General features: G+C 41.4%; 49 protein-coding genes and 1 pseudogene (1 of these 50 running past the window's edge). 4 read left to right on the forward strand and 46 right to left on the reverse strand.

The genetic code is table 11. From position 1 onward, the window contains the following. Positions 1 to 399 precede the first annotated feature (399 nt). The 24 genes from M1F37_RS05355 to M1F37_RS05470 all read right to left on the reverse strand — a co-directional run bounded on the left by M1F37_RS05355 (position 400) and on the right by M1F37_RS05470 (position 21,099). Positions 400 to 999 (reverse strand): response regulator transcription factor, encoded by a 600-nt coding sequence (locus M1F37_RS05355; RefSeq protein ID WP_247935024.1) that lies wholly within the window; start codon positions 997 to 999, stop codon positions 400 to 402. A 1-nt stretch (position 1,000) separates the two neighbouring features. Continuing rightward, positions 1,001 to 2,098, reverse strand: coding sequence for a sensor histidine kinase (locus M1F37_RS05360; protein ID WP_247935025.1), 1,098 nt, complete (start codon positions 2,096 to 2,098; stop codon positions 1,001 to 1,003). Beyond that, positions 2,098 to 2,835, reverse strand: coding sequence for an ABC transporter permease (locus M1F37_RS05365; protein WP_247935026.1), 738 nt, complete (start codon positions 2,833 to 2,835; stop codon positions 2,098 to 2,100). Before M1F37_RS05365 ends, M1F37_RS05360 begins: the two co-directional genes overlap by 1 nt. Position 2,836: 1 nt before the next feature. After that, entirely contained in the window at positions 2,837 to 3,721 is an 885-nt protein-coding gene (locus M1F37_RS05370) for an ABC transporter ATP-binding protein (RefSeq protein WP_247935027.1), read from the reverse strand. Continuing rightward, positions 3,708 to 3,902 carry a hypothetical protein gene (locus M1F37_RS05375; RefSeq protein WP_247935028.1) on the reverse strand — a complete coding sequence of 65 codons (195 nt, stop codon included), beginning with the start codon at positions 3,900 to 3,902 and terminating at the stop codon, positions 3,708 to 3,710. Before M1F37_RS05375 ends, M1F37_RS05370 begins: the two co-directional genes overlap by 14 nt. Beyond that, positions 3,899 to 4,105: a hypothetical protein gene (locus M1F37_RS05380; protein ID WP_247935094.1), complete on the reverse strand. Its 207-nt coding sequence runs from the start codon at positions 4,103 to 4,105 to the stop codon at positions 3,899 to 3,901. The genes M1F37_RS05375 and M1F37_RS05380 overlap by 4 nt, the downstream gene beginning before the upstream one ends. 361 nt (positions 4,106 to 4,466) lie before the next feature. After that, entirely contained in the window at positions 4,467 to 6,131 is a 1,665-nt protein-coding gene (locus tag M1F37_RS05385) for a DAK2 domain-containing protein (protein WP_247935029.1), read from the reverse strand. A gap of 2 nt (positions 6,132 to 6,133) precedes the next feature. Next, positions 6,134 to 6,499 (reverse strand): Asp23/Gls24 family envelope stress response protein, encoded by a 366-nt coding sequence (locus M1F37_RS05390; RefSeq protein ID WP_000216437.1) that lies wholly within the window; start codon positions 6,497 to 6,499, stop codon positions 6,134 to 6,136. Between the two features lie 155 nt (positions 6,500 to 6,654). Next, on the reverse strand, positions 6,655 to 6,843 hold the full coding sequence (rpmB, locus tag M1F37_RS05395) for a 50S ribosomal protein L28 (RefSeq protein ID WP_001140948.1): 189 nt from the start codon (positions 6,841 to 6,843) through the stop codon (positions 6,655 to 6,657). 105 nt (positions 6,844 to 6,948) lie between these two features. After that, the gene (locus M1F37_RS05400; RefSeq protein WP_247935030.1) at positions 6,949 to 7,623 is read right to left on the reverse strand and encodes a LiaF transmembrane domain-containing protein; all 675 of its coding nucleotides are present in this window, start codon (positions 7,621 to 7,623) and stop codon (positions 6,949 to 6,951) included. Positions 7,624 to 7,627: 4 nt separating this feature from the next. Beyond that, on the reverse strand, positions 7,628 to 8,074 hold the full coding sequence (locus tag M1F37_RS05405) for a LytTR family DNA-binding domain-containing protein (RefSeq protein ID WP_247935031.1): 447 nt from the start codon (positions 8,072 to 8,074) through the stop codon (positions 7,628 to 7,630). Between the two features lie 118 nt (positions 8,075 to 8,192). Then, positions 8,193 to 8,696: a phosphatase PAP2 family protein gene (locus tag M1F37_RS05410; protein WP_247935032.1), complete on the reverse strand. Its 504-nt coding sequence runs from the start codon at positions 8,694 to 8,696 to the stop codon at positions 8,193 to 8,195. A 2-nt stretch (positions 8,697 to 8,698) separates the two neighbouring features. Beyond that, on the reverse strand, positions 8,699 to 9,055 hold the full coding sequence (locus tag M1F37_RS05415) for a DUF2200 domain-containing protein (RefSeq protein ID WP_247935033.1): 357 nt from the start codon (positions 9,053 to 9,055) through the stop codon (positions 8,699 to 8,701). A 169-nt stretch (positions 9,056 to 9,224) separates the two neighbouring features. Then, positions 9,225 to 10,985 carry an ABC transporter ATP-binding protein gene (locus M1F37_RS05420; protein WP_247935034.1) on the reverse strand — a complete coding sequence of 587 codons (1,761 nt, stop codon included), beginning with the start codon at positions 10,983 to 10,985 and terminating at the stop codon, positions 9,225 to 9,227. After that, entirely contained in the window at positions 10,975 to 12,744 is a 1,770-nt protein-coding gene (locus M1F37_RS05425) for an ABC transporter ATP-binding protein (RefSeq protein ID WP_070528633.1), read from the reverse strand. The genes M1F37_RS05420 and M1F37_RS05425 overlap by 11 nt, the downstream gene beginning before the upstream one ends. Next, the gene (locus M1F37_RS05430) at positions 12,728 to 13,189 is read right to left on the reverse strand and encodes a MarR family winged helix-turn-helix transcriptional regulator (protein ID WP_247935035.1); all 462 of its coding nucleotides are present in this window, start codon (positions 13,187 to 13,189) and stop codon (positions 12,728 to 12,730) included. The genes M1F37_RS05425 and M1F37_RS05430 overlap by 17 nt, the downstream gene beginning before the upstream one ends. Positions 13,190 to 13,366: 177 nt before the next feature. Further along, a complete protein-coding gene (locus M1F37_RS05435) occupies positions 13,367 to 14,083 on the reverse strand; it encodes a YebC/PmpR family DNA-binding transcriptional regulator (protein ID WP_247935036.1) in 717 nt (238 codons plus the stop codon). A 95-nt stretch (positions 14,084 to 14,178) separates the two neighbouring features. Further along, on the reverse strand, positions 14,179 to 15,549 hold the full coding sequence (locus tag M1F37_RS05440; protein ID WP_247935037.1) for an MATE family efflux transporter: 1,371 nt from the start codon (positions 15,547 to 15,549) through the stop codon (positions 14,179 to 14,181). A gap of 268 nt (positions 15,550 to 15,817) precedes the next feature. Then, positions 15,818 to 16,972: a recombinase RecA gene (gene recA, locus M1F37_RS05445; protein WP_001085523.1), complete on the reverse strand. Its 1,155-nt coding sequence runs from the start codon at positions 16,970 to 16,972 to the stop codon at positions 15,818 to 15,820. Positions 16,973 to 17,013: 41 nt separating this feature from the next. Then, on the reverse strand, positions 17,014 to 18,282 hold the full coding sequence (locus M1F37_RS05450) for a competence/damage-inducible protein A (RefSeq protein WP_247935038.1): 1,269 nt from the start codon (positions 18,280 to 18,282) through the stop codon (positions 17,014 to 17,016). Positions 18,283 to 18,359: 77 nt separating this feature from the next. After that, positions 18,360 to 19,415, reverse strand: coding sequence for a biofilm formation/cell division transcriptional regulator BrpA (gene brpA / locus M1F37_RS05455; RefSeq protein ID WP_247935039.1), 1,056 nt, complete (start codon positions 19,413 to 19,415; stop codon positions 18,360 to 18,362). A 7-nt stretch (positions 19,416 to 19,422) separates the two neighbouring features. Then, complete coding sequence (locus tag M1F37_RS05460; RefSeq protein WP_247935040.1) at positions 19,423 to 19,941, reverse strand: GNAT family N-acetyltransferase; 519 nt, start codon at positions 19,939 to 19,941, stop codon at positions 19,423 to 19,425. Further along, on the reverse strand, positions 19,931 to 20,374 hold the full coding sequence (gene tsaE / locus M1F37_RS05465) for a tRNA (adenosine(37)-N6)-threonylcarbamoyltransferase complex ATPase subunit type 1 TsaE (protein WP_247935041.1): 444 nt from the start codon (positions 20,372 to 20,374) through the stop codon (positions 19,931 to 19,933). Before tsaE ends, M1F37_RS05460 begins: the two co-directional genes overlap by 11 nt. A 95-nt stretch (positions 20,375 to 20,469) precedes the next feature. Beyond that, positions 20,470 to 21,099: a competence protein gene (locus M1F37_RS05470; RefSeq protein ID WP_247935042.1), complete on the reverse strand. Its 630-nt coding sequence runs from the start codon at positions 21,097 to 21,099 to the stop codon at positions 20,470 to 20,472. Between the two features lie 22 nt (positions 21,100 to 21,121). Between M1F37_RS05470 and M1F37_RS05475 the strand changes: the two genes are divergently transcribed. Further along, positions 21,122 to 21,289 (forward strand): hypothetical protein, encoded by a 168-nt coding sequence (locus tag M1F37_RS05475; RefSeq protein WP_247935043.1) that lies wholly within the window; start codon positions 21,122 to 21,124, stop codon positions 21,287 to 21,289. Positions 21,290 to 21,385: 96 nt separating this feature from the next. Here M1F37_RS05475 and ndk read toward each other — a convergent pair whose 3' ends face one another. From ndk to rpoB, 3 genes are all read right to left on the reverse strand, one after another. Further along, positions 21,386 to 21,808: a nucleoside-diphosphate kinase gene (gene ndk, locus M1F37_RS05480; RefSeq protein ID WP_025171451.1), complete on the reverse strand. Its 423-nt coding sequence runs from the start codon at positions 21,806 to 21,808 to the stop codon at positions 21,386 to 21,388. A 109-nt stretch (positions 21,809 to 21,917) separates the two neighbouring features. Beyond that, positions 21,918 to 25,595 (reverse strand): DNA-directed RNA polymerase subunit beta', encoded by a 3,678-nt coding sequence (rpoC, locus tag M1F37_RS05485; protein ID WP_247935044.1) that lies wholly within the window; start codon positions 25,593 to 25,595, stop codon positions 21,918 to 21,920. A 32-nt stretch (positions 25,596 to 25,627) separates the two neighbouring features. Continuing rightward, entirely contained in the window at positions 25,628 to 29,230 is a 3,603-nt protein-coding gene (gene rpoB / locus M1F37_RS05490) for a DNA-directed RNA polymerase subunit beta (RefSeq protein WP_247935045.1), read from the reverse strand. Positions 29,231 to 29,679: 449 nt separating this feature from the next. Between rpoB and M1F37_RS05495 the strand changes: the two genes are divergently transcribed. Further along, the gene (locus tag M1F37_RS05495; protein WP_247935046.1) at positions 29,680 to 33,576 is read left to right on the forward strand and encodes a pullulanase; all 3,897 of its coding nucleotides are present in this window, start codon (positions 29,680 to 29,682) and stop codon (positions 33,574 to 33,576) included. Between the two features lie 196 nt (positions 33,577 to 33,772). Here M1F37_RS05495 and M1F37_RS05500 read toward each other — a convergent pair whose 3' ends face one another. The 10 genes from M1F37_RS05500 to ruvB all read right to left on the reverse strand — a co-directional run bounded on the left by M1F37_RS05500 (position 33,773) and on the right by ruvB (position 45,098). Continuing rightward, the gene (locus M1F37_RS05500; protein ID WP_247935047.1) at positions 33,773 to 34,831 is read right to left on the reverse strand and encodes an LLM class flavin-dependent oxidoreductase; all 1,059 of its coding nucleotides are present in this window, start codon (positions 34,829 to 34,831) and stop codon (positions 33,773 to 33,775) included. Between the two features lie 117 nt (positions 34,832 to 34,948). Next, positions 34,949 to 36,757 carry a glutamine--fructose-6-phosphate transaminase (isomerizing) gene (gene glmS / locus M1F37_RS05505; protein WP_247935048.1) on the reverse strand — a complete coding sequence of 603 codons (1,809 nt, stop codon included), beginning with the start codon at positions 36,755 to 36,757 and terminating at the stop codon, positions 34,949 to 34,951. A gap of 191 nt (positions 36,758 to 36,948) precedes the next feature. Further along, positions 36,949 to 38,328 carry a glycoside hydrolase family 1 protein gene (locus M1F37_RS05510; RefSeq protein WP_247935049.1) on the reverse strand — a complete coding sequence of 460 codons (1,380 nt, stop codon included), beginning with the start codon at positions 38,326 to 38,328 and terminating at the stop codon, positions 36,949 to 36,951. A 47-nt stretch (positions 38,329 to 38,375) separates the two neighbouring features. Continuing rightward, the gene (locus M1F37_RS05515) at positions 38,376 to 38,498 is read right to left on the reverse strand and encodes a chlorohydrolase (RefSeq protein ID WP_247935050.1); all 123 of its coding nucleotides are present in this window, start codon (positions 38,496 to 38,498) and stop codon (positions 38,376 to 38,378) included. Positions 38,499 to 38,598: 100 nt separating this feature from the next. Continuing rightward, entirely contained in the window at positions 38,599 to 40,452 is a 1,854-nt protein-coding gene (locus M1F37_RS05520) for a proline--tRNA ligase (RefSeq protein WP_247935051.1), read from the reverse strand. 12 nt (positions 40,453 to 40,464) lie between these two features. Next, complete coding sequence (rseP, locus tag M1F37_RS05525) at positions 40,465 to 41,724, reverse strand: RIP metalloprotease RseP (RefSeq protein ID WP_247935052.1); 1,260 nt, start codon at positions 41,722 to 41,724, stop codon at positions 40,465 to 40,467. Between the two features lie 21 nt (positions 41,725 to 41,745). Next, on the reverse strand, positions 41,746 to 42,549 hold the full coding sequence (locus M1F37_RS05530; protein WP_247935053.1) for a phosphatidate cytidylyltransferase: 804 nt from the start codon (positions 42,547 to 42,549) through the stop codon (positions 41,746 to 41,748). Between the two features lie 8 nt (positions 42,550 to 42,557). Next, positions 42,558 to 43,316, reverse strand: a complete 759-nt coding sequence (locus M1F37_RS05535) for an isoprenyl transferase (protein ID WP_214614803.1) — start codon at positions 43,314 to 43,316, stop codon at positions 42,558 to 42,560. A gap of 230 nt (positions 43,317 to 43,546) precedes the next feature. Then, positions 43,547 to 44,119 carry a nucleotidyltransferase family protein gene (locus M1F37_RS05540; RefSeq protein ID WP_247935054.1) on the reverse strand — a complete coding sequence of 191 codons (573 nt, stop codon included), beginning with the start codon at positions 44,117 to 44,119 and terminating at the stop codon, positions 43,547 to 43,549. Continuing rightward, positions 44,100 to 45,098 carry a Holliday junction branch migration DNA helicase RuvB gene (gene ruvB, locus M1F37_RS05545; RefSeq protein ID WP_282184476.1) on the reverse strand — a complete coding sequence of 333 codons (999 nt, stop codon included), beginning with the start codon at positions 45,096 to 45,098 and terminating at the stop codon, positions 44,100 to 44,102. The genes M1F37_RS05540 and ruvB overlap by 20 nt, the downstream gene beginning before the upstream one ends. Positions 45,099 to 45,231: 133 nt before the next feature. Between ruvB and M1F37_RS05550 the strand changes: the two genes are divergently transcribed. Then, positions 45,232 to 45,324, forward strand: a complete 93-nt coding sequence (locus tag M1F37_RS05550) for a type I toxin-antitoxin system Fst family toxin (protein WP_247935055.1) — start codon at positions 45,232 to 45,234, stop codon at positions 45,322 to 45,324. A gap of 912 nt (positions 45,325 to 46,236) precedes the next feature. On the opposite strand, the gene M1F37_RS05555 is transcribed toward M1F37_RS05550, so the two are convergent. The 8 genes from M1F37_RS05555 to M1F37_RS05590 all read right to left on the reverse strand — a co-directional run bounded on the left by M1F37_RS05555 (position 46,237) and on the right by M1F37_RS05590 (position 52,404). Continuing rightward, a complete protein-coding gene (locus M1F37_RS05555) occupies positions 46,237 to 46,653 on the reverse strand; it encodes a GNAT family N-acetyltransferase (RefSeq protein WP_247935056.1) in 417 nt (138 codons plus the stop codon). An 11-nt stretch (positions 46,654 to 46,664) separates the two neighbouring features. Further along, positions 46,665 to 47,360: a GNAT family N-acetyltransferase gene (locus tag M1F37_RS05560; protein WP_247935057.1), complete on the reverse strand. Its 696-nt coding sequence runs from the start codon at positions 47,358 to 47,360 to the stop codon at positions 46,665 to 46,667. 94 nt (positions 47,361 to 47,454) lie between these two features. Further along, entirely contained in the window at positions 47,455 to 47,874 is a 420-nt protein-coding gene (locus tag M1F37_RS05565; protein WP_247935058.1) for a DUF3021 domain-containing protein, read from the reverse strand. Positions 47,875 to 47,883: 9 nt separating this feature from the next. Then, positions 47,884 to 48,339, reverse strand: coding sequence for a LytTR family DNA-binding domain-containing protein (locus tag M1F37_RS05570; protein ID WP_247935059.1), 456 nt, complete (start codon positions 48,337 to 48,339; stop codon positions 47,884 to 47,886). 18 nt (positions 48,340 to 48,357) lie between these two features. Next, positions 48,358 to 49,200 carry an ABC transporter permease gene (locus M1F37_RS05575; RefSeq protein WP_247935060.1) on the reverse strand — a complete coding sequence of 281 codons (843 nt, stop codon included), beginning with the start codon at positions 49,198 to 49,200 and terminating at the stop codon, positions 48,358 to 48,360. After that, positions 49,200 to 50,066: an ABC transporter ATP-binding protein gene (locus M1F37_RS05580; RefSeq protein WP_247935061.1), complete on the reverse strand. Its 867-nt coding sequence runs from the start codon at positions 50,064 to 50,066 to the stop codon at positions 49,200 to 49,202. Before M1F37_RS05580 ends, M1F37_RS05575 begins: the two co-directional genes overlap by 1 nt. A 592-nt stretch (positions 50,067 to 50,658) precedes the next feature. Next, complete coding sequence (locus M1F37_RS05585) at positions 50,659 to 51,891, reverse strand: acyl-CoA thioesterase/bile acid-CoA:amino acid N-acyltransferase family protein (RefSeq protein ID WP_247935062.1); 1,233 nt, start codon at positions 51,889 to 51,891, stop codon at positions 50,659 to 50,661. A 57-nt stretch (positions 51,892 to 51,948) separates the two neighbouring features. Continuing rightward, on the reverse strand, positions 51,949 to 52,404 hold the full coding sequence (locus tag M1F37_RS05590; protein ID WP_247935063.1) for a MarR family winged helix-turn-helix transcriptional regulator: 456 nt from the start codon (positions 52,402 to 52,404) through the stop codon (positions 51,949 to 51,951). A gap of 221 nt (positions 52,405 to 52,625) precedes the next feature. Here M1F37_RS05590 and M1F37_RS05595 point away from each other — a divergent pair. Beyond that, positions 52,626 to 53,757 (forward strand): annotated as a pseudogene (locus M1F37_RS05595) (transposase). 264 nt (positions 53,758 to 54,021) lie between these two features. On the opposite strand, the gene M1F37_RS05600 reads toward M1F37_RS05595, so the two are convergent. Next, positions 54,022 to 57,671: the 3' portion of an accessory Sec-dependent serine-rich glycoprotein adhesin gene (locus tag M1F37_RS05600; RefSeq protein WP_247935064.1), read on the reverse strand. The gene runs 1,792 nt beyond the window's last position; 3,650 of the gene's 5,442 nt are visible here — the last part of the coding sequence; its start codon lies beyond the right edge, outside the window; its stop codon occupies positions 54,022 to 54,024.

Consider the following 57,671-nt stretch of genomic DNA (forward strand, 5'->3'; position numbering starts at 1 on the left):
TTGCCACTGGTTTTTAGGGTTTTTATCAGACTAACTTCCACTTGAATTAGCGATGGAACTTAGTTTGGGAATTTAGCAATTTTAGCTCTTTGGTACCACCTTATGCTCAATAAAAATCAAAGAGCAAACCAGGATGCTAGCTGCAGGTTGCTAAAAGTACTGCTTTGAGGTTGTAGATAAGACTGACGGAGTCAGCTCAAAACACTGTTTTGAGGTTGCAGATAGAACTGACAAAGTCAGTCACATATATAATCCAAGGTGAAGCTGGCGTGGTTTGAAGAGATTTCTAAAGAGTATTAGACGAAACAAAAAGGAGGAAACTAAGCCCCCTCAAGTTACAAACTGTTTCATTGAATCACTTCAATTTTAGCACATAATGGTTTTCGAGTTATGATAGTATCACAACCAACCAGATTCTTTCGCGATATTAGCTGCCTCTGTTCGATTACCTGCATCTAGTTTCGAAAGAATATTGGTGACATAGTTTCGGACGGTTCCGTTGGATAGATAAAGTTTGTCTGCAATTTCTTGGTTGGATAGGCCTTGGGCAACTCCTTGTAAAACAGCCACTTCTTGCTCGGTCAAGGGATTGGGATGGGTCATCATGACTTCCATCAGCTCTGGAGAATATTCCTTGCGTCCCTCTAACACCGTATGCAGGGTTTGCATGAGCTCGGCGATGCTCCGCTCTTTCAAGACATAGGCGTCGACTCCTGCTTTGACCGCTCGTTCAAAATAGCCTGGGCGTTTAAAGGTCGTAACGATAACCACCTTGGTTTCAGGCACTTCTTGTTTGATCCACTCGAGCGCTTCTAATCCCGTCTTGACTGGCATTTCAACGTCAAGAATGGCAATATCTACTGCTTCTTTTTCCAAGATTTGGATAGCTTCAGCTCCATTTTTCGCCTGCAAGACAGTCTCCACATCTGGTTGAAAGCTTAAGAGTTGGCACATGGCATCTCTAAGCATACTTTGATCTTCTGCGACAAGTAGTTTCATCTTAGTTTCTCTCCTTATAAGGTAGTCGAACCTGAACTTCTGTCGGTTGTTTCCAACTAATTACCTTTACTTCTCCCAAAAATGGAAGAACACGATCTCGAACTGTATGGAGCTCATCCCCCTTTATAGAAGCAAAGCCACAGCCATCATCTCTCACTGTTAGAATGAGTTCTTTCTCTGTCCGTTCTAATTTTAAGTAGACTTTAGACGCTTTAGCATGTTTGATGATATTGGTCGCAAGTTCTAACAAAATCATAGCAGCTGTCGACTCTACATCCTGGGTCAAACTAGCCTTGTCCAATTGATTCTCAACTTGAACTTCAATGCTAGCAATCTCAAGCATCTTCTTGACGGTTTCAAGTTCTGAGGCTAAGGTCCGTGATTTCAGATTTTCCACAATGGTTCGCACTTCATTCATAGAATCCTTGCTTATCTGGTGAATTTCTTTTAATTCCTTCTCCACCTGTGGATAAGCCTGCATTTGAAATAACTGCAAGGCTAGATCTGTCTTGACACTCAGCATAGCAAAGGTATGTCCCAGACTATCATGCAAATCCTGACCGATACGACTACGTTCGTTTTCAGCAAGCAATAGATTTATCTGGGCATTTTGCTTGGCCTGAGCTTCTTTCAAATCCTCGACAATGCGAATCCGAACCAAACCCAATGTCATCAAATCGACAAAAGTAAGAATCCCAAGTTCAAAGGCTACAGCCTCAGTTTCGACTGACTGAAACATCATGAGTTGTCCAACAACAAGAACTTGAGCAAGGAGAAAAGTCCAGACATGCAGAGAACGAAGACTCCGCACCCTGAAATGATAAATTAAGAGATTAGAAAGGTAAAAGAAAAACCAGATATAATTAACAGCAACAAAGGCAGTATAACCAACTACATAAGTCAGCATGATCCCCCAGAAAAGCCAAGATAGGCGCTGGCTCTTAGTTGTTAAAATACCCAAATACGCCACTACAAATAGAATATCAATCAATAAATGCCAGGCAGAAAGCCACCCAGTCACTACAGGTAGGATGGGGAAAATCATAAAAATCAAACTGGCCCAAAACATATAGTGTATGCTTTTCAGTCTTTCAAGCATTAAGCATTCTCCTTATGACCTTGAAGGTAAATAGTCAAACCAAACAAAACTGCTGAAAAAACAAGTAGATAAACTGTGGCTGATAGATTGATGCCACCCTCATTTAAGAAGGTCTTGATCAATTCCATCAACTGATAGCTTGGTAGGCGCTTCCCGATTGCTTGCATCCAGTCTGGAAATAAAGAGACAGGCATCCAGAGTCCGCCTAACACAGCCAAGCCAAAGTAAAGAAGATTGCCTACGACAGACATCAACTGACTAGAAGGTAAGAGAGTCAAGGTCAAGCCAAGAGCTACAAAAGCTACACTTCCTACTATTAGCAAGAGCGCAGCCCCAATCCAGCTTCCTAAAGGCATATCCACACCTCTGACCAAGTGCCCAACTGAGAAAACAACCAGGATTGAAACCAAATAATCAACTATCATACTTGTTATCTTTGATAGATAATATTCTACCATATTTACTGGAGTATGGCGTAATGTTTTCTGCCAGTTGTTGATCTTGTCGGTATGTAAAACAACTGGGAATGAAAAGATAGCTGTTGACATCATGGAAAAGGCCGTCATAGAGATAAGGTAGTCGCGCATAAAATTTGCTGGTCCATCGGGTGTATCCTGGTACATGCCTGAAAAGAATAGATAGAAGGCTGTCGGCATCCCTACGGATAATAGATAATAGACTAATTGTCGTTTGGTCAATAGAAATTCTATCTTGTTTAGTGCGATCCATCGTTTCATCTTAGTCATCTCCCTTTTGTGTTTCTTCAAAGATTGTATCTAGCAAGCTACGGTTATTGACTTCAATTTCTTGAATCCTACAGCCTGCCTGTACTAACAGTTCCCAGAAAGCATCCGCTTCACGTGTGACTACTTGCAGGGCATCTTGTTTTTGTGACCAGTTTTCAACCAAGTTAGACTGCTCAACGACTTTCTTGTAAGCCAGAGGTAGGATGAAGTGCTTTTCAATCTCCTCACTGCGCATGGCTAGAGGTGTCGTATCACGAATCAACTCTCCCTTATTTAAGACCAAAATCCGGTCCGCTGTATGCTCTACTTCCTCAATATAATGGGACGAATAGAGAATGGTAACTCCTTGGGATTTTAGATCTTGGACAATTTCCCAAAAACGTTGACGGGTTGAAGTATCCATGGCCGCAGTTGGCTCATCTAAAAAGACAAGCTTTGGTCGGCCAATCAAGGTCAAGATAAAAGAGAAGAGACGCTTCTGCCCACCTGACAATTTTTCTGCAAATTGCTCTTTCTGTTGCTGGTCAAACTGCAATAGTTGATCAATTTCCTGGTTGCTCAAGGGATTTGGATAGATACGTTGAAAGAAAGCAATCAACTCTTTAACTTTTAATTTCTGAACAATGACATTTTCTTGAGGGAGGTAGCCTCTAATATAGTCTAACTGAGAACTCGTCACTGGCAAGCCTTGGATAGATACTTGACCGCTGGTGACTAGCTTATCTCCAAGTAAACAATCTAAGAGTGTAGTCTTTCCGGCACCATTGGGTCCAATCAAGGCGACACATTCTCCTTCTGCTACCTCAAAGGAAATATCCTTCAAAATAGCCTTCCCCTTGATGTTTTTATGTAAGCCTTGAACCTTAATCATGTTCATGATATTCTCCTTTCAGCCATTCCATCCCCATCGGAAAGGCGATAAAAATCATAAATCCTAATCCCCATGCACCACGGATGAATTGGTGAAGGAAGGCTTGATCAAACCAACCTGTAAACATTTCTACCAACCATACCACTAATGACATACCAATGAAAAGATAGATGATTGCTTTTTTCATTCCTCAAACTCCTTTTTCACATCTGAGACCAATTTCAAACCTTCTCGGATCAACCAAGACATCATGCCAAATCCTGCAAATAACTCCCAAGGAAAATGATAGAAGTCTTCATCCAATCCAGAAAACATGAGATAGGTCATGACTCCTGCTGCTACTAAACTCATTGCGACAATTACTTTATCTTTCATTTTTTCTTCCTCCATTTGATACATCTAGTATAATTCTTTGAAGGTAGAATCACTAGAAGTTTCTGTCATGAGGAAATATGACAAATGTCACAAAAAAAGATGGAACAGAAATTACTAGATTGGGTCAATTTTCTAGTTCCAATCAACTACCCAGTTAAAAACTCATTGCAAACCAAAAAGAGGCTGGGACAAAAGTCCTAGCCTCTAAATTGTTTTTGGATTGTCGAGCAAGACGCAGTGGTTGAGTGGGCTCTACTACGCTGATTTCATCAGCTTTTACAGCCCTACTCAACTGTGCGGAGGTGGGACGACGAAATCGAATTCTAACGAATTACCGATTTCTGTCCCACTCTCTCTTTCATTTTCTATTTAATCTTTATTCCACACTGAAAAGATATGGGTAAACTGGTTGTTGACCTTGGTGGATTTCTACTTCTACATCTTCGAATTCTTCTGCGATTTCTTGAGCGATTTGGTTAGCTAATTCTTCGCTTCCATCTTCACCGACATAGAAGGTTACGATTTCACTGTCTTCGTCCAACATATGTTTCAAAGTTTCAGTCAAGGTTTGGTGCATATCAGGATTTGATACAAGAATCTTACCATCTACCATACCAAGATTGTCATTTTCATGAATTTCTAGACCATCAATAGTCGTGTCACGAACGGCTGTTGTTACACTACCACTGACCACATCACCAAGAGCTGCAGTCATACGTTCTTGGTTTTCTTCGATAGACTTGCTTGGATCAAAGGCAAGAAGACTAGTCAATCCTTGAGGAATTGTACGAGCTTCTACTACAACCGCTGGTTGTTCCAATACTTCGGCTGCAGATTGAGCTGCCATGAAGATGTTTTTGTTGTTTGGCAAGAAGATAATATTACGAGCATTGACTTTCTCAACTGCCTTGACAAAGTCTTCTGTCGAAGGGTTCATAGTTTGTCCACCTTCGATGACATAGTCCACACCTTGAGCACGGAAGATATCTGCCAAACCTTGTCCAGCTACTACTGCGATAACGGCATATTCTTTTTCTTCAGCTGGCTTGCTGACTTGAGCTTCTTTTTCTACTTGCGCTTCGTGTTGGTTACGCATGTTATCTACTTTAACCTTGACCAAGCTACCATATTTAAGACCTTCTTGCATAACAAGACCTGGATCTTCTGTATGGACGTGAACTTTGACGATTTCGTCATCATTGACAACAAGCAATGAATCTCCAAGGTCGTTCAAGTAGTTACGGAATTCTTCGTAGTCAAACTCTTTAGCATAAGTTGGGCCTTGTTTAAGGGCAACCATGATTTCTGTACAGTATCCAAAGGTAATGTCTTCTGTTGCCACATGTCCAGCTACAGACTTGTGGTGTTCAGCATTGATCATCTCACCCATATTAGCTGGAGTCGCTACAAAGTCTTCAGACGCACTGTATTCACCAGTAAGAGCTGAAAGGAAGCCTTCGTAGATGAAGACCAAACCTTGACCACCTGAGTCCACGACGCCAACTTCCTTCAAGACTGGAAGCATGTCTGGAGTCTTAGCAAGAGCTGTTTTAGCTCCTTCCAAGGCAGCGCGCATAATCTCAATGGCATCGTCTGTTTGCTCAGCTTTTTTCTTAGCACCGATAGCAGCACCTCGAGAAACTGTCAAAATCGTTCCTTCAACTGGTTTCATCACTGCCTTATAGGCAACTTCTACACCTGATTGGAAGGCAAGGGCCAAGTCTTGACCTGTTAACTCATCTTTATCCTTGATAGCTTGTGAAAATCCACGGAAAAGCTGAGACGTAATAACGCCCGAGTTTCCACGCGCACCCATCAAAAGACCTTTGGCAAGAATGCTTGCTACCTCGCCAACTGTAGAAGCTGGCTTGTCTGCAACTTCTTTAGCTCCATTTTCAATGGTCATTCCCATATTTGTCCCAGTATCTCCATCTGGAACTGGAAAGACGTTTAATGAATTGACATATTCAGCTTGCTTATTCAAGCGAGTTGATGCAGCCTGCACCATTTCTTGAAATAAGCTAGTAGTAATTTTTGACACGGTTATTCTCCTACAACTTTGATATTTTGAATGTAGACATTTACAGTCTGAGCAGTAATTCCAAGCTGGTTTTCCAAGCTAAAACGAACACGCTCTTGAATGTTTTTTGACACTTCGCTAATCTTTGTTCCGTAGCTCAACACGGTATATACATCAACTGCAATACTACCATCTTCGGCCGCTTTTACGACGACACCTTTAGAATAATTTTCCTTACCTAGCAGGGCTTGGAAATTATCTTTGAGGGCATTTTTACTAGCCATACCGACCACACCAAAAATCTCAGTTGCTGCTCCACCTACGACGGTTGCAATCACTTCATCTGTTAGTTCGATTTGACCATCTTTTGTATTAATTTTTACAGTCATCCTTTTTACCTCAACTAGTTGATACTCTATTTTATCATATTTCATCTCAAGTGTAAAAGCAGAATACTGTATCAGCGGATATTTACTCTATTTTTCAAATGATTTTATACCTACAGTAAAAGAAAAAAGACCCTAAGGTCTCCTTACTTTTATTATTAAACGCGTTCAACTTTACCTGATTTCAAAGCACGAGCTGAAGCCCAAACTTTTTTAGGTTTACCATCGATAAGAACAGTAACTTTTTGAAGGTTTGGTTTTACGGCACGTTTTGTTTGGTTCATCGCGTGTGAACGGTTGTTTCCTGATACAGTCTTACGACCTGTAAAGTAACATACTTTAGCCATTGTGTTTTCCTCCTATTAGATCTAATATAGCGGATGTGCTAGCACCACATACCGTACTATGTTATCACACTTTCTTCATTTTTGCAAGGGAATTGGAAGATTTTTTTATTTAACGTAGACAATCCCCAACTTCCCAAAGGCCACATCTCCACGGATAATCAAGGTTTTGCTGGTTGGGGCTAGAGGTGCATCTGCCTTGGCTGCGCCACAGAAAGTTTCCACCTTCAGATCCACTCTCCAGTGTTGAGGCACGTAGATAACTGCATTCCCAAAACCGACTTCCACCTTCAGGGTTGCAGTATCTCCTAAAATCTCTGCATTGTCATAATATATCTTGGCATTCCCAAAACCAACTTCTACTTGGTCTTCTACCAATTCTTGATCTTGCTTGTAAAAAGTACCTGTCCCAAAAGCGACTTCCTTGTCTGTAAGAATGGTCTTTTCCCCATCATGCCACCATTTTTTCCCATTCCAAGTTCTGTTAGAGTGAGTCAAAGCACTAACTCCAAGAACAATTAGAATACTAGCCCCAAAAATTGACTGATTGGGAATCGGTAAAATGTCATAAAAACGATTAGCAATCATGAGGGCTGCTAGGGCTGTAAAAGAGGCTGAAGTAAAATGACGACGCAACAAAGCTCCTACTGATTGGTAGGCAAAAAAAGCAATACCGATCAAGGGCCAAATGTGTCCCCCCAGAGAAGGGATTCCAAAATTCCCCTGCAATAATACCAAAGCTGCCAATACTAGCAACACAATACCAAATACTTTCTTTTTCATCTTGTTACCTCATGTTTCTTAGATTTTCTTTTAGGAGGGATTGGTAATGCCGTGAGACATGAATCTCCTTGTGAGTTTGATAAAAGGAAATGGTGCCCGTTCCTGAAAAGGACTTGTCCACCGAATAGACTTGCCGAATATTAGCGATTGTTGACTTGGATACCCGACTGAAATAGCGAGGAAGGATAGCCTCTAACTCATAGAGCTTAAGCCGAACCTCGTAGGCATCTTTCTGGGTATGGGCATAAATCTTGCTACCTTCCGTCTCAAAGAAGAGAATTTCCGACAAGTCTAAGTAGTACTCACCCGTCCCCTTATAAAAAATCAACCTAGGAGACTTGGACTCTTGCAAGAGACGCTGCAAATCCGCAATCTCATCTGTCAAAGTCGCTGCCTTGATGACAATTTCAGTTTCCTCTAAATTGCTGTCAATTTCGATTCGTAACTTCATTCCATCTCCTTTCTGCATCTACTATACCAAAGGCCAGAAGACTTTACAAGAGTAAAAAAGCAAGTGGTCACTTTAGACCCGTAAGTGGTTACGAGTCCAGAACCACTTGCTTTGCTTTTTAGAAAATAAAGAAAAGAATTCCCCAGAGGAGGCCACAGGCGTAGCCAACTAGAACATCCTTGGGATAATGCACACCACCTAAGACTCTTACTAGACCAAGAAGGGCTGATAAAACCAAGAAAATCAACCCCACAGGTAGATTAGAATGTAAACAAGCCATGGAAATGATGGTCGCTGAAAAGACGTGGCGACTGGGCATTGAATTGCCAGAACTGTCCTTGTCTAGTAGCGGGACAATTTCCCAAGTCTCATAAGGCCGCGGTTGATTGATCCACTTACGAACGAGCGTCAATAGGATAAACCCCAAAGCTGGCACCAAAATATAAGCAGCAAGGTCTTGCCCCAAGCCCTTGCTTATAAAGCTTGTCCCCAACAAGGTCAAATAAGCTACGGGCATCAGGATTGTCATCAGGCGATTAAAAACTCGCATCAGTTGCAAAAGTTGTGGATGTCGAAGGAGACTTGATTTCCTCTTATCGTACCACTCTTGATAGTTTTTCATTTCTATTTCTCATACTTTTCTAGGACCTGCTGGGCTGTTTTCCCCTTGGAAAGCCAATCCACTAATTTGTCCAAACGACGGATTTCCTGCATCATAGGATCATCAATTTCCTCAATACGAACACCACAAATCTTTCCTGTTATCGTAATCCGTTCAGGAGCATAAGACGGTGCCTGTCGAAAAAAATCTCCATAAGTAAGGTCTTTATTCAGACAAGTGAGGATGCCACTCACTTCATAACCTGTCAACCAACTGGTCACTTGGTGAACGGATTCTGCCCTTCCACCCTTTCGCTCAACCTTTGCGATCAAAGCTTGATAGACCGCAGAAAATTTCATATTGTATAATTTTTGACTCATGCTTCCCTCTTTCTATTATACCAGTATAAAGAAGAAAAAGAAGGCCGTCAAGCCTTCTTATACTCAATGAAAATCAAAGAGCAAACTAGAAAGCTAGCCGCAGGCTGTACTTGAGTACGGCAAGGCGAAGCTGACGTGGTTTGAATTTGATTTTTGAAGAGTATTAGGTTTATTCTTCTGTTTCGTCTTCAGTAAATTGACTGTTGTAGAGGTCAGCATAGAAACCAGCTTGCCCCATTAGCTCATCATGATTTCCTTGCTCGATGATATTTCCATCTTTCATGACAAGAATCAGGTCAGCATTTCGGATAGTAGACAAGCGGTGGGCGATGACAAAGGAAGTTCTGCCCTCCATCAAACGGTCCATAGCTTTCTGAATCAACTCCTCTGTACGTGTATCTACTGAGGATGTCGCTTCGTCCAGAATCAAGAGCGGAGCATCCTTGAGTAGAGCACGAGCAATCGTCAAGAGTTGTTTTTGTCCTACTGAAAGACTTACTGTATCATCCAAAACGGTGTCATATCCATCTGGTAAGGTTGTGATAAAGTGGTGGATTCCTACTGCTTTGGCAGCTTCAATCACACGCTCATCACTAATACCTGTTTGGTTATAGATGAGATTGTCGCGAATGGTTCCTTCAAAGAGCCAAGTATCCTGTAAGACCATTGAAAAGGCATCATGTACTTCCGAACGCTTCATATCCTTGGTATCCACACCATCGATACGGATACTTCCCTTATCAATCTCATAGAACTTCATCAAAAGATTGACAATGGTTGTCTTACCAGCTCCGGTCGGTCCGACAATCGCAACCTTTTGACCTGCATGAGCGGTCGCAGAAAAGTCATGAATAATGGTTCGCTCTGGTGTATAACCAAAGGAGACTCGATCAAAGACTACTTGACCTTTCATATCGCTCAATTGTCTTTCTTTATAGGATTCGTCTTCCATTTCCTCTTCAGCTAGGAATTCGAAGACACGTCCCATGGCTGCACTAGCCTGCTGAAGACTAGTAACCCCTTGGGCGATTTGTGAAAGAGGCTGAGAAAAGATACGAACGTAGGCCATAAAGGCCACGATAATCCCGATACTGATCTGCCCATTCAGAGCCAAGGCTGCACCGACGATAATCACTAAGGCATAACTAAAGTTCCCAATGAACATCATAATCGGCATCATAATCCCTGAAATAAACTGAGATTTCCAGATACTGTCATACAGACGATGGTTTAATTTCGCAAACTCTTCTTTCGTGCTCTCAATAGCATTGTAACTGGTCACTACATTATGGCCAGAGTACATTTCCTCCACATAGCCATTGACAGCTGCTAAATCTTGTTGCTGACTCTTAAAAAATCCCTGTGATTTGCCCATAAAGACGGACACGAAAGCAAAACCAATAAGGGTTGAAACAACCGTCACCAAGGCTAAAATCCAGTTCATCCCAAACATGGTTACCAAAACTGCCAAGACCAATAAACTAGATGAAAGAACTGTTCCCAGACTTTGATTAAGGGACTGGGCTGCAGTGTCAACGTCATTGGTTACACGAGACAAGGTATCCCCTTGAGAATGTCCATCAAAATATCTCAATGGTAGGCGATTGATTTTCTCTGCAATGGCTGTTCTCAAACGCTCTGAAAAACGTTGAATGACTGTTGTAAACAGAAAGGCCTGCAAATAATTTGATAGAAGTCCAATCACATAAATCACGGCCAAAAAACTACCAATAGCTGCAACTGCCGCTACATCCACACTTGTTTCCAAACCACTGGCAATAATATTAGTCATTTCCTTGATGCAGGTTGGCCCATATACAGTAATGATATTAGATAGGATTGTTGCTAGAAAGGCTATCAGAAGGGCAAACTGGAGACCTGCAAGATAGGGTTTACTCTGTTTCCAGAGAGACATTTTTTTATTTTCCATGTTCCAATTCCTCCTTCGATAATTGTGAATAGGCAATTTCTTGATAAACTTCGTTATTAGCTAGAAGTTCCTTGTGGGTGCCTTGTCCCACGACTTTACCTTGATCCAAGACCAAAATCAAATCTGCATCCATAATGGTTGAAATACGCTGTGCGACGATGAGCTTGGTCATAGATTTTGTTTTCTCTGCTAGCTCTTGGCGTAGGACACGGTCTGTCTTGTAATCCAAGGCTGAGAAGGAGTCATCAAAGATGAGAATTTCTGGCTTCCGAGCCAAGGCACGCGCAATGGCCAGACGCTGTCTTTGTCCACCTGAGAAGTTGGTTCCTCCTTGAGCTACTTCTGACTCCAAGCCAGCTTCCTTGTCTTCGATAAAGTTCTTAGACTGGGCCAATTCCAAGGCTTGCCACATAGCTTGTTCACTAAGCGGTGTTTCTTGACTATGTCCAAAGTCTAGATTGCCCTTGACATCACCTGAAAAGAGTACAGCTTTTTGTGGTATATAACCGACCTTATTGCGCAAATCTTCCAAACCGTAATCTTGAACATTAACTCCGTCCACTAGAATTTCTCCTGCTGATACGTCATAGAAACGTGGAATCAGATTGACTAGAGTTGACTTACCAGAACCAGTTGAGCCGATAAAGGCAACTGTTTGGCCAGCTTCTGCTCTAAAGCTAACATTCTCGATAACTGCCTCCGAATTTGCAGCATAGCGGAAGGTCACATCCTTAAATTCGACCTTACCTTTAAGGTTTTCATCAGCCAGCTGCACTTGATCAGGATTTTGGATAGAAGAATGCAAATCTAGAACCTGATTAAGCCGCTTGGCAGAGACCATGGTTCGAGGAAGAACGATGAAGAGCGCCCCCATGAGAAGGAAGCCCATAACAACCTGCATGGCATAAGACATGAAAACAACCATGTCACTAAAGAGGGGCAGACGCGCTGTCGGAGCAGCATCGTTGATTACATAGGCTCCAATCCAGTAAATCGCCACACTCAAACCACTTGAAATCCCCATCATAATGGGATTTAAAATAGCCATAAGACGGTTGACAAACAAATTCAAGCGTGTCAGCTCATCATTTGCTGCTGTAAATTTTTCATCTTGGTACTTTTCAGCATTGTAGGCACGAACAACGCGAATACCTGTTAAACTTTCACGAGTAATGCTATTCAGTTTATCAGTCAAACTTTGAATCAAGGACTGTTTTGGAAAGGCTAGCGTCATCAAAACGGTTGTCATCAAAACATTGACAATCACTGCCACAAGTACCGCCCAGAGCCAGTATTCTGAATGGCCTAAAATCTTCCCGATGGCCCAGATAGCCATAATCGGACCACGCGTAACCACTTGCAATCCCATGGTAATCAACATCTGAACTTGGGTAATATCATTAGTGGTACGAGTTAGGAGGCTGGGAATAGAGAATTTCTTAATCTCTGTCTGCGAGTAATCCAAAACTCGATTAAAAATATCACTTCTCAGCCTACTAGTGTAAGAAGCAGCCACTCTGGATGCAAAAAATCCAACTGCGACTGCGGATAAGAAGGCAAAAAAAGACATTCCGACCATCATACCTGCTGGTTGCCATAACTCATCCAAGTTGGTTCCTTGACTTCCCAGCAAATCCGTGATTTTAGAGATATAGGTCGGAACTTCCAACTCTAGATAGACCGAAAAGCATGTAAAGAGAATGGCTAGTAAAATCATCCCCCATTCTTTTCTACTAATTCGTTTAGCTAATTTCTTCATTCTCTCCTCCTATTCTCTTGATATTTTCCTGTAGTTGATTGAGGACTTTCTCAAAAATCAGTAATTCATCTTCATCAATGTCTGCCATCAACTGGTTGTCAATACGTTCAAAGAAGGCCTTGATTTCTTGCATCTGAGAGCGCGATTTGTCCGTCAAACGAACAAACTTAGCCCGCTTATCGACAGGACTCGCCTCCAATTCCACCAAACCATTTTGTACCATGCGCTTGACCAAGTTACTAGCAACAGACTTGCTAATATTGAGTTCCTGCTCGATATCTTTAATCAAGACCAAGTCTTGGCTTTCCTCACGGATATCCAAAAAACGCACCACCTGACCTTGCGGTCCACCCATAAATTCAATACCACAACGTTTGGCTTCCTTTTGCACCATCAAATGAATCTGGTGACCAAAACGCTTAAAGACCAACATCGGTTTATCCATACTAACTCCTTTCTAACCATCGCATTTAGTTCTCCTAGGAACTAAATAAGTTTTCATGAGAACTATTTTACCACTTTGAAAAGAGATGTCAAGAAAAAAGTTTCTTAGAGAACTATTTTCTTGATTTAAAAAATCCCAAGTGATTTTCTCACTTAGGATCATGTTTTCTAGGTTAAATTAGAACCCGTCTACGTTTGTGTAGATTTTTTGTACGTCTTCGTCATCCTCAAGGACGCTGTAAAGTTTTTCAAAGGTTTCAAGGTCATCGCCTGACAATTCCACTTCTGACTGAGGAATCATTTCTAATTCTGTTACTTGGAATTCTTCGATACCTGATTCACGTAAAGCAACGATAGCCTTGTGAAGGTCAGTTGATGCTGTATAAACCGTGACTGTTCCTTCTTCTGCTTCTACATCGTCCACATCAACATCTGCTTCTAGCAATTGCTCAAAGACTGCGTCTGCATCTTCGCCAGCAAATACGATAACACCTTTGTTGTCAAAGAGGTAAGATACTGAACCTGAAGCTCCCATGTTTCCGCCATTTTTACCAAAAGCTGCACGGACATTAGCCGCTGTACGGTTAACGTTTGAAGTCAAAGTATCAACGATCAGCATAGAACCATTTGGTCCAAAGCCTTCGTAACGTCCTTCTGTAAAGGTTTCGTCTGTGTTTCCTTTTGCCTTGTCCAAAGCCTTATCGATAACGTGTTTTGGCACTTGAGCTTGTTTGGCACGGTCGATAACGAATTTCAAAGCTGAGTTTGATTCTGGATCTGGATCACCTTTTTTAGCTGCTACATAGATTTCTACACCAAATTTTGCATATACTTTAGAGTTAGCTCCATCTTTAGCCGTTTTCTTGGCTACGATATTGGCCCATTTACGTCCCATTAGGAATCTCCTTTTTTCACATTTTAATCTTTCTTATTATATCACAAGTTTTTTCGATTTTCACTAGAGGAAATAGATTTTATTAGCAAATACAGCTAGGAGAGCACTTCGGTTGCCAAGATTTCCTTGCCTTCTTTTATCAAGGGGTGACGGAAAAGCGAAAAATATAGTTGGATGGTCATGGCAACCCAGATAAGGGGTTCGCAAAGGATAACTCCCTTATATCCTGCCCAAGGGATAATCAGGACCACAAAAGCGATTTTCCCGATTAGTTCTATAAAGCTAGAAACCAGAGGAAGGACTTTTTGCCCCAAACCCTGCAAACAATTGCGATAAATCAGCAAAAGACTCAAAATAGGATAAAAGGCTGAACTGATTTGCAGGTAGAGACTGCCATTTTCTATCAAGTAGCTATCCGACGAACTAGCCAAAAAAGAAACCAAGGCTGGACTGGCAAAAAAGAGGAAGATACAGATAAAGCCTGCCCAGGATATACTTAAACGACTACCGATTCGAAGACCTTGGACAATGCGGTCCGGGCGCTTAGCACCTAAATTCTGAGAAGCAAAGGTCGTCATCGAAGCAGAAATAGCGGTCATAGGAAGAAGGGCGAAAGCCATAATACGTCGAGCTGCCGTCTGGGCGCTAATAATCACGGCACCAAAGGTATTAACAGAAGACTGTAAAATCACACTACCAATAGACACAATTGAACTCATCAAGCCCATAGCCAGACCTTGCTCCAAGAGATCCGCATACAAGGCCTTATCCCATTTGAAATGCTTGAACTGAGGCAAAAGTTCTGGAACACTCTTACGAATATAGTAAAAGCAGAGAACCGCTGATAAGCCTTGCGAAATGATGGTAGCAATTCCCGCAGATTGAACTCCAAGATGCAATTGCGTAATAAAATAGAGATCCAGAACCACATTAACTAAGGCAGAGAAAATCAGAAAGCCAAGCGCAGCTAGACTATCACCAATGGATCTCAACAAACCTGCAAAGAGATTATAGGCAAAGCTGACACCGACACAGGTCACAATCATAGAAATATATTGATAGGATTGAGGGAGGATTTCAGCAGGGGTATCTAGGTACTGTAAGAGAGGATACAAACCAAGAAAGCCCAGCAACATAAGCACAATACTCAACAGAGCACCTAAAATCCAGGTGGCTGCTACTGCTTCCTTTATTTTAGTGAAATTCCGAGCCCCGTAATAGCGGGCAATGACAATCCCCATGCCATTACCAACACCAAGAGTAAAACCTACAATCAGGTCAAAAATCGCTGTCGTCGCTCCTACTGCAGCCAAGGATTCTTGACCAAGAAATCGTCCAACAATCAAGACATCAGCAGTGTTATAGAGCTGTTGAAAAATATTGGACAACAAGATTGGAAAGGCAAAGCTTAAGAGCGCGGGAAGAATCGGACCATGAATCAGGTCCACTGTTCGTTTTTTATTCATAAGGCTATTATATCAGCTTTCTAGAGGAGCGACAAGAAACAGCAAACTATAGTTAATACTATTCGAAAATCTCTTCAAACTACGTCAGCGTCGCCTTACCTTAGATATATGTAACTGACTTCGTCAGTCTTATCTAAAACCTCAAAGCAATGCTTTGAGCAATCTGCGGCTAGCTTCCTAGTTTGCTTTTTGATTTTCATTGAGTATTAATCTGAACACCAGAACAAGGCAACAAAAAAGTAGCGGATTCCTCCGCCACTTTTACTTTTTAATCTTCAATTTCGATTTCAAGATCATCGCCAAGGTCAAGAGTCACTTCTTGATTAGCTACTTCTGATTCCACAGGTGCAACTTTTTCATCAGCTACTGCATCATCTTCAATCAAGCCAAACTTGACACGAACTTGGTGGTCAATCTCATCAAAGACTTCTGGGTGATCTGCCAAGTATTTCTTAGCATTTTCAGAACCTTGACCGATCTTTTCGTCTTTATAAGAGTACCATGCTCCTGCCTTCTTGATGATGTCAAGATCACTTGCAATCTTCAAAAGCTCACCAGTTCTAGAAATACCCTCACCATACATGATTTCAACAAAGGCTTCTTTAAATGGTGGAGCTACCTTGTTCTTAACAACCTTAATCTTGGTTTCCTTACCTACGCTCGTATCTTTTTGATCACCAGTTCCCTTGATTTGTGTGCTTCCACGAACATCCAAACGGACAGAAGCGTAGAATTTAAGGGCACGTCCACCAGGAGTTGTCTCTGGATTACCAAACATAACTCCTACTTTTTCACGCAATTGGTTAATGAAGATAGCAATTGTCTTAGTCTTATTAATAGAAGCTCCGAGTTTACGCATAGCCTGGCTCATCATACGAGCTTGAAGACCAACGTGGCTATCTCCGATATCTCCATCGATTTCTGCACGAGGTACAAGGGCAGCAACTGAGTCGATAACAACAAGATCAACTGCACCTGAGTCAATCAATTTCCCAGCAATTTCAAGACCTTGCTCACCTGAATCTGGTTGTGACAAGAGCAATTCATCGATATTAACACCAAGCGCTGCTGCATAGGCTGGGTCAAGCGCATGCTCCGCATCGATAAAGGCAGCAATTCCGCCTTCTTTTTGCGCTTGCGCTACCGCGTGAAGGGCAACCGTTGTCTTACCTGATGATTCTGGCCCGTAGATTTCGATGATACGTCCCTTTGGATAACCACCTGATCCGAGTGCGATATCAAGAGCCAACGAACCTGAGCTCATCACTTGGACCTTTTGCTCTGCACGTTCACCCAAGCGCATGATTGACCCCTTCCCAAAGTCTTTTTCAATCAATTTAAGGGCATCGTTTAGGGCTTTTTCACGATCAGCACCAAATTTTTTGCCAATTTCGTCTAATTTTTTTGTTGGTTTTTTCGCCATTATATTCTCCTGTATTCTAATAGTCCTTAGACCTTCTTCTATTATAACAAATCTCCAGCACTTAATAAAGCTTTGCGAACTAGGTTAAAGGCATGTAAGACTGCAATTTCTCGGACATCAGCTCGACTTCTGCCTGCTATATTGGCCTGGATAACTTCTGTCCCTGAAGCTTGCGCCAAAGCAATAAAAACTGTACCTGCTGGATGTCCTTCTAGGCTATCTGGTCCAGCCACTCCTGTCAAACTAATGCCAAAATCAGACTGAGTCTTGATTCGTGCCTGCTCAGCCATCTTCTGAGCTGTAAATTCAGACACCACACCATGTTCTTCCAAATCCTTGACAGGAATATCCAACATCTTTGATTTTTCTTCCAAGCTATAAGTCACAAAACCACCCTTAAATATACTTGAAGCACCCGAAAAATCAGCCACACTAGCTTGAAAAAGACCTGCCGTCAAGCTTTCGGCAGCCGTGATGGTTTTCCCCTGTTTTTTCAGTTCCTCTACCACAATGCTGGCCAAGCTGGACTCCTCCCCATAACCATAACAAAGGTCTCGTAAAGAAAGACCTTCAAAAGTTTGGTGACCTAAGATTTGATTTTCCAAGATATCCAGCACTTGATTCGCCTCTTCTTGGCTACTAGCTTTTGTTGACAAACGTAAGGTTACCTCTCCTGTCTTAGCATAAGGTGCCAAGGTCGGATCGGTTTGATTATCAATCAAATCAGCCAAAATCGTAACCAGCTGGCTCTCACCAATTCCAAAGAAACGAAGAACTCGGGAATACAGCTTGCTCCCTGTCATCAACTTGGGTAGAAGTTGGTTTAAGACCATAGGTTTCATTTCACTTGGCGGACCTGGAAGGACGACGTAGGTCACTCCATTGGCTTCCAAAATGCCTCCCACAGCCAACCCTGTTTCGTTTGGCAGTGGAGTCGCCCCTTCTACAATTTGAGCTTGTCTTTCGTTATTCGGTGTTCGGGCATAGTCTGGTCTCTGGGCAAAAAAGACATCCAGCTTCTCCTGCGCCCGAGGATCAAAGACTAATTCTTTTCCTAAAAATTTAGCTAGGGTTTGTTTGGTCAAATCGTCCTCCGTAGGTCCCAAACCACCTGTCAAAATCACCAGACTGCTACGTTGACTGGCAATCTCAAGCAAAGACAATAGACGAGCTTCATTGTCTCCTACAGCTGTCTGAAAATAAACATCTACCCCGATCTCAGCTAGTTTTTCCGATAAAAACTGGGCATTAGTATTGACAATCTGTCCTGTCAAAATCTCTGTTCCAACAGCAATGATTTCTGCTTTCATGTTTCCTCCTACCTATCTATTCGTATTTTTTTGAAAAAATCGCAGGAAATTTCCCACGATTCCAACTATAAATTAGATTATTCTACATCCTCTTGATTTCTTGTACTATTAATCGTACCTGTCCCCAAACCGATACCATTTTGATTTCCGAAAAGCTCTTCATATAAGACTGCATTTGTCTCTAACTCTGTCACCTTCGGTTTATCAAGTGAAGTTCTCAAGAGATTTTGGATTTCTAACAAATGGTTAGCAGTTACGATTTGATAAGATGTTCCTTGCAATTCAGCATCTTCGCCTCGTAATTGTTGGGTTTCAATCGTTTTAAATGAATCTTTATAGCCCAACAAGCTTGGAATGCTTTTCGCAGATAAATCAATATTAGTCTGCATATTAGTACTTAGGGCTTTTAAAATAGACTGATAGTGACTGATACTATCCAAACTAAGAACTTTTTCAACAACTTTTTGAATGACTTCACGCTGACGCTTCTGACGCCCGTAGTCTCCTTCTGGGTCTTGATAACGCATGCGTGAATACACAAGCGCTTCTTCTCCATTTATTGTCTGTTCTCCAACACCAATAGAAATGGTGTTAAATTCTTCTTGGTCACTGATAGAGATTGGGAAACCTAGTGTATTATTAACCGTAATACCACCCACTGCATCTACTAATTGTTGCAATCCTTGCATATTAACCATAATATAGCGATCAATATGGATGTTCATCATCTTTTGAATGGTTGAAATAGCTAACTCTGCACCACCACCAGCATAGGCAGCGTTTAGTTTTGCTTCCTCAATCTGACCATCTTTATGCTGGATTTTAGTCAGAATATCACGTTCCAAACTCAACATCGTCGTTTTCTTTGTGTGCGGATTGACGGTCAGCAAAATCATACTGTCACTATTTCCAGCCCATTGATCTGTACGCTCTACATTCCCAGTATCAACCCCCATTAACAGAATGGTCAAAGGCTCTGTTGCTTCAATAACCTTGGTTTCTTCCCCTATTTTTTTATAGGTTTTCGCCAAAGTCTCTGTACCTTGCTGATAAATAGTGTAAGCAAAAACACCGACACCCAAAACTGTCACAGCTAGAAAAGCTAGCACCATTCCAATAATTTTTTTAACCATATTTCTACTAATCTATCAGTTTACCCATCAAGTAAACATCGATAAATTTCCCTTCTTCTATATACGCTCCACGCTCTTGGCGACCTTCAATTACAAAGCCATGCTTTTGATAAAGATGAACTGCAGCCTGATTACGAGTTTGGACAGTCAGTTGGAGACGACGCAGAATGCCACTTGCTTGTGCCCATTCTATCGCCTCTTCTAGCAACAAACTTCCCAAGCCATTATTCCAATATCTTTTTCCAATCACAATGAAGAGATCTCCAATATGACGGACTCTCTTACGCTGGTCAGCTGTGATATTTACAAGGCCAGCAATTTTATCATTTAAAAATGCAAGTAAGGTTATCTGATTATCCGAACTAGCTTGCTTGTCGAGGAATATTTCCATCTCCTCACTGGTCAAGAGAATACCATCCCCATCTAGGCTGGTAAAATCTGTCTCCAAACTCACACGATTTAAAAATGTCACTAAATCAGCAGCATCACCAGGCTCTGCTTCTCTAATGAGCAGTTCATACTCCATGTTGAAGCTCCTCTAACAATTTCTCAGCACGCAAACCCTTTGCTTGAAAATTCAGCCTGCGACCATCTTCTTCTTTTAGAATTTCCAATTCTAAATAAGTATCGGGTAAGGCTTCACCTACAAGATGGCCCCACTCGATGACAGTCACCCCGCCACCAAAGAGAAACTCATCCAAATCAATAGAATCAGCATCCCCCTCAATACGGTAAACATCTAAATGATAAAGAGGAAGACGGCCCTCATACTCTCTCACTATAGTATAGGTTGGACTCTTAATCATCTGAAAAATCTGTAATCCCTTAGCAAGGCCTTTTGTAAAGGTCGTTTTACCTGCTCCAAGTTCGCCAGTTAGAATTAAAACATCATTCTTTTCTAATAAACAGCCCAAACGCTCACCTAAGGACTGTAACTCTTCTTCGTTTTTAGTGTACATATTTCTATTATACCAAAAAGTTGTTCTTTGTCGAGATATTATCTGTGAATTCCATATTATAAATTGCAAAACTTGGACCATCTCTTCTTTTGTTCTTAAAATAGAAACAGCAAGAAGACAACTAATAAGATATCTCTCATCAAATGGCTGTAAAATGAAACTTCCCAGCGAATGACTTTGGGCACCAATAGTCCTAGAAATAGCATTCCCAAGGTAATATAAAAGGTCATGGATAATAGCATCCAAGGATTTCTGAGAAAGATTAGAATAGCTATTCCACTAATAAAACACATTTCCTTCTTACCCAAAATCTTTTTCAATCCATGTACATACTTCTGAATCGGCAGAAAAACTAACAAATCAATACCAAATAAGAAAAAGAAACTTGGTAGAAAGGCTTCCACAATCCCTTCTACGTATGTGTTTCCTACAATGATATGTTCTATGACAATTAAAGCTAAACCCAAAATGTTTACTAAGAGCAAGAGACTATACAAGAATTGTTGCTTATCTTCCTTAAAAACTGAATAAGATTGATTTCGCTGTCCACTATAGTAGTTTAGCCCTGCACCAATACTGGCAAGAAGCAACATGCCAACTAAATAATAGAAACAGTTTTGATTTAACAACAAGGACCAAGTCGATAAACTTAAACTAGAACAGCTACTAAGACCAAAAACTGTCAGCAATAACAAAACACGAATTTGCTTTTTCATTTTTTCCATCATTCTTCCTCCCTTATACTCAATGAAAATCAAAGAGCAAACTAGGAAACTAGCCGCAGGTTGCTCAAAGCACCGCTTTGAGGTTGTAGATAAGACTGACGAAGTCAGTATCATATATCTACGGCAAGGCAAAGCTGACGTGGTTTTAAGAGATTTTCGAAGAGTATTACTTGCTCTTATTATAGGATAGAAATTCTCACCGTTGCTAGAATATTTCTCAACTGTCAGTTTTCTAGTCTAAAATGCAAAAAAATTTGATGCAAGTAACCCTTACATCAAACTTTTACTATTTCTCTTCAAACCAAAGTGCAATTTCTCGCTTAGCTGACTCTTCTGAATCTGAACCATGTACAACATTTTGAATAGCTTGGTTCTCTCCAGCAGCTTTTGCAAAATCACCTCGAATAGTTCCTGGTAAAGCTTCTTCTGGACGAGTCGCACCCATCATGGTCCGCCAAGTTTCGATTACTTTAGGTCCAGAAATGATACCCACCAGAACCGGTCCTGAAGTCATAAATTCACGAATCGGTGGGTAAAAACTCTGACCAACTAAATCCTGATAGTGCTGATCAATCAACTCTTCTGAAACCTGTGAACGCAACTCCAATTTTTCGATTGTAAACCCACGTTGTTCGATGCGTTTCAACACCTCACCCACTAGCCCTCTTTTTACACCATCTGGTTTAATGATAAAAAATGTTTGTTCCATCCCCATCTCCTTTGTCAGCTTCTTTCTTTTATTTTACCACATTTCATGGAAAAACGGAGAAAGTTTTCAGAAAAGAGAAAGAGAACCCGAAGGCTCTCTCAATTCTCTTTTATTCTACTGTTTCTTCCACAGTTTCAACGACAGTATCCACAACTACTTCTGTTGTTTCTTCATTTCCTTCTTCCTCTACTGGAGGATTAAGGTATTCTTCTTCGTTGATAGCATGTGATTCAAGATTACGGTAGCGAGCCATACCAGTACCAGCTGGGATGATCTTACCGATGATGACATTTTCCTTGAGACCAAGGAGATGGTCTTTCTTACCACGGATAGCCGCATCTGTAAGGACACGAGTTGTTTCCTGGAAGGAAGCTGCTGACAAGAAACTATTGGTTTCAAGTGAGGCTTTGGTGATTCCCATAAGGACTGGACGACCAGTCGCTGGCACTCCACCTGCGATGAGAACATCCTTGTTAGCATCTGTAAAGTCGTTGATATCCATGAGAGTACCCATGAGAAGGTCTGTATCCCCTGGATCCATGACGCGAACTTTACGGATCATTTGACGAACCATTACCTCGATGTGTTTGTCACCGATTTCTACCCCTTGGCTACGGTAAACTTTTTGTACTTCACCGAGGAGGTAAGTCTCAACTGACAAGACATCACGTACAGCAAGGAGACGTTTCGGTTGGATAGAACCTTCTGTCAATGCTGCACCGCGAGAGACTTGGTCTCCAACTTCGACACGCATACGTGCTGTAAATGGTACCACGTATTCACCTTCGCCAGTTTCACCCTTAACAAAGACTTTCTTAGTACGAGTTGATGCATCTTCTTCGATAGCAGTAACTTGTCCTTTAACCTCTGTGATAACCGCTTCCCCTTTAGGATTGCGGGCTTCAAAGATTTCTTGGACACGAGGAAGACCCTGAGTGATATCGGTATTTGAGGCAACCCCACCCGTGTGGAAGGTACGCATTGTAAGCTGTGTACCAGGTTCCCCGATAGATTGGGCAGCGATTGTACCAACTGCTTCACCAACTTCAACCGCATCACCAGTCGCCAAGTTGATACCGTAACAGTGACGGCAGACACCGTGACGAGTGTTACATGTAAATACAGAGCGGATAGTCACTTCTTCTACACCAGCATTAACAATTTCACGCGCCTTGTCTTCTGTAATCAACTCATTTGGACCAATGATAACTGCACCAGTTTCTGGATGTTTAACAGTTTTCTTAGTGTAACGACCATTGAGACGCTCTTCAAGAGACTCGATCATCTCTTTTCCTTCTGCGATAGAGCGGATCAAGAGACCACGATCTGTTCCACAGTCGTCCTCACGGATGATAACGTCTTGGGCAACGTCAACCAAACGACGAGTCAAGTAACCTGAGTCGGCTGTCTTAAGGGCCGTATCGGTCATACCTTTACGAGCACCGTGAGTTGAGAAGAACATTTCGAGTACTGACAAACCTTCGCGGAAGTTTGAAAGGATTGGCAATTCCATGATACGTCCGTTCGGAGCAGCCATCAGACCACGCATACCGGCAAGCTGTGAGAAGTTTGAGATGTTACCACGGGCTCCAGAGTCCATCATCATAACGATTGGATTCTTCGGATCTTGGTTGGCAATCAAACGTTTCTCCAATTTTTCACGGGCAGCACGCCATTCAGCCGTAACGGCATTGTAACGCTCGTCGTCTGTGATCATACCACGACGGAATTGTTTGGTGATTTGTTCTACACGTTTGTGTGATTCTTCAATGATTTCAACCTTGTCATCAACGACTGGGATATCGGCAATACCCACTGTCAATCCTGCAAGAGTTGAGTGGTGGTAACCGAGGTTCTTCATGCGGTCAAGTAGGGCAGAAGTTTCTGTCGTACGGAAACGTTTGAAGATTTCAGCGATAATATTTCCTAGATTTTTCTTCTTGAATGGAGGGTTGAGTTCAAGATTGCGAATAGCTTCCTTGATATCTCCACCAAGTGGCAAGAAGTATTTAGCTGGGACGCCTTCTGTCAAGTTGGCGTTGTTTGGCTCTTGCAAGTATGGTAGTCCCTCTGGCATGATGTCATTGAAGAGAATTTTACCAACTGTTGTAAGCAAGACTTTATGTTTTTGCTCTTCTGTCCATGGTTTGTTGAGGCTGTCTGTTGCGATACCAACACGTGAGTGGAGGTGAACATAGCCATTACGGTAAGCCATAACCGCTTCGTCACGGTCTTTGAAGACCATTCCTTCACCTTCACGACCAGCTTCTTCCATGGTCAAGTAGTAGTTACCCAAAACCATGTCCTGAGATGGAGTAACAACTGGTTTCCCATCTTTTGGATTCAAGATGTGCTCAGCAGCCAGCATCAAGATACGAGCTTCTGCTTGGGCTTCTTCTGAAAGCGGTACGTGAATGGCCATTTGGTCCCCGTCAAAGTCGGCGTTGTAGGCTTCACAGACAAGTGGGTGCAAGCGAAGGGCCTTACCATCAATCAAGACTGGCTCGAAAGCTTGGATACCCAAACGGTGAAGAGTCGGTGCGCGGTTAAGAAGTACTGGGTGTTCTTTAATCACTTCTTCTAGGATATCCCAGATACGTTCATCTCCACGTTCTACCAAGCGTTTAGCTGCTTTGACGTTTTGCACGATATCACGGGCAACGATTTCACGCATAACGAATGGTTTAAAGAGCTCGATCGCCATTTCACGTGGCACACCACATTGGTACATCTTAAGAGTTGGACCAACGGCGATAACGGAACGTCCTGAGAAGTCAACACGTTTACCGAGCAAGTTTTGACGGAAGCGTCCTTGTTTACCTTTAAGCATGTGGCTCAATGATTTCAGTGGACGGCTACCTGGTCCTGTGATTGGACGACCACGACGACCATTGTCAATCAAAGCGTCAACCGCTTCTTGAAGCATACGCTTCTCATTTTGAACGATGATACCTGGTGCATTCAACTCAAGCAAACGAGCCAAGCGGTTGTTACGGTTGATAACACGACGGTAAAGGTCATTCAAGTCAGATGAGGCAAAACGGCCACCATCCAACTGCAACATTGGACGAAGATCTGGTGGAATAACCGGAAGGATGTTGAGAATCATCCATTCAGGTTTATTTCCAGACTTGTAAAAGGCATCCAAAACATCCAAACGACGGATGGCTTTGATACGTTTTTGTCCAGTAGCTGTTTTCAACTCTTCTTTGAGTTCAGCAATTTCTTTTTCAAGATCTACTTGTTTTAAAAGGTCTTGGATGGCTTCGGCACCCATCTTGGCAACGAATGATCCATAACCATACTCACGCAAGCGCTCACGGTATTCGCGCTCTGTCATGATAGACTTGTGCTCAAGTGGTGTATCCTTAGGATCAATCACCACATAAGCCGCAAAGTAGATCACTTCCTCGAGGGCACGAGGGCTCATATCAAGGGTCAAGCCCATACGGCTTGGAATCCCCTTGAAGTACCAGATGTGAGATACAGGAGCTTTCAACTCAATGTGCCCCATACGCTCACGACGAACTTTCGTACGCGTTACTTCAACCCCACAGCGGTCACAAACAATCCCTCTGTAACGAATGCGTTTGTACTTGCCACAAGCACATTCCCAGTCTTTTGTAGGACCAAAGATCACTTCATCAAAGAGTCCTTCACGTTCTGGTTTCAAGGTACGGTAATTGATTGTTTCAGGTTTTTTGACTTCTCCATAAGACCATGAACGGACTTTACTTGGAGAAGCTAGGGTGATTTGCATACTTTTAAAACGATTTACATCAACCACTATTTCTTCCCTTTCTATTATAAGTGAACTGCTTATTCTTGTTCAGCAGCTTCTTCTGTTGTTTCCGCTTTTGCATTTTCTTCTGCTTCAAAGGCTGCTTTAGCCTCTTGAGCTGCTCTTTCGCGGGCTTTTTCAAGGTCATCTACGTGGATGACATCTTCGTCCATTCCTTCATCAAGGTCACGAAGTTCCACTTCTTGATCGTCTTCGTCAAGAACACGCATGTCAAGACCAAGAGATTGCAATTCTTTCACAAGAACTCGGAATGATTCTGGAACACCTGGTTTTGGAATTGGTTTTCCTTTTGTAATAGCTTCATAAGCTTTCAAACGTCCGTTGATATCGTCAGACTTGTAAGTCAAGATTTCTTGAAGGACATTTGACGCACCATAGGCTTCAAGCGCCCAAACCTCCATCTCACCGAAACGTTGTCCACCAAACTGAGCTTTACCTCCGAGTGGTTGTTGTGTAACGGTTGAGTAAGGTCCGACTGAACGAGCGTGCAATTTATCATCAACCATGTGGTGGAGTTTGATCATGTACATGACACCAACTGACACACGGTTATCAAATGGTTCACCAGTACGTCCGTCGTATAGGATAGTCTTAGCATCGCTATCCATACCTGCTTCTTTGACAGTATCCCAAAGATCTTCAGAACTTGCTCCGTCAAAGACTGGCGTTGCGATGTGGATGCCAAGAGTACGAGCCGCCATACCAAGGTGAAGTTCCATAACCTGACCGATATTCATACGTGATGGCACCCCAAGTGGGTTCAACATGATATCGACTGGAGTTCCATCTGGAAGGTAAGGCATGTCTTCTACAGGAACGATACGAGAGACAACCCCTTTGTTTCCGTGACGTCCGGCCATCTTATCTCCGACCTTAATCTTACGTTTTTGTGCGATGTATACACGAACCAGCATGTTGACACCAGATTGCAATTCATCACCATTTGCACGTGTAAAGATTTTAACATCACGAACGACACCATCGGCACCGTGTGGTACACGAAGAGAAGTGTCACGAACTTCACGAGATTTGTCTCCGAAGATAGCGTGCAAGAGACGCTCTTCAGCAGAAAGATCTTTTTCACCCTTAGGTGTTACTTTACCTACAAGGATATCCCCTTCTTTAACCTCAGCACCGATACGGATGATACCCATTTCGTCAAGGTCTTTAAGGGCATCTTCACCAACGTTTGGAATTTCACGAGTAATTTCTTCAGGCCCAAGCTTTGTATCGCGTGTTTCTGATTCGTATTCTTCGAGGTGAACAGATGTATAAACATCGTCTTTCACCAAGCGTTCGCTCATGATAACGGCATCCTCGAAGTTGTAACCTTCCCATGTCATGTAGGCAACGATTGGGTTTTGTCCAAGCGCCATTTCACCTTTTTCCATAGAAGGTCCATCAGCGATAAAGTCACCTTTTTCGATGACATCGCCAACTCGAACAAGGGTACGTTGGTTATAAGCAGTACCTGAGTTTGAACGACGGAATTTTTGGACGTGGTAAACATCAAGGGAACCATCTTCACGACGAACTTCTACTTTGTCCGCATCTGCATAGGTAACCTTACCACCATGTTGTGCAATAACTGCAGCTCCTGAATCATGGGCTGCTTGATATTCCATACCAGTACCAACGAAAGGCGCTTTAGGATCGATCAAAGGAACAGCCTGACGTTGCATGTTGGCACCCATGAGGGCACGGTTGGAGTCATCGTTTTCCAAGAAAGGAATACATGCTGTCGCAACAGCAACTACCTGCTTAGGAGAAACGTCCATATAGTCAACGCTTGATGCTGGATATTCTTGGTTAACCCCTTGGTGACGTCCCATGACAACTTTTTCAGCAAAAGTTCCATCTGCGTTCAATTTAGAGTTAGCCTGAGCTACTGTGTATTCATCTTCTTCATCGGCAGTCAACCAAACAATTTCGTTGGTAACTTTACCAGTTGCACGGTCAACCTTACGGTATGGTGTTTGAATGAAACCATACTTGTTGAGGTGCCCGTATGAAGACAAGTTGTTGATCAAACCGATGTTTGGTCCTTCAGGTGTTTCGATTGGACACATACGACCATAGTGAGTGTAGTGCACGTCACGCACTTCATATCCAGCGCGGTCACGTGTCAAACCACCAGGCCCTAAGGCAGACAAACGACGTTTGTGAGACAACTCAGAAAGAGGATTGTGTTGGTCCATGAACTGTGACAACTGTGATGAACCAAAGAATTCTTTAACCGCAGCTGTTACAGGACGGATGTTAATAATTTGTTGTGGTGTCAAGACTTCGTTGTCCTGAACAGACATACGTTCACGGACATTACGTTCCATACGAGAAAGTCCCAAACGTACTTGGTTGGCAAGCAATTCACCAACCGCACGGATACGACGGTTCCCAAGGTGGTCGATATCATCCACACGGCCAAGTCCTTCAGCCAAGTTGAGGAAGTAGCTCATCTCTGCAAGGATATCTGCAGGAGTGACGATACGAACTTTGTCATCTGGATTAGCATTACCGATGATTGTTACAACACGGTCTGGATCAGTTGGTGCAACAACCTTGAATTTTTGAAGAACAACTGGTTCAGTCACAACCGCAGCGTCATTTGGAATGTAGACAATCTTGTTCAAATCGCCATCCAAATGACTTTCAATACTTTCAATCACACTACGAGTCATAACTGTCCCAGCTTCCACCAAGATTTCACCTGTTTCAGGGTCTACCAATGGCTCCGCAATGGTTTGGTTGAGCAGACGTGTTTTAACATTGAGTTTTTTATTGATCTTGTAACGACCAACTGCTGCTAGGTCATAACGACGTGGGTCAAAGAAACGAGCCACAAGCAAGCTACGTGAGCTTTCAGCAGTCTTAGGCTCACCTGGACGAAGACGTTCGTAGATTTCTTTCAAAGCTTCGGCTGTACGAGAGTCCATTGGGTTCTTGTGAATATCTTTTTCAACAGTGTTACGAACAAGATCGCTGTCACCAAAGATATCAAAGATTTCATCATCACCTGAGAAACCAAGCGCACGAACCAAGGTCGTAAATGGAATCTTACGAGTACGGTCGATACGAGTATAGGCGATATCTTTTGAGTCGCTTTCAAGTTCCAACCAAGCTCCACGGTTAGGGATGACAGTTGAACCGTAGCCCACTTTACCATTTTTATCTACCTTGTCATTAAAGTAAACACCTGGTGAACGCACCAACTGTGATACGATGATACGTTCACCACCGTTGATGATGAAAGTACCCATCTCAGTCATGATTGGGAAATCACCAAAGAAAACTTCTTGAGTCTTGATTTCACCAGTTTCTTTGTTAATCAAGCGGAAGGTTACAAAGATAGGTGCTGAATAGCTGGCATCGTGGATACGAGCTTCTTCAAGCGTATATTTTGGTTCTTTGATTTCATAGCCTACAAACTCCAACTCCATTGTGTCTGTGAAGTTTGAAATTGGCAATACATCTTCAAACACTTCCTTGAGACCATAGTCTAGGAAATCTTTGAATGAATCAGTTTGAATTTCAATCAAATTTGGTAAGTCAAGAACTTCTTTGATTCTTGAAAAACTACGACGGGTACGATGTTTCCCGTATTGAACGTCATGTCCTGCCAAGATGATTCTCCTTTAAAATAAAGTTTCAAGCCTAGTCATCTAGGCCTTTGATTATCGTCAAAAGGTTGTAAACCTTCTATCACTTTATCCCCTTTAACTAATTTTCAGAATCTTTAAGTCTTTGTTACAAACACTCAAAATCCTGAAAAAAAGCACAAAAAGAGCAGCTAAATCTGACTTTTTCAGAAGATTTAACTGCTGTGAGCCTTGTCTGGACAATATTTCAGACAAAACCTACGACAAATGATTATTCATATTATACCCTATTTAGCTAGATTTTTCAAGGGGATTGACGAATTTTTGACAAAATCTTTTCCTATAAGAAATACTGGCTGAATCGTAACAAAATTTGTTGCGATTTTTCTTTTAGTTTAATTTTAGGAAAACGCTTGCATCTTATTTTACTAAGTGCTATACTGATAAAGAAATTCATTTATAGGAGATTGATTATGAAAAGAACACCATCTGACACTGAGAAAAAAATGGTTTACAGCATCCGTTCCCTCAAAAATGGAACTGGTTCTGTCCTTATTGGAGCAAGCCTTGTCCTACTTGCCATGGCTACACCAACTATCTCAGCCAACGAAAATACTACAAGCAATAAGGGAACTGACAATGAAGCTACTACTGCCCTTGCCCAACCTCTTACTGATGCAACAAACATCGCTGGCAAGAACGAAAGCGATTTTTCTTCACCTAATAATGCAAACGCTTCCCTAGAGAAAACAGAAGAAAAACCTGCAACAGAGGCAACAACTCCTGCTGCAACCCCAGCCGATTCAGCACCACAAACCGGACAAGATCGTTCAAGTGAACCAACTACTTCTACGAGTCCAGTAACGACTGAAACTAAGGCAGAAGAGCCAATCGAAGATAACTACTTCCGTATCCATGTCAAAAAGCTTCCTGAAGAAAACAAGGATGCTCAAGGGCTATGGACTTGGGACGATGTTGAAAAACCTTCTGAAAATTGGCCTAACGGAGCCTTGTCCTTCAAGGATGCCAAAAAAGATGACTATGGCTACTACCTAGATGTCAAATTAAAGGGAGAACAAGCCAAGAAAATTAGCTTCCTCATCAATAATACAGCTGGAAAAAATCTAACTGGCGATAAATCGGTAGAAAAACTGGCACCAAAGATGAATGAGGCTTGGTTGGACCAAGATCACAAGGTTTTCTCTTACGAGCCACAACCTGCAGGAACTATTCGCGTCAACTACTACCGTACAGATGGCAACTATGACAAAAAATCTCTCTGGTACTGGGGAGATGTGAAAAATCCAAGTAGTGGTGAATGGCCTAACGGAACAGACTTTACGGCTACAGGCAAATATGGTCGCTATATCGATATTCCACTCAAAGATGCAGCTAAAGATCTTGGATTTTTATTACTAGACAGAAAGAAACAAGGAGACGATGTGAAAATCCGTAAAGAAGATTATAAGTTCACAGATTTGAAAAATCATAGCCAAATTTTCCTAAAAGATGATGACGAAACCATCTATACCAACCCCTACTATGTGCACGATATCCGCATGACAGGAGCTCAACACGTAGGAACTTCTAGCATTGAAAGTAGTTTTTCAACACTTGTCGGTGCTAAAAAAGAAGATATCCTCAAACACTCCAACATCACTAATCATCTAGGAAACAAGGTAACTATCACTGATGTTGCAATCGATGAGGCTGGTAAGAAAGTGACCTACAGCGGAGATTTCTCTGACACAAAACATCCTTATACCGTGAGCTACAACTCTGACAAATTCACTACCAAAACAAGCTGGCGTCTTAAAGATGAGACTTACAGCTATGATGGTAAACTTGGAGCTGACCTCAAAGAAGAAGGAAAACATGTTGATTTGACCCTCTGGTCACCAAGTGCTGATAAGGTTTCTGTTGTTATCTACGACAAGAATGACCCTGAAAAAGTAGTTGGAACTGTCGCTCTTGAAAAAGGGGAAAGAGGAACTTGGAAACAAACTCTAGATAGCACAAACAAACTAGGCATCACAGATTTCACTGGCTACTATTATCAATACCAAATCGAGCGTCAAGGTAAAACTGTTCTTGCACTCGATCCTTACGCTAAATCCCTCGCTGCTTGGAATAGTGACGATGCTAAGATCGACGATGCCCATAAAGTGGCTAAAGCTGCCTTTGTAGATCCAGCTAAACTAGGACCTCAAGACTTGACTTATGGTAAGATTCACAACTTCAAGACTCGTGAAGATGCCGTTATCTATGAAGCTCATGTGCGTGACTTCACTTCAGATCCCGCCATCGCAAAAGACTTGACCAAACCATTTGGGACTTTTGAAGCCTTTATTGAAAAACTAGACTATCTCAAAGACTTAGGTGTGACCCACATCCAGCTCCTTCCAGTCTTGTCTTACTACTTTGTCAATGAATTGAAGAACCATGAACGCTTGTCTGACTATGCTTCAAGCAACAGCAACTACAACTGGGGATATGACCCTCAAAACTACTTCTCCTTGACTGGTATGTACTCAAGCGATCCTAAAAATCCAGAAAAACGAATCGCAGAATTTAAAAACCTCATCAACGAAATCCACAAACGTGGCATGGGAGCTATCCTAGATGTCGTTTATAACCATACAGCTAAAGTCGATATCTTTGAAGATTTAGAACCAAACTACTACCACTTTATGGATGCTGATGGAACACCTCGAACTAGCTTTGGTGGTGGACGCTTGGGGACAACCCACCATATGACCAAACGGCTCCTAGTTGATTCTATCAAATATCTAGTCGACACCTACAAAGTGGATGGCTTCCGCTTCGATATGATGGGAGACCACGATGCGGCTTCTATCGAAGAAGCTTACAAGGCTGCACGCGCCCTTAATCCAAACCTGATCATGCTGGGTGAAGGTTGGAGAACCTATGCTGGTGATGAAAACATGCCTACTAAAGCTGCTGACCAAGATTGGATGAAACATACCGATACTGTCGCTGTCTTTTCAGATGACATCCGTAACAACCTCAAGTCTGGTTATCCAAACGAAGGTCAACCTGCCTTTATCACAGGTGGCAAGCGTGATATCAACACTATCTTCAAAAATCTCATTGCTCAACCAACCAACTTTGAAGCAGATAGTCCTGGAGATGTTATCCAGTATATCGCAGCCCATGATAACTTGACTCTCTTTGACATCATCGCCCAGTCTATCAAAAAAGACCCAAGCAAGGCTGAAAATTATGCTGAGATTCATCGTCGTTTGCGACTTGGAAACCTCATGGTCTTGACTGCTCAAGGGACTCCATTTATCCACTCTGGTCAAGAATACGGACGTACCAAGCAATTCCGTGACCCAGCCTACAAGAATCCAGTAGCAGAGGACAAACAACCAAACAAATCTCACTTGTTGCGTGATAAGGATGGCAATCCATTTGACTATCCTTACTTCATCCATGACTCTTATGACTCTAGCGATGCTGTCAACAAGTTTGACTGGACCAAGGCTACAGATGGAAAAGCTTTCCCTGAAAATGTCAAGAGTCGTAACTATATGAAAGGGTTGATTGCCCTTCGTCAATCTACTGATGCCTTCCGACTTAAGAGTCTTCAAGATATCAAAGACCGTGTCCACCTCATCACTGTCCCAGGCCAAAATGGTGTGGAAAAAGAGGATGTAGTAATTGGCTACCAAATCACTGCTTCAAATGGGGATATCTACGCAGTCTTTGTCAATGCGGACGGCAAAGCCCGCGAATTTAATTTAGGAACAGCCTTTGCCCACCTCAGAAAGGCTGAAGTTTTGGCAGATGAAAACCAAGCAGGACCAGTAGGAATCGCTAACCCGAAAGGACTTGAATGGACTGAAAAAGGCTTGAAATTAAACGCCCTTACAGCTACTGTCCTTCGAATCGCTCAAGGCGGTGCCATCGTTGCCCCAGCAGTAGAGGAAAAACCAGAATTTGATCTTTCTAGCTTAAAACAAGAACAAGATCAAAATAATGTCCAAGACAATATTTCAAACCGAGTAGTCAAACCTGAACATCAAGATCCAGCTCCAGAAGCTGAACCTGACTCTACTAAACCAGATAAAAAAGTAGCTAATGCAGAAGATAAAGCTAACCAAGCTACAACTGATTCACAAGCTGAGAAGCCAGCACAAGAAACACAACCAGCATCTGTAAGTGAAGCTGTTCAAAACGAATCAGTAGAAAACTCTAGCAAGGAAAATATAGCTGCTCCCCTAGCTAAACAAGCTGAACTTCCAAATACAGGAACCAAAAACGATAACAAACTCCTGTTGGCAGGAATCAGCCTCCTTGCCCTTCTAGGTCTCGGTTTCTTACTAAAAAATAAAAAAGAGAACTAAACTAGCCCTCCTATAGAACAATCCCCCAAGCCATAACGCACGGGGGATTGATTTTTGTACAATATTTGTCGTCCTTATAAGCTTGATTAGGATTTTTTATTAATACTCTTCGAAAATCAAATTCAAACCACTTCAGCTTCACCTTGCCGTACTCAAGTACAGCCTGCAGCTAGCTTCCTAGTTTGCTCTTTGATTTTCATTGAGTATAAGCCTCTTTCATGGCAAAGTATGCCCGTACTTTTGGAGCCACTTGAGTTCCAAAAAGTTCAATAGCTCTCAGAACCTGGTCATGAGGCATGGAGCCAAGCGGTAGGTGGAGCATGAAGCGGTCCAAACCTAAGTCTTCAATCATGCGAATCAATTTGTCGGCCACCTGATCTGGATTGCCCACAAACATAGCTCCATTTGGCCCTACCTGCTCCAAATATTGCTCATAACGCAATTCCTGCCAGTGCGGACGGTCTTTGGAAATAGCATCCACCACTTGCTTAGTCGGATGGAAATAATCTTTCACCGCCTGCTCGCCGTCCTCAGCAATCCACCCCCAAGAATGGGCTCCAACCCTTAGCTCATGACTGGCATGGCCCGCTTCGCTCCCAATCTCACGATAAGCCTGAATCAACTTTTTAAAATAACGGGAGTTACCACCAATAATGGCATAGACAATCGGTAGGCCTGCCCGAGCAATCTTCACGGTTGATTCGACATGACCACCTGTCGCTATCCACAAGGGCAATTTGTCCTGAACTGGACGGGGATAAACTTCTTTGCCAGAGATTGTTTGGGTCAATCGCCCTTGCCAGTCTAGTTTTGTCTTTTCATTGACTAACTGGAGCAAGTCTAATTTCTCATCAAAGAGGGCTTCGTAGTCTTTCAAATCATATCCAAACAAGGGAAAAGATTCCGTGAAAGAACCCCTTCCAGCCATAATCTCCGCTCGTCCATTTGACAAAGCATCGATAGTGGAATATTGTTGGAACAAACGAATAGGGTCCATACTTGAGAGAATGCTGACTGCACTGGTCAAACGGATTTTCTTGGTATTGACTGCCCCAGCTGCCAGGACAATCTCTGGTGCTGATACTGCAAAATCTGCTCGATGGTGCTCGCCAATCCCATACACATCCAAACCAACCTTATCAGCCAACTCAATCTCTGTCACCAACTGGCGAATGCGTTCGGCATGACTGTAAGTTTGACCAGTCCCTTCAAGCTCCGTTGTTTCCCCGAATGTTGAAATTCCCAATTCTACCATTGCGATTCTCCTTGTCTACCTCTGTCCTTCAATTTGAAAAATTATTCTAACACGAATCTTGAGTACAAGCAACCAATTTGCTCACAAGAAAAAGTCTAGATAACTAGACTTTTTAGCTTATTCTACCGTTACTGACTTAGCAAGATTACGTGGTTTGTCCACATCAAGGCCACGGTGGAGTGTTGCAAAGTAAGCGACTAGTTGCGTTGGTACCACCATTGAGATTGGTGAGAGGTAAGAGTGTACGGTCGTAAGAACGATGTCGTCTGTATCTTTGGCAACATTTTCTTCTGCAATGGTAAGGACCTTAGCGCCACGTGCTGCCACTTCTTGGATATTTCCACGAGTATGGTTAGCAAGGACTGGATCTGACAAGAGGGCCAAGACAGGTGTTCCATCTTCAATCAAGGCAATAGTTCCATGTTTGAGTTCTCCTGCCGCAAAGCCTTCACATTGAATGTAAGAAATCTCTTTGAGTTTGAGACTGGCTTCCATGGCTACATAGTAATCTTGACCACGTCCGATGTAAAAGGCATTGCGTGTTGTTTCAAGAAGATCACGGACTTTTGCGTCGATCGTTTCTTTCTCTGAAAGAGTTGATTCGATAGACTGAGCCACGATAGACAATTCATGAACCAAGTCAAAGGCTTTGGCTTTTTCATTGCCATTTGCTTCACCAACCGCTTTTGCAAGGAAGGCAAGGGCTGCTATTTGGGCTGTATAGGCCTTAGTTGACGCTACGGCAATTTCAGGACCTGCATGAAGCAACATAGTATGGTTGGCTTCACGTGACAGAGTTGAACCAGGCACGTTTGTCACTGTCAAGCTTGGGATACCCATTTCATTGGCCTTAACCAAAACCTGACGACTATCAGCTGTTTCACCAGATTGACTGATAAAGATGAAAAGTGGTTTCTGGCTGAGAAGTGGCATGCCATAGCCCCACTCAGAGGAGATACCAAGTTCAACTGGCGTATCTGTCAATTCTTCCAACATCTTCTTAGAAGCAAATCCTGCGTGATAAGATGTTCCAGCTGCAAGGATGTAGATACGATCTGCGTCTTGAACAGCCTTGATAATAGCTGGGTCTACGACAACTTGACCAACCTCATCTGTGTAGGCTTGAATGAGTTTACGCATCACCGTTGGTTGCTCATCGATTTCCTTGAGCATGTAGTAAGGATAAGTTCCCTTACCGATATCAGACAAATCAAGTTCAGCAGTGTAGCTAGCACGCTCACGGCGATTTCCATCATAGTCTTGCACCTCAACACTATCAGCCTTGACGATTACCAACTCTTGGTCATGAATTTCCATGTATTGGTTGGTTTCACGAATCATAGCCATAGCATCTGAGCAGACCATGTTATATCCTTCCCCAAGACCAATCAAAAGTGGTGATTTATTCTTAGCTACGTAGATAACTTCAGGATCTTGTGAGTCAACCAAGGCAAAGGCATAAGAACCACGGATGATGTGAAGAGCTTTTTTGAAGGCTTCAAGAACTGACAAGCCATCTTCTTCTGCAAATTTTCCAATCAAGTGAACGGCGATTTCCGTATCTGTTTGCCCTTTGAAGTGGTGACCTGCAAGGTATTCTTCCTTGATTTCAAGGTAGTTCTCAATCACCCCATTGTGCACCAAAACAAAACGTTCTGTCTCAGAGCGGTGTGGGTGAGCATTGTCTTCCGTTGGTTTCCCGTGAGTCGCCCAACGAGTATGTCCGATACCAGTTGTTCCCTCAACACCAGCTGTTTTAGCAGACAATTCTGCGATACGACCAACCGCCTTGACTAGGTGATTTTCAGCACCACCTAGGACAAAAATTCCCGCAGAATCATAGCCACGGTATTCGAGCTTTTCAAGCCCTTGAATCAAAATATCAGTTGCATTTGTGTTTCCAACAACACCAACAATTCCACACATAGTATATACGACACAGACCAGCTGTGCTTTCTCCTTAAAATTGGTATAGTCTAATTCCTCTTTTATAGAATCAGCAAAAACAGTATATACTTGTTTCTTTCACTTGTCAAGAGTTAAAATTGGTATAGTTCAAATTAAGCTCCTGTAAGCAAAAAACTCTGACCAATTAGGATAATCAGTCAGAGTCCTTTTTAAAATCCATTATTATCGCTTAATTCCTTGAACCAGTGGCCTGATTTTTTCAAGCGACGTTCTTGTGTTCCTAAGTCAAGCTCGACCAAACCATAGCGGTTTTTATAGCTGTTGAGCCATGACCAGCAATCGATAAAGGTCCAAATCAAGTAGCCTTTACAGTTAGCACCATCTTCAATGGCACGATGAAGTTCACGAAGGTGACCTTTGACAAAGTCAATACGATAATCATCCTGAATCATACCATTCTCACGGAATTTATCTTCACCTTCAACGCCCATCCCATTCTCTGTCAACATCCACTCGATATTGCCATAGTTTTCCTTGATGTTTTGAGCGATATGATAGACCCCTTGCTCGTAGATTTCCCAACCACGGTGCGGATTGATCTTACGACCAGGCATGATATAAGGTTCATAGAAATGCTCAGGCAGGAGCGGACTGTCAGGATGCTTAGCAAAACGTGGCGCCATGACACGCAAAGGCTGGTAGTAGTTGACTCCAAGGAAATCTACTGTGTGCTCACGAATAAGTTCCAACTCCTCAGCTGTAGAATCTGGGAGCAAATCATGCTCAGCTAAAATTTCCACCAATTCTTCTGGATAAGTTCCCAAGACAGATGGATCTAGGAAAGATTGAGCTTGAAATAGATCAGCAATGCGTGCAGCTTTGACATCCGCAGGATGCTGACTACGTGGATAAGCTGGTGTCAAGTTGAGGACAATTCCAATCTTAGAATCAGGCAAAACCTCATGGCAGGCTTTGACCGCAAGAGTGCTGGCTAGTTGTGTGTGGTAGGCAACCTTAACGGCAGCTTTAGCATCCACCTTATGAGGATAATGGGCATCATAGAAATAACCAAACTCTACAGGAACGATAGGCTCATTGAAGGTAATCCATTGGTCTACCAAGTCACCATAGGTCTCAAAACAGAAACGAGCATAGTCTTCGTAGGCCTTAATGGTCGCTTTGTTTTCCCAGCCATCGCCATCCTCTTGAAGGGCAAAAGGCAGGTCAAAGTGATAAAGATTTACTAAAAGGCGAATTCCCTTAGCCTTAATAGCCTCAAAGACCTGACGATAGAAAGCCACACCTTGAGGATTGACTTCTCCACGACCCTGTGGGAAAATACGAGACCACTGGATAGAAGTACGAAAGGCTGTGTGACCTGTTTCTAACAAAAGTTCGATATCTTTTTCCCAGTTTTCATAAAAGGTCGATGTTTTGTCTGGCCCAATCCCATTATAGTAGCGATTTGGTTCTACTTGAAACCAATAATCCCAGAGATTATCTCCCTTTCCGTCACCAGGCACTCGCCCTTCTGTCTGTGGCCCAGAAGTTGAGGAACCCCAGACAAAATCCTTTGGAAATTTTAGCATAGCTCTACCTCTTTATTTATACTCATCGAAATTCTCTTCAAACCACGTCAGCTTCCATCTGCAACCTCAAAACAGTATTTTGAGCTGACTTCGTCAGTTCTATCCACAACCTCAAAACGGTGTTTTGAGCAACCTTCGGCTAGCTTCCTAGTCTGCTCTTTGATTTTCATTGAGTATTACTCTTTTTATCTTTATTTTATCTCATTATAGAGAAAAAACAAGGCAAAAACTAGTTACATTTTTGTCTTGTTTTTCTTCTGATTATAGATTTTATTTATTTGTTAGGATTTCAAGGGTTTCAAGCAAGCTATCTGCATGAACCTCGATGGTGTCACCAGTCGCCTTAATCTTGACTTCTACGATGCCATCAGCCGCTTTCTTACCAACAGTGATGCGGATTGGCAATCCAATCAAATCGCTATCGCTGAATTTGACTCCGACACGTTCGTTACGGTCATCTGTCAAGACTTCGTAACCAGCCCCCATCAAGCTTGCTTCAAGCTTTTCTGTCAAAGCTTGCGCTTCTTCGTCCTTAACATTGACAGTGATCAAGTGCACATCAAATGGTGCCAATTCTTTAGGGAAATTGATTCCCCAAGCGTAACGGTATTCACCTTTTGGCGTTTTGTTAACAAAGAGGCGAGCGTGTTGCTCCATCACTGCTGAAAGGAGACGGCTGACACCGATACCGTAAGATCCCATGATGATTGGCACAGCACGACCATTTTCATCCAAAACATCTGCTCCCATGCTTGCTGAGTAGCGAGTACCGAGTTTAAAGATGTGACCAATTTCGATACCACGCGCAAAGTTAAGGACTCCTTGCCCGTCTGGGGAAATTTCACCCTCACGAACTTCACGGATATCCACATATTCTGCAGTAAAATCACGGCCTGGGTTCACACCAGTCAAGTGGTAACCATCTTCGTTAGCACCGACAACTGCATTGCGAACATCTTGCACCTTACGGTCTGCAATGATTTTAATATTCTCTGGCAAACCAACTGGGCCAAGTGAACCAAATCCTGCTTGAACAACACTTGCGACTTCTTCTTCGCTAGCAACGTCAAAGAAATCTGCTCCCAAGTGGTTTTTCAACTTGACTTCATTGAGCTGGTCATTTCCAACTAGAAGGGCTGCAACAAGATCACCATCTGCCATGTAGAAGAGGGTTTTGATTGTTTGCTCTTCTGGAACGTTTAGGAAGGCTGCCACTTCATCAATTGATTTAACATCTGGCGTTGCAACACGAGTCATTTCCTCTTCAGCGACAACACGGTTGCTTGGTTTGTACTCGTTTGTTGCCATTTCCAAGTTGGCCGCATAGCTAGACTCACTTGAGTAGGCGATGGTATCTTCACCAGAGACCATCCATTTAAGCAATTCTGCCTTGATTTCTTCTTGCACCTCTGCAGGAATCTCATCAAATGAGGCAACTGACTTGTCCAAAACAACCCAGCGGTCAAGGTCGGTACGAGCAGGTGTAATCGCCATAAATTCTTGGCTGTCTTTACCACCCATAGCTCCACCGTCACCGATGATAGCCTTAAAGTCCAATCCACTACGAGTGAAAATACGCTCATAGGCAGCCTTGTACTCATCATAAACACTATCCAAACTATCATAGTTAGCGTGGAAGCTGTAAGCATCTTTCATGATGAACTCACGTGTACGGAGAAGGCCATTACGTGGGCGTTTTTCATCACGATACTTAGGTTGAATTTGGTAAAGGTTGAGTGGCAATTGCTTGTAAGACTTAACAGAATCACGAACAATAGCTGTAAAAGTTTCTTCGTGAGTTGGACCTAGAATGAAGTCTGATTTTTCACGGTTTTTTAGTTTGTAAAGGTCCTCACCATAAGTTTCGTAACGACCTGATTCGCGCCACAATTCTGCACTGAGAAGGGCAGGAGCCAACATCTCAACCGCACCAATCTTGTCAAATTCTTGGCGCATGATGTTTTTAGCTTTTTCAATCACACGGTTGGCAAGTGGTAAGTAAGAATAAACACCTGCTGAGACTTGGCGAACATAACCAGCTCGTAACATAAGAGCATGGCTGATAACTTGAGCATCGCTTGGCATTTCGCGAAGCGTTGGGATAGGCATTTTACTTTGTTTCATAATATTCCTCGATTATCTAAAAAAGAGTCGCATAATGTCATTCCAGGTCACAGCAATCATCAAGACAACCATGATGACCACTCCGGCCAAGGTGACATAGGTTTCAATTTCTTGTTTCAATGGTTTGCGGCGGATGGCTTCTAGGATATTGAGCACAATCTTACCACCATCCAGGGCTGGAATTGGAATAAGATTAAAAATCCCGATATTGATGGAAATCATTGCCAAGAAGTACAAGACATTCTCAATTCCATTTTTAGCAGCATCACTACTTGCCTTAAAGATGGCAACAGGTCCACCTAGCTTGTTCAAATCCGGTTGGAAAATCAGATTTTTCAGAGCTGATAGAATTCGTAGGGCCGAGTCAGCAGCAGTTGTAAAACCACCTACAAACATGGATAGAAAATCTGACTTAATCCCCGGTTGAACACCTAGAAGATATCGACCTTGATTTTCTTCAGGAGTAACAGTGACTTGTTTTTCACTCCCCTTTTCAGAAATAGTCACATCCAAGGTCGGGGCCGTCTTATCTTTAGTTTCTGCTTCTACAGCCTGGATCAAGCTTTCCCAGTTACTAATCTCATGTGAGCCAATCTTGGTAATCTGAGCCGTTTCTGGCACTCCCACCTTAGCCAAAGCCCCTTGGGGCATGACATGGAACTGATTGGTATCAACATCTCTGACACCACCCTGCATAAAGATTAAAATCCAAAAAACAACGACACCTAAGATAAAGTTATTCATAGGGCCTGCAAAGTTGGTAATCAGTTTTCCCCAGATAGTCGCATTTTGATATTGAACATCTAAAGGAGCAATCCGAACCTCAGTTCCATCTGCTTCCACAACCGTTGCATCGTGATCCACTGCAAATGTTTTTTCTTCTTCCAGAACCAAGCCCTTAATAAAGAGCTTATCTTCAAAATCAAACTGGGTCACCTGCATAGGGAGGGCCGTTTGATCTAATTTTTTACCGGAAAGATTGATACGTTTAACCTTACCATCATCAGCAAGAGTCAAACTGACAGGAGTTCCTGTCTTGATTTCAGTCGTATCATCACCCCAACCGGCCATACGGACATAGCCACCCAGAGGCAAGATTCGAATGGTATAGGCCGTCCCGTCCTTGCCAATGTGAGCAAAGATTTTGGGTCCCATACCGATGGCAAATTCACGCACTAGAATTCCTGATTTCTTGGCAAAGTAGAAGTGACCGAACTCGTGCACCACCACAATAATCCCAAAAACCAGAATAAAGGTTAAAATTCCGAGCATAGTATTTCCTCCGTCTTTTGATTAAAAAAGTCCAAATAAGTGCATGATTGGAAATACAAGCAACATACTATCGAAACGATCCAAAACACCACCATGTCCAGGGATAAATTTCCCAGAATCCTTGACACCAAAGTGACGCTTGATCGAACTTTCTAGTAAATCACCAAATTGTCCAGCAATGCTAAAGAAAATAGCAAAGACCGACATCTTGTAAATTCCATACGGAAGAGCAACTGTTCTGTCAAACATCATAAAGATGATGGTTACTAAAATAGCGCCTAAAATACCACCCAAGGCACCCTCAAAGGTTTTATTTGGAGAAACCGTTGGAGCCAGTTTCCGTTTCCCAAAGTTCATCCCAGCAAGATAGGCACCACTGTCGGTAGCCCAGACGATACACAAGGCCAATAGAGCCTTATCTAAACCTGCAACGCGAGCATCTAGTAAAGCATTAAATCCAAAGCCTACATAGAAACTCATAGCAAGAGGGAAAACAGCGTCCTCAATCGTATAAGACTTACTAAAAACGGTCGTTCCTAACATGATTGAAATCAAAACACTATAGGCAACCACATTCCCATCAACTGGTAAAAAAGTCAGATAATTCTCCAAGGGAATGGTCAAAGCAAAGGTTGCAAAGAGGGTTAAGAGGCCCTCCATCGTCATGGTCTCTAGACCTCTCATCTTCAAAAGTTCATGCATGGCTAGCATGGCTATGATTCCAATTGCTATCTGAAGCAAGAGTCCCCCAATCATTAAAATTGGTAGGAAAATAGCCAGGGCAATCCCTGCAAACAAGGCTCTTTTCTGTAAATCCTGTGTCATATTTCCTCCTAAACTCCTCCAAATCGGCGATGACGACGATTGTAGGCAAGAATGGCTTCCTGCAAGGCCGCCTCGTCAAAATCAGGCCACAAGGTGTCCGTAAAATAGAGCTCACTATAGGCTCCCTGCCATGGAAGGAAATTGCTCAAACGCAATTCTCCACTAGTACGGATAATCAAGTCTGGGTCTCGTAACTCCTTAGGCAAATGCTGGGTGAAGAGATAGTTGCCAATCAATTCCTCTGTGATGTCACCTGGGTTGATTTTGGCATCTAACACATCCTGAGAAATCAACTTAAGAGCCTGTGTGATTTCAGCACGTCCACCATAGTTGAGGGCAAAATTCAGAATTAATCCTGTGTTGTTCTTAGTCAATTCCTCAGCCTTGGTTAAAGCATCAAAAGTCTGCTTAGGCAGGCGGTCTGTCTCCCCAATCATTTGAATCTTAACATTATTCGCATGCAATTCTGGGACATAATTATCATAAAACTCTACTGGCAAGTTCATGATAAACTTGACTTCCTGATCTGGACGGGTCCAATTTTCCGTAGAAAAAGCATAAACTGTAATCACCTTGACGCCTAGTTTGTTGGCTGCCTTGGTCACAGTTTGCAATGCTTCCATGCCCGCCTTGTGCCCAAAAACCCGCGGTTGCATACGTTTTTTAGCCCAACGGCCATTCCCATCCATGATGATGCCGATATGAGCAGGAACCTGTGTCGGAACCTCTACTTCCACAGCCTTATCTTTCTTAAAAAATCCAAACATGATCTTATTCCTATTCAAAAATCTATCGTTTCATTATACCATATTTCCCCATTTTCTTCTATCACTAAGCTATTTATTCTCAGGCACAAAGCCCATTTTTCAAAAAAATAAGCCGCCTGATTAGGCGACTTAATTTTTATAGGGAGATTATTATGAAAAAGTTTTAGGAGTTTAAGTTAAGGTCTTCTTAACTTATGAGATAAGTATACAACTCCTAACTTAAAGTTTCCTTAAGTTAGTTTAAATGTGAGATTTTTCCATTTTTTTTGCCAATTTTTCTTGGATAAACGCTTTTGATAGAGCTTCATTCGGTCTTCATTTTCTAAGAAATGAGGAGTTGGGGAAACTTGAAACTTTATAATATCCTCCAAACCATGAGGGGCAAAGAGCTCTAATGTGGATTCTTCATTCAAGCGTAGTCCAACAGCCGTACACTGTTCTGGATACTTACTCATAGCTTCACGAGAACTAGTATATGGAGCCGTATAAGGACTATGCTGATGCATATAGACTTGATTTTTCAACTCCCACTGATACTGGGGGAAGTCCTCTCTCAACTTGTTTTCTATTGCCAGCGTTTCTTCATAACTCACCTCTAGGTCAAAGAAAATCACATCCACATCCGTTTCACGGTCAAAAGCTGGTTTATCTGACAAGAGATTCCAGATAAAATTTCTGACAGAACCTGCTGCCAACCACGAATCTTTCAGACCAAGGTTTCGGATGATCGTCAGAATAGCCATCATATCCGGATTTTCTCTAAAAGCCTCTAGAATTTCTTGCTCATTTTTCATTGTATTCATAACCTAAGTGCTCATACGCCTTAGCAGTCGCCACCCGTCCAGAACGTGTCCGCATGATAAAACCTTTTTGAATCAAGTAAGGCTCATACATGTCTTCAACTGTCTCACGCTCCTCTGCTATGTTAACAGAAAGAGTTCCTAGACCAACAGGACCACCACCGTACATCTCAATCATGGTCCGAAGGATTTTTTGGTCCACATAGTCCAAACCTTCATGGTCAACATCCAGCATGGTCAAAGCCTTATCGGTAATAAGATCATCGATAGTCCCATTCCCCATAATCTGGGCAAAATCGCGCACACGCTTAAGGAGACGATTGGCAATACGAGGGGTTCCACGACTACGTAAGGCCAGCTCAGCAGCGGCCTCGTGAGTGATTTCCATCTCAAAAATATCTGCCGTCCGCTCGACAATTTCTGTCAAGTCAGCATGGGCATAATACTCCATATGACCAGTAATCCCAAAACGTGCTCGTAGCGGATTTGATAGCATGCCAGCTCGTGTCGTCGCACCAATCAATGTAAATGGTGGCAATTCCAAATGAACACTGCGACTACCTTCACCAGCCCCAATCATGATATCAATGTAGAAGTCCTCCATGGCACTGTAAAGCACCTCTTCCACTGACATGGGCAAACGATGAATCTCATCAATAAAAAGGACATCCCCAGGCTCTAATTCATTCAAAATCGCTACCAAGTCACCAGCTTTTTCAATGACAGGACCAGACGTTTGCTTGAGATTTACACCCAGTTCATTGGCAATAACAAAAGCCATAGTTGTTTTCCCCAAACCTGGAGGTCCAAATAAGAGGACATGATCCAGCGCTTCATCTCGCATTTTGGCAGCTTCGATAAAGATTTGGAGCTGGTCCTTGACCTTGTCCTGTCCAATGTATTCACGTAAATACTGAGGACGAAGCGTGCGTTCTACTAACTCCTCATCACCCATGATTTCATTATCTAAAATTCTACTCATGTTTCTATTATAGCAAAAATCCAGCCCACAAACAAAAAAACCACCTGATTAGGTGCCTCCCGAGTTTAGCACTTATGTGGTATCATATTCTACGGCACTTCTACACCGCCTACGAAAGGAGGTGAGATAGCCCATGATAGAATTAGTACTCAAAACTATCATCGGACCAATTGTGGTCGGTGTCGTTCTTCGCTTAGTCGATAAATGGCTAAACAAGGACAAATAGTGTCAAAAAAGACCCCAAGCTTATCTGGTCGTGAGCTTGGGGTCTTTTCTAGCCCATGATATAGAACTAGTACTCAATTCCATTTCATTATCCCACAGTTCACAAATTTTGTCAAAGGTTTACATCTTCTTTAATCGCTGTACAACAAGGCTTTCAAGATTAGGAAAACGTTAGGGATTCTATCAATTTCATAGAAATTTCGATTTCGTAAACGAAGAGACAATCTTACATGTCACTTCTCATTTATTACGTCACTACTAGACAAGCAAAATCATTATTACAGTAGTTCCAGTCCTTCAATTAACAGTCACCTACAATCAAATTAAGGTTGAATTCACTTAAATAACAACAAAACTATTTCTTAGTCATATTTGCTAAACAAGTCCCCGCCAATTCCCCAACCAAAATCCGAAAATACCTGAAAATATCGGAAAATGATTTTTATAACAGTCCCCAAAATCCTGAAATAGAGCCAAAAAACTCCACCTGATTGGGTGGAGTTAAGGGAGATTATTATGAAAAAGAAAAGTTTAGGATTTCATTAAATAAAGTTAGGAGGTCTTTATTTAATAAAGATATAATACAAGACAAAGCTTAAAACTAACTTAACTTTTCTCATATTTTACTATTTTATACTCAATGAAAATCAAAGAACAAACTAGGAAACTAGCCGCAGGCTGTACTTGAGTACGGCAAGGTGACGTGATTTGAATTTGATTTTCAAAGAGTATTACAAAAAAATTCTATCACCATCACCTAACCACAAAAAAGCCACCTGATTGGGTGACTTCATTAGGAGATTATGATGAAAAAAAGTTTTAGGATTTCATTAAATAAAGTTAGGAGGTCTTTATTTAATGACTATATAATACTAGACTAGCCTTAAACTTTGCTTAAGAAAAATAAGTTTTGTTATTTTTCTCTGTTTATCCAAGTCATTCCTATACAATTATAAGTGAATAAGATTTCAAAGCCCATAGAACGATAGAATTCCAAGGTTCGTTCTGTCTGTTCTGTCACCAGCTGGACTTGATAGGCATCTTTGTAATCCTCTAAAGCCTCTTTCATCAAGGCACTACCTATCCCTTGACGCTGATAGATTGGTAAAACGATTAAATCCTGAACCAGTACTGATGAAAATCCATCTCCAACCAAACGAATCAAGCCCACCACAGCATCGCCATCAAGTGCCACATAAATCGCTAATGAATGAGATAAGGCCTGCTCCAGCATCTCTGGTTGATGGGTATAATTTGTCCAACCGGCAGCCTGATAGAGATGCAAAACGTCCTCTAGTTTGACGATTTCTTGCTTTCTAATAGTGATCATGTCAACACCTCTTAAAGCTCTCTCAAGCTCTTGTACTGCTGTCCATTTTTATCAAAATTTTCAGGACGCAACCATGTTTCCAAACGAGCTTTGACTTTGGGCCAGTCCTTATCAATCATAGACAGCCAATCCGTATCCCTCGTACGCCTCTTATAAACCACTGCCTGACGGAAGGTTCCTTCATAGACAAATCCCAAACGCTCCGCAGCTCGTCTTGATGGCAGGTTAAGAGCATCGCATTTCCACTCATAGCGACGATAGTTAAGCTCTTCAAAGACATAGCAAGCCAAGAGATACTGGGCTTCTGTTCCTATCCGTGTCCCCCTGAGCTCTGGAGAAAAAGTGACAGCTCCCACTTCTATTACTCGGTTATTCTGGTCAATACGCATGAGAGAAAAAGTTCCCAAAGCCTTACCAGTTGCCTTGTCTATGATTGCATAGTAAAAACGGTCCTTACGAGCCAACATCTGATTTAAAAGGCTGACCAGTTCCTCCATGTCTGCTACTGGTCCCTGAAAGAGGTAGGTCCACATCTCCCGAGGCGTATCAGGGCCATAAACAGCTAATAAATCCTCCGCATGCTTTTCCACCGAAAGAGCCTCTATCTTAGCATAACGCCCTTCTAAGAAATCAATAGAAGGCAGTTCACCTGGTGTATAACCTTCCATTGACTCACCAATCATCTGACCATATTCGTTTACTGGCATTTTTCTTCTCCTTGTTTTACGCTGAAAATACTATATCACAAATTGTTCTCTTTGGAAACTGGCACTGTCTTCAAACTTCATACTCAACACTATATTAGTGACCCGTTTTCTGTCTTTTATCCTCCAAGGCTTGATTAATTTGTTGTGTGAGTTTATGAGTTCGCCAGATTTGATACAACCATATCAATCCATAAATTAACAAGAAAAAGAACCAAAGCAAGGGACTCCACAAGGCTGAACCCCAACCAAAAAATAGAGAGGTCAATACTAAAATAGTAGCCGTCACTAATAAATGAACTCCTACACGTATACTAAAAGCAAGAAACTCTAGCTTTTCAAGTATTAAAGTCAATACCCCCATAATTCCACCCATTAAAAACAGAGCTAGAATATTTTTTGTCATTGGTTCAGGATAATTAATACCTGGATAAAACTGAGTCAACACCATCATACTCAAATAAAAGAAGGAAGCCGTACGCATTCCCGATACAAAATAATCAATTAATCGTTTCATGATTTTCTCCTATAAACCTAGATAATTCATTAAGGACTTAACGTATTTCCGACTCACACTAGATTTGATGCCCCGAGTCATTTTAGCCATCATGTTCCCTGAAAAGCTATCTGATAACGATTCTAAGTGGTCAATGTTTATAATTGAATGGCGTGATATCTGTATAAAGTTACGCCGATTAATCCGATTCTGAAAGTTTATCAATGTTTCCTTAGTTTTATAAATCCCATCTACCGTATAAATGGTTAACAAGTTCTTATCGATATCTGCTAGAATAAGATCCTCAATCTTTACCATGACCAGATAATCATCCGTTCGAATAGGAATGACCACCTGATTGGTCGTTGAAAATTGTTCTAAATACTCCATGACTTCCCTTGCTTGGTCGGTTAACTGAGCTGCCTGAATTACAATATGTGGGTCCTTTTCTGAAAACTCTGGCTTCATTTCAAAACGAATCTTCATTTTCTCTCCAATGTACTTTTATTTTCTCTTGCTAAATACTTTAACAAATAAAAGCCAAAGAAGAATAGCGACGAGACATATAATAACCACTATAAAGTATGTCTCTTCCTTTGTCAATAGTTCTTGCCAGTTGATTTGGATTCCCATTTTTTCTTGAAATTCCTTTAACAATCTGCTATTTCCTGTAAATGCGGTCTCTAATGGTTCTTTCATTAAAATTTGTCGATAAAGAGAAGCAATATAAGTTGCAGGGGTACACTTCATAATAATTTGTGCAAAATCAGGTAAAACTCCAATAGGGACATAAGTTCCTACTAAAAATCCAGAAGCAGTTCCCACTATAGTTGCCAGTTTGCCAAGACTATCTACAGATTGAAAACGATAAATCAAGAGAATATTTATCAAACTTGAAAGCAGACTACTTAACAACATAATCAAAGCAATTTCCGGTAAATGACTGATAACTGGACTCTCTTTAAAATAAAGCCCCATAACAGCAAACATAAACACCTGCATGACAAAAGAGATGGCAATACTACTGATTAGATAGGACACCTGTAACCCCCAGCTACCTAAATCTGTCAAGAAGAGATCTTGATCCACTTGATTTTCACGATCCTGTACCATTTGTGTAAGAGCCGTAAAACTGGTTGTAATCCCAGTTACAGCCAATGTCCCACCCATCAGCCAGTTATTTAAAAGGTTCGTATTATCAGGGAGTTGGGACCAAGCATCCGTCAAGTTCTTCTGCAAAAAAATGATATAAAGGAGGAAGGAAATCAATGCCCCCAATAATGAGAAAAATACTCCTGAACGATTACGAAAATATAATATAAAATTCCGTTTCAATAAAGCTAACATTAGCGAACCTCTCTTCCTGTAAGTGCAATAAAGGCATCATCCATGGTACCTGGACGAAACTCAAAAGAATCAATTTCTTCTCGTACTTTTGCCAAATATTCAATAGCTTCCAGTGATGTCCTTGGATAAAAAAGATATTCCAACTCATTTTCTTCCTTTACTGTCATTCCAGCCTGTAGCAACTTTTCTAAATCCTTCATTTCTTTAAAACGAATTTTTAGAATATTAGATGCATACTGACTTTTAATAACCGTCGCAGAACCTTGCGCAATCACTTTCCCATGATCAACGATATAGATCTGATCCGCTTCATCCGCTTCATCCAGATAATGAGTCGTTAAGATAATAGTCATCCCTTCATCCTTTTGTAGTCGAGACAGTAAATCCCAAATGGCTTTGCGAGTCTGAATATCTAGACCTGTCGTTGGTTCATCTAAGAAAAGAATATCTGGCTGTGAAAGAAGAGCACGCGCAATATCAACCCTACGTTTTTGCCCACCTGACAAAGTCCCATATAGTTGCTTCTGGAAAGCAGTCAAACCCAGTTGATGGATCAAATCATCCACACGACTTGCTACAATCTCCTTATACTGTTGAGCACGAATCGTAAGATTTTCCCTAACCGTCAACCTCTCATCCAGTACACTAGCTTGAAAAACTACTCCGATTTTCGTATTTGGCGCATATCGAATCTGACCTTTTGTCGGCTTTTTCAAACCGATTAACATGGAAATGGTGGTTGATTTTCCTGCACCATTGGGACCCAAAATAGCATTAAAACTCCCTTCTTCAAACTCTAACTGAATATCGTCAACAGCCATATAATCGCCATACCGTTTAGTCAAATGTTTAACTTGTAAAATCATATTTATTTCCTCCTCTTTACCTAACCAGTTTAACAAAAAGTATGAAAGAAAAATCGACTTTCGAGATAAGTGGTTAAAATGAGAGGTTAAGTGGTGAGATAATTAGGGTTAAGTTAAAGTAGAGAAGGCTACAGCCATTTTTCTCCTACCGAATTGCTAAATGAAGCTTAAAAACACTTACAAGAACACATTATATTTTTAAATATGCGCTATAAAAGAGATGTTTTACCGCATCTGGCCGAAAAATTAAAGAATCGGTAGTATTATTCTCGCCAAATCAAACAATAAAAAATTAACTAGAAATCATGACACACAATCCCTTATAGCCAAATTTTTGACACCAAGTTGATTTATTAGGAAATAATAGATGAAAAGAATTTTCAATACAAGCAAAAAACAGCTCTTTTTATCCGAGAAGAGCTGTTCTATTTTATGAAAGAGAAAGTCACTAGTAACTCTTGTACTTCTCTCTATTTTTTACTGTTTGAGTTCAAATTTCTCTTGTTTGAACAATTGCTTTTATAGACTGGACTACTAACCAGAACTGTGTTTTTATCTTAGTTGGGACTATTATAGTACGGTTCAGCACTATCTACAAATTTTTCAGATGTCTATCAAAAAAATTTATCGTGGCAAACCAAGAGTCTACACTTTCTTTCATTAATAAGCGCCAATCTTTTCGATAACGATGATTCGGTTGATAAGCAACCGTCAACATATGCCCTGTTTCATGGTATTTTTTAAACAAAATGGATTCCCCTTTATAGTGTGAAATAATATCATCTATCGCGGATGATGCATTCCATATTTCATCAACATCGCTTCCTAGTAATAATAAAGGAGAGGCAATTTTACTCACATCAATCTGAGCCCTACTATCTTCAGGAATATATTTTCCAAAAAACTTGTTTAACAAATAATTTCCTAACTGAAATTTTTGATAAGGAAGTTCTTTTTGCGAATATGTCCAAGAAGATGAATGAGAATTGAGTTTTCCCTTTATTCCCTCAAATATTATATTTGAAGGAGAATTGAGTACTAAACATTGCACATCTTCCAAAATACTTTGTCCAGCCAGAACAAGCTCTGCTCCTTTAGAGCGACCATATATTCCTATTTTTGTATTATCAACTTGAGGATGATGATATAGAAAATCTTTCGCCTCCTCCAGACATTCTATTGGAATTCGTTCTAAGTTTTGGGGCAATCCCTCTAAACCAAAATAAGCTATCGCAAGACAAATATATCCTCTAGAAGATAAAAGCTGGGCAATATTCTGAGCTTTTTCAATTCTTCCCTCACTACCGCTAACAATAATCACGGCTGGCGCCTTTCTTAACTTTTCATCATAAAACAATCGACCTTGAAAATGCTTGTCATAGATATCTTGATATCTTACTCCCAGATTCATATAACGCCTTACGAAACTTTGCTCCGCGACCACATCTTTCCCCATCTTGATTTTAATTTCAACACCAAAACAATCTCGCAATGGAATTCTATCAAGGGAACTCGGTAATCTCCTTTTCCTATTCTTCAACGGTTTCGCATTAAAGAATAATCCCATTTCCGAAACCCCTTTATAAGATCCCGAAATAGATGCTGTCTGAGAGGTATCAATCATACCGTCCTGATCAGATAAAAAAATTGCGGCTGATTTCCATATAACATCATGATCTAAAAGCAAGAAAGCATTTATACAGTAATAATCAAACAGGTACATTTCTACACAATACATTGCCCTTGGTTCTAAACCATTGATAGCAATATAAAAAGATTCATCCGCTAAATCTGTTTGTGAAATCAGTTCTATGTTTACAGTCATATCTTCCTCCTTTTTGTTAATTCACTTAACAATTATATTTAAAATTTACCGCGACTTTTACCACGGTAATTCTCCCCACACCTTTTCAATATCATCCATCAATTTCACAACTGTTTGAAGTTCCCCCTCGCTATAGTTGTTTAAAACTGAAAAGATTGACTTTTCAATATATGCTTGTTGCTCCTTATGGATTTTAAAAACTTCGATGCCTTTTTCAGATAATCTCAAATATTTATTTTTCCCATTATTCGGATCAAAATCAAAAAAAACTAAATTTTTTTGAATCAATCTTCTAACACTTTGAGTTGTTGCACTTCTCGAAACTCCTAATAGTTCAGATAATTTTACTAGATTTAAAGGCTGATTTTCCCCAATCACAACAATCAAATGTACCTCATTCAACGTAATGGATCTGTCAACACCACTTTTATGTTGATTTTTTTTTAACTGTTCAAACGCTAAAATAAAGCTATTGAAACGATTATTAAATGTAATAAATTCTTTTTTATCCATAATCTCTCTTTTCTTTGTTAATCATATTAACAAAATAGAAACTTCCTGTCAAATAAAAAATCCCCCAGATTCTACTCTGAAGGATTCCTATCTTATTTGGCTCTATAATATTTGTAGTGGGTAAATCCTCTATGGATATTATGGAGCCTATTCTGTTGTAGAAAAAAAGTCCCATAAGATCTATAACGAAAAGCAACCAAAGCATCATTAGAAAAATTCATATGGAACAATTACATTTTATCACAAAACTGCTCGATATCAAAGACCCTAATATCCAGATTTTAGACATCATCAATAAGATACACACAAAGAAATCATCGCTAAACTAAATTATAATGCCCCATCCTGTCCTGATTGTGGAAGTCAAATGAAGAAATATGACTTTCAAAAACCGTCTAAGATCCCTTACCTCGAAACAACTGGTATGCCTACCAGAATTCTCCTTAAAAAACGCCGTTTTAAGTGCTATCAGTGCTCAAAAAAGGCTGTCGCTGAGACTTCCCTCGTCAAGAAAAATCATCAAATCCCTCGTATCATCAACCAAAAGATTGCTCAAAAGTTGATTGAAAAACTTCTATGACTGATATTGCTCATCAGCTAGCCATCTCAACTTCAACTGTTATTCGCAAGCTTAATGACTTTCACTTTAAACATGATTTTTCTCGTCTTCGTGAGATTATGTCCTGGGATGTTGAAACAGTCAGGGAAGTGACTGTATCAATCGGGAGATGTAGATGAGTTTCATTGCGCAAGATTTTGACAATTTCAATATCATCACTATTCTTGAGGACAGAACACAAGCTATCATTCGAAATCACTTTCTTAAATATGATAGAGCCGTCCGATGTCGAGTGAAAATCATTACTATGGATATGTTTAGTCCTTATTATACCTTGTCTAAACAGCTTCGCTTTCGAATTTCTAGGCTCAGGCTGAAACAGTCTCCCAGACTGTTTCACTCCCGAATGCAAAAATTGTACTTGATCGTTTCCATATTGTACAACATCTAAGCCGTGCTATGAGTCGTGTGCGTGTTCAAATTATGAATCAGTTTGATCGAAAATCCCATGAATACAAGGCTATTAAGCGCTACTGGAAACTCATCCAACAGGATAGTCGCAAACTCAGCGATAAGCGATTTTATCGCCCTACTTTTCGAATGCACTTGACGAATAAAGAGATTCTAGACAAGCTTTAGAACTATTCAGAAGACTTGAAACACCACTATAATCTCATCAAACTTATCAAGCGCAATGCCTTTGGTTTTCGGAACTTTGAAAACTTCAAAAAACGGATTTTTATCGCTCTGAACATCAAAAAGAAAGGACGCAATTTGTCCTTTCTCGAGATTAGCTTTTTTTCAACCCACTACAGTTGACAAAGAACCTGAAAAAACCGAATCATGATAAATCATAGATTCGGGATAACTTTATATCTTTTTATAAATCTTGTTACTAGCTTTTCTTCTCATAGACTCTCAGCAGAGATTCTATTTTATAACTAGTCGAAAAAAGGGAACACACAGTTCCCTTTTTTCTATGACTCAAAACCGGCTCTGGTCGTCAATCGTGACTTGTTATTTTTAATAAAGTAACATTACTCACTTAAGAAAGATGACTATTTTTCGTCTTCTTTTTTACGACGTCCAAGTGCTGCCAATCCTACAAGTCCTGCAACTACTCCGAGTACAGTTGAGCCTGCAGATGTAGTTTCACCAGTATTTGGAAGTTGTCCTTTAGCTGATGTTGGATCTACTGGTTTACCTGGAGTTGGCTCTACAGACTTGTCTGGAGTTGGCTCTACAGGTTTGTCTGGAGTTGGCTCTACAGGCTTGTCTGGAGTTGGTTTTACAGGTTTGTCTGGAGTTGGTTCTACAGGTTTATCTGGAGTTGGCTCTACAGGCTTGTCTGGAGTTGGTTCTACAGGCTTGTCTGGAGTTGGTTCTACAGGTTTATCTGGAGTTGGTTCTACAGGCTTGTCTGGAGTTGGTTCTACAGGCTTGTCTGGAGTTGGTTCTACAGGTTTGTCTGGAGTTGGCTCTACAGGCTTGTCTGGAGTTGGTTCTACAGGCTTGTCTGGAGTTGGCTCTACAGGTTTGTCTGGAGTTTCTTTAAGTTTGTATACATATGTTACATTCTTATCACCTTCGATAACCTTACCTGTTGTTGGGTCTGTTGACTTCAAGTGACCTTGATCATCTACTTCACCTACTGTGTAGTTACCTGCTGGGACCAATTCGTATGTCTTACCTTCGAATGTAATCTCTTGTGGACGGTTGTCTACAACTGTATCGTAGTCTTTGTCTACTGGTTGTTTGTCTTCGTCGGTTACATCAGACTTGATGGTCTTGCCTTCTGTATCAACGTAGTGTACATAAACGTTACCCTTCACTTCTTTATAGACGTAAGTGATGGTTGATTTTGGTTTGTCAACTTTACCTTTAACTGGATCAGATGATTCCAAGTGTCCATCTTCGTCAACTTTACCTACTGGATAATCACCCTTCGGTACGATCTTATATGTCTTACCATCTTCACTCTTGATTGTGTTTGGTTTTTCACCTTCCTCAGTGGTGTTATATGGTGTGTCATATGGTGAGTTTGGTGTGTCTTGACGAGGTTTTTGAAGCTCTTTACCCTTCTCATCTACATAAGTGATGATGACTTCACCCTTCTTAGGCTCAGCTGGGGTTTCTTTAAGTTTGTATACATAAGTTACATTCTTATCGCCTTCGATAACCTTACCAGTTGTTGGGTCTGTTGACTTCAAGTGACCTTGATCATCTACTTCACCAACTTTGTAAGTGCCAGCTGGGACCAATTCATATGTCTTACCTTCGAATTCAATCTCTTGTGGACGGTTGTCTACAACTGTGTCGTAGTCTTTGTCTACTGGTTGTTTATCTTCGTCGGTTACATCAGACTTGATGGTCTTGCCTTCTGTATCTACATAGTGAACATAAACGTTACCCTTAGGCTCAGCTGGAGTTTCTTTAAGTTTGTATACATAAGTTACATTCTTATCACCTTCGATAACCTTACCTGTTGTTGGGTCTGTTGACTTCAAGTGACCTTGATCATCTACTTCACCTACTGTGTAGTTACCTGCTGGGACTAATTCGTATGTCTTACCTTCGAATTCAATCTCTTGTGGACGGTTGTCTACAACTGTATCGTAGTCTTTGTCTACTGGTTGTTTGTCTTCATCGGTTACATCAGACTTGATTGTCTTACCTTCTGTATCAACGTAGTGTACATAGACATTACCATTCACTTCTTTATAAACATAAGTGATAGTTGATTTTGGTTTAGTAACCTTACCTGTAACTGGGTCTGATGATTCAAGGTGACCATTTTCATCGACCTTACCTACTGGATAATCACCCTTCGGTACGATCTTATATGTCTTACCATCTTCACTCTTGATTGTGTTTGGTTTTTCACCTTCTTCAGTAGTGTTATATGGTGTGTCATATGGTGAATTTGGTGTATCTTGACGAGGTTTTTGAAGCTCTTTACCCTTCTCATCTACATAAGTGATAACAACTTCACCTTTTGGCGTTTCTTTAAGTTTGTATACATATGTTACATTCTTATCACCTTCGATAACCTTACCTGTTGTTGGGTCTGTTGACTTCAAGTGACCTTGATCATCTACTTCACCTACTGTGTAGTTACCTGCTGGGACTAATTCGTATGTCTTACCTTCGAATTCAATCTCTTGTGGACGGTTGTCTACAACTGTATCGTAGTCTTTGTCTACTGGTTGTTTATCTTCGTCGGTTACATCAGACTTGATGGTCTTGCCTTCTGTATCTACATAGTGAACATAAACGTTACCCTTAGGCTCAGCTGGAGTTTCTTTAAGTTTGTATACATAAGTTACATTCTTATCACCTTCGATAACCTTACCTGTTGTTGGGTCTGTTGACTTCAAGTGACCTTGATCATCTACTTCACCTACTGTGTAGTTACCTGCTGGGACCAATTCGTATGTCTTACCTTCGAATTCAATCTCTTGTGGACGGTTGTCTACGACTGTATCGTAGTCTTTGTCTACTGGTTGTTTGTCTTCGTCGGTTACATCAGACTTGATGGTCTTACCTTCTGTATCTACATAGTGAACATAAACGTTACCCTTAGGAGCTTCTTTAAGTTTGTATACATAAGTGACATTCTTATCACCTTCGATAACCTTACCTGTTGTTGGGTCTGTTGACTTCAAGTGACCTTGATCATCTACTTCACCTACTGTGTAGTTACCTGCTGGGACTAATTCGTATGTCTTACCTTCGAATTCAATCTCTTGTGGACGGTTGTCTACAACTGTGTCGTAGTCTTTGTCTACTGGTTGTTTGTCTTCGTCGGTTACATCAGACTTGATGGTCTTACCTTCTGTATCTACATAGTGAACATAAACGTTACCCTTAGGAGCTTCTTTAAGTTTGTATACATAAGTGACATTCTTATCACCTTCGATAACCTTACCTGTTGTTGGGTCTGTTGACTTCAAGTGACCTTGATCATCTACTTCACCTACTGTGTAGTTACCTGCTGGGACCAATTCGTATGTCTTACCTTCGAATGTAATCTCTTGTGGACGGTTGTCTACAACTGTATCGTAGTCTTTGTCTACTGGTTGTTTATCTTCATCGGTTACATCAGACTTGATGGTCTTGCCTTCTGTATCTACATAGTGAACATAAACGTTACCCTTAGGCGTTTCTTTAAGTTTGTAGATGTAAGTTACATTCTTATCCTCTTTAGCAACTGCACCTGTTGTTGAGTCTGATGACTTAAGGTGACCTTGATCATCAACTTCACCTACTGTGTAGTTACCAGCTGGGACTAACTCGTAAGTCTTACCTTCGAATGTAATCTCGTTCGGACGATTGTCTACAACTGTATCGTAGGCCTTATTAACTGGTTGATTTTTTTCATCAGTTACATCTGGCTTAATAGTCTTGCCTTCTGTATCTTGATAATGCACGTAAACATTACCTTTAACATCTGATTTACGGTAATAGTGAGTTACATCGGTAGAAATTTGTTTAACAGAAGGAAGTGAGTAGTTATTGTAGAATGATGGATAGCCTGAAGCTTTATCTCCCGGTGTATTCCCACCGATGATGTTATCTCTATTATTTCGAACAGGATCAACATCTGCTGAGTATTGCGGCGAAGCTGTAAAAGCATCCCCTGTGGCTTTATTGTACCAACCACTCAAACGGACATTCCCATTTCCACCATCAGTATAGGTTTCCACCT

Origin of the sequence: Streptococcus mitis (assembly GCF_023109105.1) — a bacterium.
In the GTDB taxonomy this organism is placed as follows: domain Bacteria; phylum Bacillota; class Bacilli; order Lactobacillales; family Streptococcaceae; genus Streptococcus; species Streptococcus mitis_BW.

Excerpts from the sequence above, each read along its gene's own strand:
- M1F37_RS05520 (WP_247935051.1), bottom strand. The coding sequence starts at position 40,452 with ATGAAACAAAGTAAAATGCCTATCCCAACGCTTCGCGAAATGCCAAGC.
- rseP (WP_247935052.1), bottom strand. The coding sequence starts at position 41,724 with ATGCTCGGAATTTTAACCTTTATTCTGGTTTTTGGGATTATTGTGGTG.
- M1F37_RS05550 (WP_247935055.1), top strand. The coding sequence starts at position 45,232 with ATGATAGAATTAGTACTCAAAACTATCATCGGACCAATTGTGGTCGGT.
- M1F37_RS05415 (WP_247935033.1), bottom strand. The coding sequence starts at position 9,055 with ATGAGTCAAAAATTATACAATATGAAATTTTCTGCGGTCTATCAAGCT.
- M1F37_RS05365 (WP_247935026.1), bottom strand. The coding sequence starts at position 2,835 with ATGAAACGATGGATCGCACTAAACAAGATAGAATTTCTATTGACCAAA.
- M1F37_RS05370 (WP_247935027.1), bottom strand. The coding sequence starts at position 3,721 with ATGAACATGATTAAGGTTCAAGGCTTACATAAAAACATCAAGGGGAAG.
- M1F37_RS05555 (WP_247935056.1), bottom strand. The coding sequence starts at position 46,653 with ATGATCACTATTAGAAAGCAAGAAATCGTCAAACTAGAGGACGTTTTG.
- M1F37_RS05590 (WP_247935063.1), bottom strand. The coding sequence starts at position 52,404 with ATGGATAAAAAAGAATTTATTACATTTAATAATCGTTTCAATAGCTTT.
- ruvB (WP_282184476.1), bottom strand. The coding sequence starts at position 45,098 with ATGAGTAGAATTTTAGATAATGAAATCATGGGTGATGAGGAGTTAGTA.
- M1F37_RS05495 (WP_247935046.1), top strand. The coding sequence starts at position 29,680 with ATGAAAAGAACACCATCTGACACTGAGAAAAAAATGGTTTACAGCATC.
- M1F37_RS05585 (WP_247935062.1), bottom strand. The coding sequence starts at position 51,891 with ATGACTGTAAACATAGAACTGATTTCACAAACAGATTTAGCGGATGAA.
- M1F37_RS05425 (WP_070528633.1), bottom strand. The coding sequence starts at position 12,744 with ATGAAGAAATTAGCTAAACGAATTAGTAGAAAAGAATGGGGGATGATT.
- M1F37_RS05400 (WP_247935030.1), bottom strand. The coding sequence starts at position 7,623 with ATGAAAAAGAAAGTATTTGGTATTGTGTTGCTAGTATTGGCAGCTTTG.
- recA (WP_001085523.1), bottom strand. The coding sequence starts at position 16,972 with ATGGCGAAAAAACCAACAAAAAAATTAGACGAAATTGGCAAAAAATTT.
- M1F37_RS05450 (WP_247935038.1), bottom strand. The coding sequence starts at position 18,282 with ATGAAAGCAGAAATCATTGCTGTTGGAACAGAGATTTTGACAGGACAG.
- M1F37_RS05375 (WP_247935028.1), bottom strand. The coding sequence starts at position 3,902 with ATGAAAAAAGCAATCATCTATCTTTTCATTGGTATGTCATTAGTGGTA.
- M1F37_RS05460 (WP_247935040.1), bottom strand. The coding sequence starts at position 19,941 with ATGGAGTATGAACTGCTCATTAGAGAAGCAGAGCCTGGTGATGCTGCT.
- brpA (WP_247935039.1), bottom strand. The coding sequence starts at position 19,415 with ATGGTTAAAAAAATTATTGGAATGGTGCTAGCTTTTCTAGCTGTGACA.
- M1F37_RS05430 (WP_247935035.1), bottom strand. The coding sequence starts at position 13,189 with ATGGATAAACCGATGTTGGTCTTTAAGCGTTTTGGTCACCAGATTCAT.
- M1F37_RS05540 (WP_247935054.1), bottom strand. The coding sequence starts at position 44,119 with ATGAATACAATGAAAAATGAGCAAGAAATTCTAGAGGCTTTTAGAGAA.
- M1F37_RS05390 (WP_000216437.1), bottom strand. The coding sequence starts at position 6,499 with ATGACTGTAAAAATTAATACAAAAGATGGTCAAATCGAACTAACAGAT.
- glmS (WP_247935048.1), bottom strand. The coding sequence starts at position 36,757 with ATGTGTGGAATTGTTGGTGTTGTTGGAAACACAAATGCAACTGATATT.
- M1F37_RS05575 (WP_247935060.1), bottom strand. The coding sequence starts at position 49,200 with ATGTTAGCTTTATTGAAACGGAATTTTATATTATATTTTCGTAATCGT.
- M1F37_RS05535 (WP_214614803.1), bottom strand. The coding sequence starts at position 43,316 with ATGTTTGGATTTTTTAAGAAAGATAAGGCTGTGGAAGTAGAGGTTCCG.
- M1F37_RS05470 (WP_247935042.1), bottom strand. The coding sequence starts at position 21,099 with ATGGAAAAAATGAAAAAGCAAATTCGTGTTTTGTTATTGCTGACAGTT.
- M1F37_RS05570 (WP_247935059.1), bottom strand. The coding sequence starts at position 48,339 with ATGAAGATTCGTTTTGAAATGAAGCCAGAGTTTTCAGAAAAGGACCCA.
- tsaE (WP_247935041.1), bottom strand. The coding sequence starts at position 20,374 with ATGTACACTAAAAACGAAGAAGAGTTACAGTCCTTAGGTGAGCGTTTG.
- M1F37_RS05405 (WP_247935031.1), bottom strand. The coding sequence starts at position 8,074 with ATGAAGTTACGAATCGAAATTGACAGCAATTTAGAGGAAACTGAAATT.
- M1F37_RS05410 (WP_247935032.1), bottom strand. The coding sequence starts at position 8,696 with ATGAAAAACTATCAAGAGTGGTACGATAAGAGGAAATCAAGTCTCCTT.
- M1F37_RS05500 (WP_247935047.1), bottom strand. The coding sequence starts at position 34,831 with ATGGTAGAATTGGGAATTTCAACATTCGGGGAAACAACGGAGCTTGAA.
- M1F37_RS05530 (WP_247935053.1), bottom strand. The coding sequence starts at position 42,549 with ATGACACAGGATTTACAGAAAAGAGCCTTGTTTGCAGGGATTGCCCTG.
- M1F37_RS05355 (WP_247935024.1), bottom strand. The coding sequence starts at position 999 with ATGAAACTACTTGTCGCAGAAGATCAAAGTATGCTTAGAGATGCCATG.
- M1F37_RS05580 (WP_247935061.1), bottom strand. The coding sequence starts at position 50,066 with ATGATTTTACAAGTTAAACATTTGACTAAACGGTATGGCGATTATATG.
- M1F37_RS05560 (WP_247935057.1), bottom strand. The coding sequence starts at position 47,360 with ATGCCAGTAAACGAATATGGTCAGATGATTGGTGAGTCAATGGAAGGT.
- M1F37_RS05360 (WP_247935025.1), bottom strand. The coding sequence starts at position 2,098 with ATGCTTGAAAGACTGAAAAGCATACACTATATGTTTTGGGCCAGTTTG.
- M1F37_RS05510 (WP_247935049.1), bottom strand. The coding sequence starts at position 38,328 with ATGCTAAAATTTCCAAAGGATTTTGTCTGGGGTTCCTCAACTTCTGGG.
- M1F37_RS05420 (WP_247935034.1), bottom strand. The coding sequence starts at position 10,985 with ATGGAAAATAAAAAAATGTCTCTCTGGAAACAGAGTAAACCCTATCTT.
- M1F37_RS05475 (WP_247935043.1), top strand. The coding sequence starts at position 21,122 with ATGAAAATCAAAGAGCAAACTAGGAAACTAGCCGCAGGTTGCTCAAAG.
- M1F37_RS05380 (WP_247935094.1), bottom strand. The coding sequence starts at position 4,105 with ATGGAGGAAGAAAAAATGAAAGATAAAGTAATTGTCGCAATGAGTTTA.
- M1F37_RS05435 (WP_247935036.1), bottom strand. The coding sequence starts at position 14,083 with ATGGGACGTAAATGGGCCAATATCGTAGCCAAGAAAACGGCTAAAGAT.
- M1F37_RS05440 (WP_247935037.1), bottom strand. The coding sequence starts at position 15,549 with ATGAATAAAAAACGAACAGTGGACCTGATTCATGGTCCGATTCTTCCC.
- M1F37_RS05515 (WP_247935050.1), bottom strand. The coding sequence starts at position 38,498 with ATGAAAATCAAAGAGCAGACTAGGAAGCTAGCCGAAGGTTGCTCAAAA.
- M1F37_RS05565 (WP_247935058.1), bottom strand. The coding sequence starts at position 47,874 with ATGAAACGATTAATTGATTATTTTGTATCGGGAATGCGTACGGCTTCC.
- ndk (WP_025171451.1), bottom strand. The coding sequence starts at position 21,808 with ATGGAACAAACATTTTTTATCATTAAACCAGATGGTGTAAAAAGAGGG.
- rpmB (WP_001140948.1), bottom strand. The coding sequence starts at position 6,843 with ATGGCTAAAGTATGTTACTTTACAGGTCGTAAGACTGTATCAGGAAAC.